At 42.2% G+C, this 57671-nt stretch carries 42 protein-coding genes (2 of these 42 cut by a window edge); 40 read left to right on the forward strand and 2 right to left on the reverse strand.

Features of this window, described 5'->3' with window-relative positions; translation table 11 throughout:
- From hemZ to ABFV83_RS20505, 7 genes are all read left to right on the forward strand, one after another.
- Positions 1–1239, forward strand: partial view of a coproporphyrinogen dehydrogenase HemZ gene (gene hemZ / locus ABFV83_RS20475; RefSeq protein ID WP_349946552.1) — the 3' portion only. Its footprint begins 216 nt before the window's first position; the window shows 1239 of its 1455 coding nt (coding positions 217–1455); its start codon lies beyond the left edge, outside the window; it ends in the stop codon at positions 1237–1239.
- 129 nt (positions 1240–1368) lie between these two features.
- Positions 1369–2625, forward strand: coding sequence for a histidine--tRNA ligase (hisS, locus tag ABFV83_RS20480; RefSeq protein ID WP_349946554.1), 1257 nt, complete (start codon positions 1369–1371; stop codon positions 2623–2625).
- Positions 2626–2713: 88 nt separating this feature from the next.
- A complete protein-coding gene (aspS, locus tag ABFV83_RS20485; protein WP_349946556.1) occupies positions 2714–4504 on the forward strand; it encodes an aspartate--tRNA ligase in 1791 nt (596 codons plus the stop codon).
- Positions 4505–4709: 205 nt separating this feature from the next.
- Entirely contained in the window at positions 4710–6539 is a 1830-nt protein-coding gene (locus tag ABFV83_RS20490; protein ID WP_349946558.1) for a bifunctional UDP-sugar hydrolase/5'-nucleotidase, read from the forward strand.
- Positions 6540–6659: 120 nt separating this feature from the next.
- Positions 6660–7187 (forward strand): GNAT family N-acetyltransferase, encoded by a 528-nt coding sequence (locus tag ABFV83_RS20495; protein WP_349946559.1) that lies wholly within the window; start codon positions 6660–6662, stop codon positions 7185–7187.
- Positions 7188–7285: 98 nt separating this feature from the next.
- Positions 7286–7849, forward strand: a complete 564-nt coding sequence (locus tag ABFV83_RS20500; protein ID WP_349946561.1) for a CDP-alcohol phosphatidyltransferase family protein — start codon at positions 7286–7288, stop codon at positions 7847–7849.
- A 7-nt stretch (positions 7850–7856) separates the two neighbouring features.
- Entirely contained in the window at positions 7857–8378 is a 522-nt protein-coding gene (locus tag ABFV83_RS20505; protein ID WP_349946563.1) for a hypothetical protein, read from the forward strand.
- A gap of 354 nt (positions 8379–8732) precedes the next feature.
- Here ABFV83_RS20505 and ABFV83_RS20510 read toward each other — a convergent pair whose 3' ends face one another.
- Positions 8733–9893 (reverse strand): iron-containing alcohol dehydrogenase, encoded by a 1161-nt coding sequence (locus ABFV83_RS20510; RefSeq protein ID WP_349946565.1) that lies wholly within the window; start codon positions 9891–9893, stop codon positions 8733–8735.
- Positions 9894–9919: 26 nt separating this feature from the next.
- Entirely contained in the window at positions 9920–10690 is a 771-nt protein-coding gene (locus ABFV83_RS20515) for a DeoR/GlpR family DNA-binding transcription regulator (protein WP_349946566.1), read from the reverse strand.
- A 407-nt stretch (positions 10691–11097) separates the two neighbouring features.
- On the opposite strand from ABFV83_RS20515, the gene ABFV83_RS20520 reads away from it, so the two are divergent.
- The 33 genes from ABFV83_RS20520 to ABFV83_RS20680 form a co-directional block, all read left to right on the forward strand.
- Complete coding sequence (locus tag ABFV83_RS20520) at positions 11098–12405, forward strand: Na+/H+ antiporter NhaC family protein (protein ID WP_349946567.1); 1308 nt, start codon at positions 11098–11100, stop codon at positions 12403–12405.
- Between the two features lie 18 nt (positions 12406–12423).
- The gene (gene mtnK, locus ABFV83_RS20525; RefSeq protein ID WP_349946569.1) at positions 12424–13659 is read left to right on the forward strand and encodes an S-methyl-5-thioribose kinase; all 1236 of its coding nucleotides are present in this window, start codon (positions 12424–12426) and stop codon (positions 13657–13659) included.
- A gap of 58 nt (positions 13660–13717) precedes the next feature.
- Positions 13718–14767 carry an S-methyl-5-thioribose-1-phosphate isomerase gene (locus ABFV83_RS20530; RefSeq protein ID WP_349946570.1) on the forward strand — a complete coding sequence of 350 codons (1050 nt, stop codon included), beginning with the start codon at positions 13718–13720 and terminating at the stop codon, positions 14765–14767.
- Positions 14768–15034: 267 nt separating this feature from the next.
- Positions 15035–15685: a class II aldolase/adducin family protein gene (locus ABFV83_RS20535; protein WP_349946572.1), complete on the forward strand. Its 651-nt coding sequence runs from the start codon at positions 15035–15037 to the stop codon at positions 15683–15685.
- A 126-nt stretch (positions 15686–15811) separates the two neighbouring features.
- The gene (locus ABFV83_RS20540) at positions 15812–16924 is read left to right on the forward strand and encodes a glycosyltransferase (protein ID WP_349946574.1); all 1113 of its coding nucleotides are present in this window, start codon (positions 15812–15814) and stop codon (positions 16922–16924) included.
- Positions 16921–18027, forward strand: a complete 1107-nt coding sequence (locus ABFV83_RS20545; RefSeq protein ID WP_349946576.1) for a glycosyltransferase — start codon at positions 16921–16923, stop codon at positions 18025–18027. Before ABFV83_RS20540 ends, ABFV83_RS20545 begins: the two co-directional genes overlap by 4 nt.
- 5217 nt (positions 18028–23244) lie before the next feature.
- A complete protein-coding gene (locus tag ABFV83_RS20550) occupies positions 23245–23541 on the forward strand; it encodes a hypothetical protein (RefSeq protein WP_349946578.1) in 297 nt (98 codons plus the stop codon).
- Between the two features lie 389 nt (positions 23542–23930).
- Complete coding sequence (locus ABFV83_RS20555) at positions 23931–25676, forward strand: methyl-accepting chemotaxis protein (protein ID WP_349946580.1); 1746 nt, start codon at positions 23931–23933, stop codon at positions 25674–25676.
- Positions 25677–25841: 165 nt separating this feature from the next.
- On the forward strand, positions 25842–26684 hold the full coding sequence (kduI, locus tag ABFV83_RS20560; RefSeq protein ID WP_349946581.1) for a 5-dehydro-4-deoxy-D-glucuronate isomerase: 843 nt from the start codon (positions 25842–25844) through the stop codon (positions 26682–26684).
- Positions 26685–26910: 226 nt separating this feature from the next.
- Positions 26911–27582: a response regulator transcription factor gene (locus ABFV83_RS20565; protein WP_158417934.1), complete on the forward strand. Its 672-nt coding sequence runs from the start codon at positions 26911–26913 to the stop codon at positions 27580–27582.
- A 27-nt stretch (positions 27583–27609) separates the two neighbouring features.
- Complete coding sequence (locus ABFV83_RS20570; protein WP_349946583.1) at positions 27610–29175, forward strand: HAMP domain-containing sensor histidine kinase; 1566 nt, start codon at positions 27610–27612, stop codon at positions 29173–29175.
- A 344-nt stretch (positions 29176–29519) separates the two neighbouring features.
- On the forward strand, positions 29520–29711 hold the full coding sequence (locus ABFV83_RS20575) for a YjfB family protein (RefSeq protein ID WP_349946584.1): 192 nt from the start codon (positions 29520–29522) through the stop codon (positions 29709–29711).
- Between the two features lie 592 nt (positions 29712–30303).
- The gene (locus tag ABFV83_RS20580; RefSeq protein WP_349946586.1) at positions 30304–31191 is read left to right on the forward strand and encodes a flagellin; all 888 of its coding nucleotides are present in this window, start codon (positions 30304–30306) and stop codon (positions 31189–31191) included.
- A gap of 111 nt (positions 31192–31302) precedes the next feature.
- On the forward strand, positions 31303–32637 hold the full coding sequence (locus ABFV83_RS20585) for a glycosyltransferase family 2 protein (RefSeq protein WP_349946588.1): 1335 nt from the start codon (positions 31303–31305) through the stop codon (positions 32635–32637).
- Positions 32638–32658: 21 nt separating this feature from the next.
- A complete protein-coding gene (locus ABFV83_RS20590; RefSeq protein WP_349946590.1) occupies positions 32659–33864 on the forward strand; it encodes a sugar phosphate isomerase/epimerase in 1206 nt (401 codons plus the stop codon).
- Between the two features lie 31 nt (positions 33865–33895).
- Complete coding sequence (locus tag ABFV83_RS20595; protein WP_349946591.1) at positions 33896–34837, forward strand: sugar phosphate isomerase/epimerase; 942 nt, start codon at positions 33896–33898, stop codon at positions 34835–34837.
- A 1-nt stretch (position 34838) separates the two neighbouring features.
- Positions 34839–36173 carry a Gfo/Idh/MocA family oxidoreductase gene (locus ABFV83_RS20600; protein WP_349946593.1) on the forward strand — a complete coding sequence of 445 codons (1335 nt, stop codon included), beginning with the start codon at positions 34839–34841 and terminating at the stop codon, positions 36171–36173.
- Positions 36170–36922 carry a glycerophosphodiester phosphodiesterase gene (locus tag ABFV83_RS20605; RefSeq protein ID WP_349946595.1) on the forward strand — a complete coding sequence of 251 codons (753 nt, stop codon included), beginning with the start codon at positions 36170–36172 and terminating at the stop codon, positions 36920–36922. Before ABFV83_RS20600 ends, ABFV83_RS20605 begins: the two co-directional genes overlap by 4 nt.
- A complete protein-coding gene (locus ABFV83_RS20610) occupies positions 36912–37727 on the forward strand; it encodes a class II fructose-bisphosphate aldolase (protein ID WP_349946596.1) in 816 nt (271 codons plus the stop codon). The genes ABFV83_RS20605 and ABFV83_RS20610 overlap by 11 nt, the downstream gene beginning before the upstream one ends.
- Positions 37728–37744: 17 nt before the next feature.
- Positions 37745–39277, forward strand: a complete 1533-nt coding sequence (locus ABFV83_RS20615) for an FGGY-family carbohydrate kinase (RefSeq protein WP_349946598.1) — start codon at positions 37745–37747, stop codon at positions 39275–39277.
- A 9-nt stretch (positions 39278–39286) separates the two neighbouring features.
- Complete coding sequence (locus ABFV83_RS20620; protein WP_349946600.1) at positions 39287–40429, forward strand: iron-containing alcohol dehydrogenase; 1143 nt, start codon at positions 39287–39289, stop codon at positions 40427–40429.
- A gap of 32 nt (positions 40430–40461) precedes the next feature.
- Positions 40462–41184, forward strand: coding sequence for a phosphocholine cytidylyltransferase family protein (locus tag ABFV83_RS20625; RefSeq protein WP_349946602.1), 723 nt, complete (start codon positions 40462–40464; stop codon positions 41182–41184).
- Positions 41185–41277: 93 nt separating this feature from the next.
- Positions 41278–42477, forward strand: coding sequence for a CDP-glycerol glycerophosphotransferase family protein (locus ABFV83_RS20630; RefSeq protein ID WP_349948959.1), 1200 nt, complete (start codon positions 41278–41280; stop codon positions 42475–42477).
- 72 nt (positions 42478–42549) lie between these two features.
- Complete coding sequence (locus tag ABFV83_RS20635; protein WP_349946604.1) at positions 42550–43881, forward strand: 6-hydroxymethylpterin diphosphokinase MptE-like protein; 1332 nt, start codon at positions 42550–42552, stop codon at positions 43879–43881.
- 177 nt (positions 43882–44058) lie between these two features.
- Positions 44059–44946: an N-acetylneuraminate synthase family protein gene (locus tag ABFV83_RS20640; RefSeq protein ID WP_349946606.1), complete on the forward strand. Its 888-nt coding sequence runs from the start codon at positions 44059–44061 to the stop codon at positions 44944–44946.
- A gap of 114 nt (positions 44947–45060) precedes the next feature.
- Entirely contained in the window at positions 45061–46233 is a 1173-nt protein-coding gene (locus tag ABFV83_RS20645; protein ID WP_349946607.1) for an N-acylneuraminate cytidylyltransferase, read from the forward strand.
- A gap of 1 nt (position 46234) precedes the next feature.
- A complete protein-coding gene (locus ABFV83_RS20650) occupies positions 46235–47638 on the forward strand; it encodes a glycosyltransferase family 4 protein (protein WP_349946609.1) in 1404 nt (467 codons plus the stop codon).
- A gap of 18 nt (positions 47639–47656) precedes the next feature.
- Positions 47657–48838 carry a glycosyltransferase family 2 protein gene (locus ABFV83_RS20655; protein WP_349946611.1) on the forward strand — a complete coding sequence of 394 codons (1182 nt, stop codon included), beginning with the start codon at positions 47657–47659 and terminating at the stop codon, positions 48836–48838.
- A 45-nt stretch (positions 48839–48883) separates the two neighbouring features.
- Positions 48884–50443, forward strand: a complete 1560-nt coding sequence (locus ABFV83_RS20660) for a glycoside hydrolase family 99-like domain-containing protein (RefSeq protein WP_349946613.1) — start codon at positions 48884–48886, stop codon at positions 50441–50443.
- A gap of 142 nt (positions 50444–50585) precedes the next feature.
- Positions 50586–51779, forward strand: a complete 1194-nt coding sequence (locus ABFV83_RS20665; RefSeq protein WP_349946615.1) for a glycosyltransferase family 2 protein — start codon at positions 50586–50588, stop codon at positions 51777–51779.
- Between the two features lie 71 nt (positions 51780–51850).
- A complete protein-coding gene (locus tag ABFV83_RS20670; RefSeq protein WP_349946617.1) occupies positions 51851–53221 on the forward strand; it encodes a glycosyltransferase in 1371 nt (456 codons plus the stop codon).
- A 25-nt stretch (positions 53222–53246) separates the two neighbouring features.
- A complete protein-coding gene (locus ABFV83_RS20675; protein WP_349946619.1) occupies positions 53247–55778 on the forward strand; it encodes a hypothetical protein in 2532 nt (843 codons plus the stop codon).
- 27 nt (positions 55779–55805) lie between these two features.
- A protein-coding gene (locus tag ABFV83_RS20680; protein WP_349946620.1) for an adenylyltransferase/cytidyltransferase family protein crosses the window boundary here: on the forward strand, positions 55806–57671 show its 5' portion. It continues 372 nt past the right edge of the window; the window shows 1866 of its 2238 coding nt (coding positions 1–1866); its start codon is at positions 55806–55808; the stop codon falls past the right edge of the window.

The raw sequence follows: 57671 nt of genomic DNA on the forward strand, positions 1-57671 counted from the left end.
ACCGACCGCTTTGAAACCAAGAACCGGATCAAGCGGATGCTTTATGGCATGGTCAAGGAGCTTACGGGAAAAGAACTTCCCTGGGGCACTTTAACGGGAATCCGGCCAACCAAAATAGCCATGACAAAGCTTTTGGAAGGATATACGGACGGGGACGTCCGCAGATACATGAAGGATACCTATTTGACCAGTGACGGAAAAATAGATTTAAGCCTGGAGATTGCCGGGCGGGAGATGGAACTCATTTCCGCCATTGATTACAGCCACGGTTACAGTCTGTATGTAGGCATTCCATTCTGCCCTACCACCTGTCTTTACTGTTCCTTTACTTCTTTTCCCATAGGACAGTGGGAAAAACGCATGGAACAGTATCTGGAAGCTTTATTTAAGGAAATGGATTATACGGCAAAGAAAATGGCAGGAAGGACCCTGGATACGGTCTATATCGGCGGAGGTACGCCGACCTCCCTTTCCGCCCTTCATCTGGATAAGCTGATAACCAGGCTGAAAGCGACCTTTGATTTTACCGGGGTCAAGGAATTTACCATAGAGGCCGGACGCCCGGACAGCATTACCATGGAAAAGCTTCAGGTTCTAAAAGACCATGGTGTGACCCGCATATCCATCAATCCCCAGACCATGAAGCAGGAAACCCTGGACATCATCGGACGCCGACATACCGTAGACATGGTAAAGGACCGGTATTCCATGGCAAGGTCTTTGGGCTTTGACAACATCAACATGGACTTGATCATCGGCCTGCCGGAAGAGGACATGGAAGATGTGACCCGTACCATGGAGGAAATAAAGGCTCTTGGGCCGGATGGCATTACCGTTCATTCCCTTGCCATCAAGCGTGCGGCCCGCCTTAACATGTTTAAGGAAAAATACGGGGATTTAAAGATCACCAATACCCAGGAAATGATAGATCTGACTGCTTCCTATGCAAGGAGCATGGGGCAGGAGCCATATTACCTTTACCGCCAGAAAAACATGGCCGGTAATTTTGAAAATGTTGGCTATTCCCTTCCAGGCAAAGCCTGTATCTATAATATTTTAATTATGGAAGAAAAGCAGACCATTATAGCTTGTGGGGCAGGAACCACCACAAAGGTGGTATTTCCATCAGAGAACCGCCTGGAACGGGTGGAAAATGTCAAGGATGTGGAACAGTATATCACCAGAATCGACGAAATGCTGGAAAGAAAAGAAAAAATGCTTGCAAAATTGGAAATGTAATTTACAATAGAGGCATGATTTCATAATTCCAGCCCATGCTTTTTGGGCATAAAGGGATACCGAAGGGTATTTCCTATATACCCGCAAGGAATTTCCCTATAAAATTAAGAAAATAACGGAGTGAACGAAATGGCATTAAAAAAGAAACCGGTTACCGGAATGAAGGATATTCTTCCCGCCGAGATGCAGGTACGGGAATATGTGATGAACCAGATACGTGAAACCTATGGCGGCTTCGGCTTTCATTCCATCGAGACTCCCTGTGTGGAGCACATCGAGAACCTGACCAGTAAGCAGGGCGGAGATAATGAAAAGCTGATTTTCAAGATCATGAAACGGGGAGAAAAGTTAAATCTGGAGACAGCACAGGCGGAAAATGATCTGGTCGACAGCGGTCTCCGGTATGACCTGACCGTTCCCTTATCCAGATATTATTCCAATAACGCTGCGTCCCTGACCGCTCCCTTTAAATCGCTCCAGATGGGAAGCGTATGGAGGGCAGACCGTCCCCAGAAAGGGCGTTTCAGACAGTTCGTCCAGTGCGACATCGACATACTGGGAGATTCCACCAGACTTGCAGAGATCGAGCTTATCCTGGCAACCACAACCTTGCTTGGAAAGGTTGGTTTTAAAGGATATACCGTAAGAATCAATGACCGGAATATCTTAAAGGGAATGGCTGCCTTCTGCGGCTTCCCGGAAGAAGCTTATGACCAGGTGTTCATCATTCTGGATAAGATGGACAAGATCGGTATGGATGGCGTGGCAAAGGAACTGGCAGAAGCCGGTTATGATGAGGAAAAAATCAAGAAATATCTATCCCTTTTTGAATCAGTGACGCCCGATGCTGCCGGAGTGCGCAGTCTGGGCACCGTCTTAAAGGATGCGATGGATCAGGAACAGGCAGAAAACCTGGCCGCTATTATTGACAGTGTGAGCCAGATTTCCACCAGCCAGTTTCACATCGTGTTTGATCCCACCCTGGTGAGAGGAATGTCTTACTACACCGGAACCATTTTTGAGATTCAGGTAGACGGTTTTCCAGGCTCCGTAGGGGGCGGCGGCCGCTACGATAAGATGATCGGAAAATTTACAGGCATGGATACGCCTGCCTGCGGTTTTTCCATTGGATTTGAGCGGATCATCACCATCCTGATGGATGAGGGCTTCACGGTTCCCGGAAAGGAAGAAAAGGTTGCCTTTTTGATCGAAAAGGGTGCAGGTGATGATGTGATGAACGGAGCGGTCAAAGAGGCCATGGAAGAACGGGCAAAGGGTGTGACCGTTCTGGTTTCCCAGATGAATAAAAATAAGAAGTTCCAGAAAGAAAGCCTTCAGAAGGAAGGTTATACGCTGTTTAAAGAGTTTTACAAGGAAGTTCGATAAGCAATACACTTTAAGTAAATATATCAGGAGGAACGCCCTAAGGGCATAGTTATATGCCCGGAAAGCTTGGGGCAGGAAAGAGGAAATTATGGCAGAGTCAATGTTAGGCTTAAAAAGATCCCATAGATGTACAGAGGTTACAACAGCCAATGTGGGCAGTGAAGTAACGGTTATGGGCTGGGTACAGAAAAGCAGAAACAAGGGAGGAATCATTTTTGTGGATTTAAGAGACCGTTCCGGAATTCTGCAGATCATTTTTGAGGAAAGCGATTGCGGAGCTGAGAGCTTTGCAAAGGCTGAAAAATTAAGAAGCGAGTTTGTCATTGCAGTGACCGGAGAAGTGAAAGCAAGGGCAGGCGGTGTTAATGAAAACCTGGCCACAGGTGCCATTGAAGTGCGGGCAAAGAGCTTAAGGATCCTTTCCGAATCCGAAACACCTCCTTTCCCAATCGAAGAGAACAGTAAGACAAAGGAAGAACTGAGATTAAAATACCGTTTCCTGGATCTTAGAAGACCGGATATCCAGAAGAACATCAGGGTGAGAAGCCAGGTTGCCACCTTAACAAGGGCATTTTTGGCAGAAGAAGGCTTTTTAGAGATCGAAACACCGACCCTTATTAAGAGCACACCGGAAGGCGCCCGGGACTATCTGGTTCCAAGCCGTGTCCACCCAGGCTCTTTCTATGCACTTCCCCAGTCTCCCCAGCTTTTTAAGCAGCTATTGATGTGTTCCGGTTATGACCGTTATTTTCAGCTGGCAAGATGCTACCGCGACGAGGACCTCCGTGCCGACAGACAGCCGGAATTTACCCAGATCGATATGGAGCTGTCCTTTGTAGATGTGGAGGATGTGTTGGAAGTCAATGAAAGGCTGTTAAAGAAATTATTTAAGGAAATCTGTGGATTTGATATCCAGCTTCCAATTACGAGAATAACCTGGAGAGAAGCCATGGACCGCTTTGGTTCCGACAAGCCGGATATGCGTTTTGGGATGGAACTTAAAAATGTTTCCGATGTAGTAAAGGATACGGAATTTGCAGTATTCAAGGGCGCTCTTGAAAACGGCGGTTCTGTCCGGGGTATCAATGCCGAAGGACAGGGAGCCATGCCTCGTAAGAAGATCGACGCCCTGGTGGAATATGCAAAGGGCTTTGGTGCAAAGGGTCTGGCTTATTTAGCTGTCAATGAAGACGGTACCTATAAATGCTCCTTTGCAAAATTCATGACAGAGGAAGAACTTCACACTCTGGCAGATGCAATGGGGGCAAAGCCGGGAGACTTGCTTTTATTTGCGGCTGACCGGGATAAAGTGGTATTTGACGTATTAGGCAATTTAAGACTGGAGCTGGCAAGACAGCTTGATCTTCTGAAAAAGGATGACTTTAAGTTTTTATGGGTAACGGAATTCCCGCTGCTTGAGTATTCCGAAGAACAGGGCCGTTTTACTGCAATGCACCACCCGTTTACCATGCCAATGGATGAAGACTGGGCGCTTATTGACAGCAATCCTGGCGCTGTCCGTGCAAAAGCATATGACATCGTGTTAAATGGTACGGAGCTTGGCGGAGGTTCTGTCCGTATCCATCAGAGTGATATCCAGTCCAAGATGTTTGAAGTGCTGGGCTTTACAAAGGAACAGGCTCAGGATCAGTTCGGCTTCCTTTTAGAGGCGTTTAAGTATGGAGTTCCTCCTCACGCAGGGCTTGCTTATGGTCTGGACCGTGTGGTCATGCTGATGGTAGGTGCAGACAGCATCCGGGATGTAATCGCATTCCCTAAGGTAAAAGATGCTTCCTGCCTGATGACAGAGGCACCTTCCGTTGTAGATTCCAAGCAGCTTGTGGAACTGGGGATAGAAATTAGTGAAGAAAAAGAATAATTGAGTCATGAGGGATGCCCCTCTGCCAAAAGTGTCAGCTTAAGGCGGAGAGGGCATCCCTTTTCTATGTTTACAATTTCCATACTGAGAAGAAACCTGTGAAAAGTAATAAATTATTTTAAAAAATCAAAAAGATTATATACTATTTTTACATTTATCTGATATAATAGAGGAAAATGTACTTTTCAAAAGGAGGGTTTTAAAAATGAAAGGAAGTAAGACAAGAAGGTTTCTGTCATTATGGCTGGCACTGCTCATGGTCCTCTCCCTGACAACCGGCATATCCTTTTCCTCTCTGGCTGCAGACCGGGATATTGTGGTTCTCTACACCAACGATGTCCACTGCGGCGTAGACGGCAACATAGGATATGCGGGACTGGCTCTTTATAAGAAAGAGATGCAGGCCCAGACACCTTATGTGACGCTGGTTGATGCAGGAGATGCCATTCAGGGCGCGCCTATTGGAACGCTGTCGGACGGAGGATATCTGATCGACATTATGAATAAGGTCGGTTATGACTTCGCAGTGCCGGGCAACCATGAGTATGATTATGGGATGCCCCGTTTTCTGGAACTGGCAGGTAAGTTAAGCTGCGGCTATTATTCCAGCAATTTTATGGATTTAAGGACTGGCTCCACGGTATTTGCTCCCTATAAGATGTTTACATATGGAGATACCAAGGTTGCGTTTGTGGGTGCTACCACACCGGAAAGCTTTACCAAATCCACACCAGCTTATTTCCAGGATGGAAACGGAAATTACATATACGGTTTTTGTGAAGATGAAAATGGACAAAAACTCTACAACCAGATTCAGTCGGCTGTAAACAGTGCAAAAGCGGAAGGGGCTAATTATGTAATCCTGGTAGGCCATCTGGGCGAAAACGGGACAACAGACCGCTGGACCTCTGACAATGTAATTAAGAATACCACAGGTATTGATGCATTAATCGACGGCCATTCCCATGAGGAATATGGAAAGTACATAAAGAATAAGGATGGCCAGGATGTGCTTCTTACCCAGACAGGTACAAAGTTAAAGAACATCGGAAAGCTGACACTTCACACAAATGGAACGATTTCCAGTGAACTGGTTACCCAGGTTCCGGCAGGAGCAGGTACCAGCGCTTATACAGTAAAGAATGGAGATTCTTTAAGCCGGATCGCAAAGAGGGAATTAGGCTCCTATAACCGCTGGAATGAAATCTATGAAGCAAACAGAGACAAGATCAAGGACCCCAATGTCCTGGCTGTTGGTATCCAACTGGTGATTCCTGGAAAGAGTGCTGTCACAGCTGACGGAAAAGCCATTGACTATGATACAGACAAGTTCATTAAGGCAATCCAGGCTCAGTACAATGAGACATTAAAGACTGTGATCGGCCATACGGATGTGGAACTTACGGTCAATGATCCGGCAACCGGAAACCGTGCGGTCAGAAGCGCAGAGACAAACCTTGGTGATTTATCTGCAGATGCATACCGCTATGTTCTTGGAGCAGAGATCGGCCTTTCCAATGGCGGCGGCATCAGAGCCAACATTAAGGCCGGCAACATTACCTACAATGATACCCTTACTGTATTCCCATTCGGTAATATGGGATGCGTTGCAGAGGTAACCGGCCAGCAGATCAAGGATGCCCTTGAAATGGCTTCCCGGAACTGCCCGAAGGAGAACGGCGGTTTCCTGCAGGTATCCGGTCTTACCTATACCATCGATACCTCCAAGACCTCCAATGTCCAGGTGGATGAAAAAGATAATTTTGTGAAGGTAAATGGAGCATACCGGGTATCCGATATCATGGTAGGCGGCGCTCCTCTTGACGTGAATAAGACTTATACCGTAGCCTCTCATAATTACATGTTAAAGTCTGGCGGTGATGGCATGACCATGTTTAAGGGAAGTAAGGTAATCCGGGATGATGTCATGACTGATGTAGATTTGCTTTCCACTTACATCCGCAGCAATTTAGGCGGCAATGTTGGTGCTGATTATGTGAATCTTACAGGTCAGGGCAGAATTACCATTAAATAAAATGAAAAGCAGCCTGCTCTGGTAAGAAGGAGCAGGCTGCTTTTCATTGCTTCTTTTCTCAGGAAATGTTACACTTAAAGAAAGAAACAATTATAGATAAAAGATTAGGAGATTGATATTATGTTATTAAAGAACCCGCAGACCCGTTTTGAGGAAACATACCGGATTTATAAGGAGTCATTTCCTGATATTGAGCGCCGGACAAAAGACGATCAGAAAAGGGTTTTCGGTAATCCCTGTTATAAAGTCCGGGTAATAGAGGAGGACGAAAAGATTGTGGCCTTTCTGGGATACTGGGATCTTCCAACCTGTGTTTTTATGGAGCATCTGGCCACAACGGAAGTATGCAGGGGAAAAGGATATGGAAAACAGTTGGTGGAAGAGGTTGTGGAAGAGTCAGAAAAGCCTGTGTTTCTGGAAATAGAGCCAATCACTGAGAAGAATCCCATGACCAGAAGCAGGGAAAGATTTTATGAAAGGCTGGGATTTCATTCCAATTCCTTTTACTATGAGCAAATGCCCTTAAAGCCTGGGGACAAGCCCATTCCCCTGTTGATTATGAGTTATGGAAAACTTATGGCGGAAGAGGAATTTAAGCCATATAAGAAAGAAATCTATGAACTGGTATATGGCGTGGAGGTTGAGTAAAGGTTAAAAATGCAGCCATGGACTGCCAGAGAAGCCGGTGTCATGCCGGCTTTATACGGCAGGGAGTGCTTTTATTTATTAAAGTGCTGGAGGTTCAAATGAAGAACATTCCCAACTTGATTACCATAACAAGAATGTTAGGAACTGTGGTTTTATTGGTTATTAAACCATTCTCAGGACAATTTTTCATTATATACCTTTTATGCGGGATCAGTGATGTTTTAGACGGAATAATTGCGCGGAAGATGAATGTGGTAAGCAAAAAGGGTCAGATTCTGGATAGCATTGCAGATGCATTCATGGTTGTGGTTTTGTTGTCCATATTTGCTCCCAGCTTTCAATTGCCTTTGTGGAGCATATGCTGGATAATTATGATTGCTGCTATACGCCTGGCATCCTTAGGGCTTGGTTTTATACGATACAGGCAGCTTGCCTTTTTACATACGTATGGGAATAAGGCAGCGGGGATCGTTTTATTTTGTTTCCCCTTTCTCTATATTTGGTTAGGATTATATGCAGCAACCATTTTGGTTTGTTTTATTGCAAGCATTTCGGCGGTAGAAGAATTGATCATCAATATTATTTCTAAAAAGTTATGGAGAGATATTAAATCCATATTTTCATTATGCTATAGCACAGATTCATTTGGAATTAAAAGGTGATTTGGATATGGAAGAAAATTTATTAGCAGAAATCATAAAAGAACAGACATGCCGTGCCTTATGGGAGGTAAAAAATGTGATCGATTGTGTTCCCGATGAGTTATGGAGCAAAGCTTATTGTGAAATGCCATGCTGGAAACACATTTATCATATGCTTCATTCCTTGGATCTATGGTTTATAAATCCAAGAGATAAAGGGTATGCAGAGCCTGATATACATGAAAAGGATTTAAACAGCTTAGAGGTAAGTCCAGGCAAGTATCTTTTAAGAGAAGAAATAAATCATTATTTTGTTGATATTGATATAAAAATAAAAGCCTATCTTTCAGCATTAACGGATAACCAGCTATTGGATACTCCCACGGATTGCGAATATAATAGATTTACTTTGATTTTAGCACAGTTCAGGCATTTACATAGCCATATGGGAATGATCATGGGTTTTATTATTGATGACACAGGCTTATGGCCAAGAGTATTGGGATTAGAGAGTCATTTTCCAACTGGAGAGTACAGTAAATATTTTTAACTTTAAATAAAAAGTCATTTGACCAGCAGGATTTATCAAACTTGAGAAGCTGATGAAACATCTATACAATTAATGAATAGAAAAATAGAGGGCGTCAGAAAATGGCTGGACATGGATTCTGTAACTGTTTTTTGCTATATGTTCATAAGTGTTTACCTTAAGGAGATATTGAATTAGTATAGGAAACACAGAGAATATAATATAAAAATACAGCACTGAATATTTATAACTTATATTCAGTGCTATATCTGAAAATTGACTTTATCGCAGTCTATAGCCGGCATTATGCCGGCTTTTTCTTTACTTATTTCTAAGTTACTCTAAATGGAAGTCATATAGGCTGGCTTTCATTTATTATTTCGCCAGATCTAAGATTTCCATCACCTGCTCTTTCCCCAGAGGGACATAATGGCCGATTGTACCGTTTGAAGTCGCCCGATCCGCCATTTCTTCAAAATGTTCACTGTTGATTCCCATCTCTGTCAGGGAGGTTCTTAAATTGAGAATCCTGAAAAATTCCTTTAAACGGCGGCGGAGTATCATGACCATCTCTGATATGGAATGGTCATGATAATCTGCGTGGAAGATACGGTTTGCAAGTTGTGCCGGTTTTTCCGGTTTTACTTTTTCCATATATTTTAACCATGCCAGAAGCACCACTGCCATTCCTTCCCCGTGTGTAATACCGTATTGAGCGCTTATTTCGTGTTCGATGCGGTGGGAACCCCAGTCAGCCACCCGCCCGGTATCCAGAAGATTGTTATGGGCAATGGAGGCGAGCCACTGAATCTCGGCCCGTGCATGATAGTCATCCGGACGGGCCATTAAGCGTTCTCCGTTTAATAAAAGAGCCTGTACCGCTCCTTCAATCAGAAAATCCGTGGTATCTACAAAGGGGACGTCGGTAAAATACCGTTCCAGCAGATGTGACAAAATATCTGCGATTCCGCAGCTTGTCTGATAAGGCGGAAGGGTTAAAGTAAAGGCAGGATTCATAATGGCAAAGCGTGGAATGATGGCGTCACTTTCAATTCCAAGCTTGTGAAGTCCGTTTGAAATAATGGAACAGTTGGAAGTTTCGCTTCCGCTTGAAGGAAGGGTGCTGATAACGCCCATAGGAAGAGCAGTACAAAGAGGGGCCTTTCCTTCGAAAAAATCCCAGACATCTCCGTCATATGGGATGCCCGCTGCCACGGCTTTTGCTGTATCAATAGAGCTGCCTCCTCCTACTGCAAGGATAAAGTCGATATTTTTCTCTTTTCCAAGGGCGGTAAGCTGGCGGACCAGTTCTATTTTTGGATTTGGAACAACCGAACCGTTTTCAAAAAACACGATGTTTTCTTTTTCGCAGGCATCTTTGACCGTGTCAAAGATACCCAGGGTCTTGATGAAATCGCCGCTGTAAACAAGCAGGAGCGAATGAACGTTTAAATCGTGAAGCAGAGCCTGGACTTCTTTTTCGGAATCTTTTCCAAAGATAATTTTTGCCGGGTTGTGATAATTAAAGTTTTGCATAATCAGTCTCCTTTTTGATAGGCAACTTACAAATACTCTAAATGAATTTTTTTGTTTATGCATTCGGCTTCCCATCTTGGCGGCAGAGGCTTGTCTGTAATAATTGTATCCACCACCGACAGGCCGGCGATCAAAACAGAGGCATTGCTGCTGAACTTGGTATGGTCGGCAATCAAAAAGCGTTTTCTGGAATGATCGATCATCCCTTTCCGCACCATGGCTGATGCCAGATTGTTGTCGGTCAGTCCGAAGGTCATGTCGATGGCAGGGCAGCTTATGAAAGACTTGTCCGCAATGTATTCGTTAATCTCATTGGTAGTTTTATAGCCGATGAAGGAATTCGTCTTTGCATGAAGTTCTCCTCCTAAGCAGATGATGCGCGGGGCAGCATTGGGCTGCTCATTAAAAATATAACATATTCTTAAGGAATTGGTGATAATAGTAATGGGAAGCCCTGCTTCCAGAATTGCCTGGGAAAGCTTTAAGCAGGTAGTGCTGGCATCCAGCATGATGACATCTCCTTTTGAAATAAAGCTGAGAGCATGCTCCGCCATTTGCCGCTTCTCCATCGGAAAGAAGGTTTCCCTTAATTTGGCGGGAACTCCTAAATCATTTTCTTCTGGAAGAAAAGCTCCTCCGTAAATACGTTGTGCTTTTCCTGCTGCTTCCAATTCTTTTAAATCCCGCCGTATGGTTTCCATGCTGCAGTCAAGAGCCTGACATAAATCAGAAATAAGAACGCTTTTATTTTTCTTTAATTCATTTTCAATATAAGCTTGTCGCTCAATTTTAAACATATTAATCTCCGGTCTTTTTTGATAGAGGGCTATGCCCTTGTAAAAAACGCAACATAAAGTTTGTTATCATTTTTTCATTATAGCATCTATACAAACAGAAGGCAAGTAAAATGTGGTTTTTTGAAATGTTGTGAGATGTTAAGCTGTATTATGAGAGGTGTAGAGGCTGTTTGATGACAAAATGTATAAAAAAATAGACTTATAATAAAAAAATATATGCAAATATTATTGACATATGTGGTTTTGTGATGTATCTTAAGAGGGACAAGCAACATCCCACACAAAAACGGTCTTTTTATCAGGTGTGGAAAATATACGCCTGGATTTGAGGAAATGTATGGGAAGGCTGGTCGGAAAAAGCGTACGCATAAAGTTGACAATCATTAATATGTTAGGAGGAAAAAGTTATGTCTGAAAAGAAAAAAGGAAGTTTTATAGGTCTGATGCCATTGATTGTATTTTTGTCGCTGTATCTGGCTACAGGTTTTGTCTCCGGCAGTTTTGATAATATGCCGCTCATGATTGGTATTTCCATCGCATGTTTTGTGGCATTTCTTCTGCAGAATCCAGGGGAAGAAAAGGTGAGCTTTACAGATAAGGTTACCATATTCTGTAAAGGCGGGGGAGATGATACCCTGATTTTGATGGTCATCATTTTCCTTCTTGCCGGCGCATTTTACAGCGTGGCAAATAATATGCATGCTGTGGATTCCATCGTAAACATCGGCCTTACCATATTGCCGACCAGAATGCTGCTTCCCGGATTGTTTTTGATAGGCTGTATCTTAAGCTTTTCCATGGGAACTTCCATGGGAACTGTTTCGGCTCTGATGCCAGTGGCGATTGACCTTGCTGCAAAAACAGGTGTCAACGTTGCGCTTATCGGCGGTGTAGTGGTTGGAAGCGCTATGTTCGGAGACAATTTATCTTTTATTTCTGATACTACAATTGCTGCCACCCGTACCCAGGAGGTCAGCATGAAGGACAAGTTCAGGGCTAATTTCCTTATGGTACTTCCTGCTGTCATTATTAACCTGATCTTATTGAGTTTAGTTCCCATGGGGAGGGAAATTGCAGCCCAGGTATATGATTTCAATGTTATTAATATTGTTCCTTATGCGGTTATCATTGTTTTATCTTTAAGCGGTATGAATGTTATTCCGGTTATGGGCCTGGGCATTTTAAGCGGCCTTGTTATTGGCATGATGCATGGTGATTTTACTCTCTTACAGTCTCTTGGCATTCTGCATGAAGGTATGACATGGATGGAAGATATGTCCTTGATTGCGGTATTGGTTGGAGGCATGGTGGCGCTGATGAAGTATTTCGGCGGTATTGATTATCTGCTGGAGAAGTTGACGAAAAAAACAAAAAGCGCCCGTGGCGGGGAGCTGAGCATTGCGGCATTGGTTTCACTGCTTGATATATCAACAACCAACAATACAATTTCAATTATTGCTGCCGGTCCGATTGCAAGGAATATTGCAGATGCCCAGGGAATCGACCGCCGCCGTGTGGCCAGTATTTTGGACCTGTTTTCTTCTGCTTTTAATGGTTTGCTTCCTTATGCAGGACAGCTGCTGGTAGCAGGTGGCCTGGCAGGAATCAGTCCTACCGCCATTATGCCATATGTATGGTATTGCCTGTTGATGCTTGTTTTTGGTGTACTGTTTATTGTAACCGGATTTCCCAAAAAATTTGGCAGCAGCAAATAATTTACGAGGAGAATAGGGATGAATACAAAATATACGGAACATTTTTTGATGAAGCTTGAAGACGTTAAGGAGTATGTGGCAGAGGTTATCTGTTTTTTTGGACCGGAAGCAGAGCTTACAGTTTCTGAGATTGGCGATGGCAATATTAATTATGTTTTTCGGGTATCTGAGAAAGCCACAGGCCGTTCCCTGGTTATTAAACAGGCGGATAAGGTGTTAAGGGCATCGGGACGCCCCCTGGATTTACACCGTAATAAAATAGAAGCGGAAATACTGAAAATACAAGGCAAACTGGCACCTGATTATGTGCCCAGGGTCTATCGGTATGATGAAATTATGTGTGCTTTGTCCATGGAAGATATTTCTTCTTATAAAAATCTTCGCAAAGAAATGCTTTTAGGGAAAACATTTCCCTGCCTGGCGGAAGATATTTCTTCATTTTTGGCGGATACACTGCTTCCTACAACGGACCTTGTTATGGACAGAGGGTTAAAAAAGGAATGGGTTAAATTGTTTACCAATGTGGAATTGTGTGATATTTCCGAGGATCTTGTTTTTACTCAGCCTTATTATGACTTAAAAGGACGCAACTGCAATATTGTTACACCTGGAAATGAGGCGTTTGTGGAATCCTACCTGTATTCTGATGAGGAACTAAAGGGAGAGGTGGGAAAATTACGGGATGACTTTATGAACCATGCTCAGGCATTGATTCATGGAGATCTTCATTCAGGCTCGATCTTTGTAAATAATGAAGGAACAAAAGTCATTGACCCGGAATTTGCGTTTTATGGTCCTATGGGTTATGACATTGGAAATGTGATTGGCAACCTTTTCTTCGCATGGACGAACAGGGCTTATCTTGACCCGGAAAATAGAGAATTTTTAAAGTGGATTGAAGAAACGGTCATCCAGTGCTACGATATGGTAAGGGATAAAATAGAAAAAAAGTATGATAAGGTTGTTTCGTTTGATATGTACAGAAATTCCGGCTTTAAAGATCATTATATTCGTAAGATAATGGCTGATACCCTGGGATATGCAGGCACGGAAATAATCCGCCGCGTTGTGGGGGATTCGAAGGTAGAGGAAGTAAGCGGCGTGGGAAATGTGGAAAAACGAATTGAAATAGAGAGGGCCTTGATTTTAACCGGTATTGTTTTGATTAAGCAGCGGGAAAAGATTTCGCAGGGAAAGGAAATTGCCGATCGGTTTCATGAAATTATTGAACATCAGGTAATTGGAAAGATGTAACCTTTGTGATGCTTTTGTTGGTAGTCTGGCCTGTACTGGTAGTAGAAAGGAGAAAGTAATGAAAAGAGGAGACGAAGGCTTGGCATTTATGCTGCGCTATGAAAATGTTGCATGGTATGAAGATGGAATGGTGCGCATTTTAGACCGGCGCATTTATCCGGTGAGAACGGAATATGTAGTGTGCAGAAAGCATGAAGAGGTGGCTCAGGCCATTGCAGATATGGTTACCCAGAGCGCAGGTCCTTATACTGCGGCTGCCATGGGAATGGCACTTGCTGCTTATGAAGTTATGAAGAGCGGCAGGGCAGATGTGGAAGAATATATGGAACACGCTGCTTATACGCTTTCCCATGCCCGTCCGACAACCGTGAAAGCTATGGTGAAAATCACCGATGGAGCGATGGAAGTCGTAAGGGAGAAAGTCCGGGAGGGAGAAACCGGGCAGAAGCTTGTGGATGCCATGCAGGAGTATGCGTTTCATTATATAAATAATAACTATCTGAAATACTGTAAGGTAGGTTCTTATCTGGCTGACCAGATTCCAAAGAATGGTACTGTTATGACCATCTGTTTTGCAGAAACAGTCATTGGAACAGCACTTCGGGAATGCCGTAACAGAGGGAATGAAATTAAAATGATATGTGCAGAGACACGTCCGTATTTTCAGGGAGCGCGTTTAACAGCCAGCGTTGCCTGTGATATGGGGTTTGATGTAACGGTTGTGTCTGATAATATGCCCGGATATGCTATGAAGGAAAAAAAGGTTGACGTATTTACTTCTGCTGCGGATGTTATTACCATGGATGGCTATGTAGTCAACAAGGTGGGCACATTTCAAATGGCACTTATGGCAAATTACTGGGGAATTCCTTATTATGCGACAGGAGAGCCTAATGAAGCTCATAAGACCATAGATACGGTCAGGATTGAAGAACGCGATCCGGAACAGGTTCTGGAAGCCATGGGGACCAGGGTCACTATGCCGGGTGTGAAGGGGTATTATCCGGCTTTTGATATTACTCCGCCCAAGCTTTGTGATGGCGTGGTAACGGACAAGGGGATTTTTGCTCCGTTGAATTTAAACGCATATTTTAACCAAATCAAGTAAGTCCCCCCACTGCAAGTGCGAAGAGCACAGTGTGACCCAGTGTTCCCGCCCCTTAGAAGCGGGAACACGAGGTTATTAAGTGGTGGGTAGGGACTTGCCTCAATCAGGTGGAGTATAAGCCCCACCTGACAAGCAGCGATAGCTGCTATTCAGTTATGCCTGGAGGAGCGGGGTACGCTGTGAGTAAGCAGGGTCGCGGATTGCGAATATCCGCTTGGCATAAAGTTTAGAAAGACCGGGGAGAGGGCTGATTTAAGGAGGATAAAAATGTTATTACAAGATGAAAGAGAATTAATTGTTGAATATGGAAAGAGAATGAGCCAGGAGAAACTTTCGCCGGGAACAAGTGGTAATTTAAGCATTTATAGTGAAGAGAAAAAATTGATGGCTATTACGCCTTCCGGAATAAATTATATGGATCTTTGCCCGGAAGACGTGGTGATTACGGATCTGGAAGCTAATATCGTTGATGGAAGCCGTAAGCCATCCAGTGAATGGGCACTTCACTCGGTTTTTTACAGAGATAAACCGGAAGCCCGCGCAGTGGTTCATTCCCATTCCATGTATTGCACAGTCCTGGCGGCTTTAAATCTGCCTGTCAAGGCAATTCATTACGTCATAGGCGATGCCGGCACAGCCGAAGTGCCGTGCGTGCCGTATCACACATTCGGAACGGTGAAGCTGGCTGAGGAATCTATAAAGTACTGTGGAAAAGGCAAAGCAGTACTTCTTGGAAATCATGGACAGATTGTATGCGGCAGCGATCTTAAGAGCGCTTATGGGCTCGCGTGCAATCTGGAGTTTCTGGCAGAAGTCCAATATAAAGCAATGTGTCTGGGAAATCCTGTTATCTTAAATGGGGAACAGATGGAAGAAGTGATGGAGAAATTCAAGACCTATGGTCAGACGAATCATTAAAACAATTACTTAGGGGGGGATGCAGTGATGCAGCCTCCCTTCTTCACAAGATAAGCTTCAGGATGCATATACTGAATTTAGTAGAATAAATATAACGATTAAAAACGTCTAAAGGAGTCGGTAGAAGTGAACCAATATAAAATTTGCGTATATGCAATCAGTAAAAACGAAGAACAGTTTGTAGATCGTTGGATGGATGCCGTATCCGAAGCTGATGCTGTCATTGTGACAGATACAGGCTCAACCGATCATACGGTTGAAAGACTTCGGGAAAGAGGAGCTATCGTTTATGAAGAGACCATATCGCCATGGCGGTTTGACACGGCCCGCAATGTGGCATTGAGCCATGTCCCTGAGGATGCGGATATCTGTGTTTCAAACGACTTAGATGAGGTATTTGAGCCGGGATGGAGGCAAAAGCTGGAAGACCTATGGAAGCCGGAATATACCCGTGCACGATACTTATTTACATTTGCCTGTAATCCTGACGGCACCCCCCAAAAACAGTACCCAATGGAAAAGATCCACATCCGGCATGGTTACCGCTGGGTACATCCGGTGCATGAGGTCTTGGAATACGGTGGTGCTGGCCCTGAACAAACCGCATGGATTCGTGGAATCGTTCTTAATCATTATCCGGATTTATCAAAGCCAAGAAGCCAGTATCTTCCCCTTTTGGAATTATCAGTTGAGGAGAACCCGCTTGATGACAGGTCTATGTTCTGGCTTGGAAGAGAATATGTATATTATAAAAATTATGATAAGGGGATTGAAACACTGAAAAGACATCTTTCCCTTCCAACGGCCAGATGGAACGAGGAGCGAAGTGCATCCATGCGCCTTATAGCCCAATGTTATGAGGAGAAGGGAAATATGAAAGAAGCCAGATCATGGCTCTTCCGTGCTTTGGCAGAATGCCCGGATGCCCGTGAACCATATCTGGCACTGGTAAAATCAGCCTATAAGGAAAAAAACTGGCCCCTGTCCTACGCCATGGCAGAAAAAGGATTATCGATCACGGGAAATTCAGGCAGCTATCTGGTAGAACAGGAATGTTGGGGATTTGCTTTGCATGATTACGGCGCCATCGGTGCTTATAACATGGGGATGTATGAGAAAGCCAGGGACTATGCCCGGAAAGCCTTGGGGCTGGACCCTTCCAATAAAAGGCTGCAAAATAACCTGCTTATGATTGAGGACAGGATCAAAAAACAGGAAAAGTCGGAGGGATCCTCATGAGACTAAAAATCTGTGTTTATGCCATTTGTAAAAACGAGGTTCAGTTTGTAGATAAGTGGATGGACTCTATGAGTGAGGCTGACCTGATTGTGGTCACTGATACCGGTTCTGATGATGGTACCGTTGAAAAATTGAAAGAACGGGGAGCGGTTGTATATGTGGACATAGTAAAGCCATGGAGGTTTGATGTGGCGCGGAATATTTCTCTGGATCATGTCCCGGAGGATGTAGACATCTGCGTCTGTACGGACTTAGATGAATTGTTTGAACCAGGCTGGCGCAAGAAGCTGGAGGATGCGTGGCTTAATCAAGGTCCGGGAAGTTCCAGGGAGACAGCAGGAATGGGAAGATACCTTTATAACTGGAGCCTTAAGGAAGACGGTACTCCTGACATTCAATTTTATTATTTTAAGGTCCATAGCCGGCAAGGGTTCCGCTGGAAATGTCCTATTCACGAATTTATCCAATATACGGGAAATTTGCCCGTTCAGACCTTATATATTGAAGGAATGATCCTCAGCCATTACCCGGATACTCAAAAATCCCGGGGTTCCTATCTTCCCCTCCTGGAGCTTGCTGTGAAAGAGGATCCGGAGGATGAGAGGATGCGGTACTATCTTGGAAGAGAATACATGTATAAGAGCCAGTGGCAAAAATGCATTGATACACTTAAGGAATATCTTGCTTTGCCGGCTGCCGTATGGAAAGACGAGCGATGCGCCGCAATGCGCTGGATTGCAAAATCCTGCTATAAAATAGGAGACCTAAAAGGGGCATATGCCTGGTATTATAAAGCGATTGCAGAAGTACCGGATATTCGTGATCCCTATGTGGAGTTCTCTAAAATGTGCTATGAATTAAAAGATTGGGCAATGACATATTTCTTGACAAAAGAGGCTTTGAAGATCAAGGAGAAATCAAGGACCTTTGTCAATATGGGGTATTCCTGGGATTATACTCTGGATGATTTTTGCTCCATAGCTGCTTTTTGGCTGGGTATGCCGAAGGAATCCCTGGAACACGCAAAGAGTGCTCTTAAATATGCTCCCGATAATGAGCGGCTAAAAAGCAATTTTAACATCGTTGCTGCCGCACAAAAATGAAATGTTCCTTAAAAGATGGAACGTATTATTGCTGACATTATAATATGTTCCTTTAGGGATTTTCAGAAGGGGTGTCATAAGATGGAGAATGCCAGTGATAGTTATGAAAACAACCCGGAGTTGGTAAAACAGGAATGTTCAGAAAAAGGTTGCAGATGTAACCGGGGATGTTGTTCCATGGGGCCTACAGGTCCTACCGGCCCTAAAGGGGCTACAGGGCGTCCTGGTTCGAAAGGTGAAACAGGTATGCAAGGACCCAGGGGGCCCAGAGGCTGCCAGGGTTCAACGGGTCCAACTGGGCCACGGGGGGCAATGGGACCAAGGGGCTGCTCTGGTTCTATGGGACCAACTGGGCCAACAGGTCCAACAGGTCCGAGGGGAGTGACAGGTCCAACCGGCCCGCAAGGAGCTACTGGTGCAACGGGTCCACAGGGAGCTACAGGTCCAACTGGCCCGCAGGGAGTGATGGGTCCAACTGGCCCACAAGGAGTTACGGGTCCGACCGGCCCGCAAGGAGTTACCGGCCCAACAGGTTCACAGGGGGACACTGGTCCAACCGGCTCGACGGGGCCAATCGGTCCACAGGGAGATACTGGCCCAATTGGCCCGCAAGGAGTTACAGGTCCAACCGGTCCGCAGGGAGTTACAGGCCCAACCGGTCCGCAGGGAGTTATGGGTCCAACGGGTCCGCAGGGAGATACGGGTCCGACAGGTCCGCAAGGAGACATAGGCCCAACGGGCTCGCAAGGAGATACAGGTCCAACGGGTCCGCAGGGAGATACGGGTCCGATTGGTCCGCAAGGAGATATAGGTCCAACGGGTTTACAGGGTGACACAGGCCCAACGGGCTCGCAAGGGGTTACAGGTCCAACGGGTCCGCAGGGAGTGATGGGTCCAACTGGCCCGCAGGGAGTGATGGGTCCAACTGGCCCACAAGGAGTTACGGGTCCGACCGGCCCGCAAGGAGTTACCGGCCCAACAGGTTCACAGGGGGACACTGGTCCAACCGGCTCGACGGGGCCAATCGGTCCACAGGGAGATACTGGCCCAATTGGCCCGCAAGGAGTTACAGGTCCAACCGGTCCGCAGGGAGATACGGGTCCGACAGGTCCGCAAGGAGACATAGGCCCAACGGGTTTACAGGGAGACACAGGCCCAACGGGCTTGCAAGGAGACACAGGTCCAACCGGCCCGCAGGGAGCTACAGGTCCAACCGGCCCGCAGGGAATTACAGGTCCGACAGGTCCACAAGGAGACACAGGTCCAACCGGCCCGCAGGGAGCTACAGGTCCAACCGGCCCGCAGGGAGCTACAGGTCCAACCGGCCCGCAGGGAATTACCGGTCCAACCGGCCCACAAGGAGACACAGGTCCAACTGGCCCACAGGGGGACACAGGTCCAACTGGCCCACAAGGAGACACAGGTTCAACGGGTCCGCAGGGGGATACGGGACCAACGGGTCCGCAAGGAGTTACGGGTCCAACAGGTCCGCAGGGGGGCACAGGTCCAACGGGTCCACAGGGAGATACGGGACCAACTGGCTCGCAAGGAGACATCGGTCCAATAGGTCCGACAGGTCCGCAGGGAGAAACAGGAGATACGGGTCCGACAGGTCCGCAAGGAGACATAGGCCCAACGGGCTCGCAAGGGGTTACAGGTCCAACGGGTCCGCAGGGAGATACAGGTGCGACTGGCCCGCAAGGAGAAACAGGCCCAACAGGTCCACAAGGAGACATCGGCCCAACAGGTCCGCAGGGGGACACAGGTCCAATCGGTCCGCAAGGGGTTACGGGTCCAACCGGCCCGCAGGGAATTACAGGTCCAACAGGTCCACAGGGGGGAACAGGTCCGGCAGGTCCGCAGGGAGATACAGGTCCAACTGGCCCGCAAGGAGAAACCGGCCCAACAGGTCCACAAGGAGACATCGGCCCAACAGGTCCACAGGGGGACACAGGTCCAACTGGCCCGCAAGGAGATATGGGTCCAACGGGTCCGCAGGGGGACACAGGTCCAACCGGTCCGCAAGGGGTTACGGGTCCAACAGGCCCGCAGGGAATTACAGGTCCAACCGGCCCACAAGGAGATACGGGACCAACTGGCCCGCAAGGAGATACAGGTCCAACCGGCCCACAAGGAGACATAGGTCCAATCGGTCCACAGGGGGGAACAGGTCCAACCGGCCCACAGGGGGAGACAGGTCCAACAGGCCCACAGGGGGAGACAGGTCCAACTGGCCCGCAAGGAGATACAGGTTCAACGGGTCCGCAGGGAGTTACGGGTCCAACAGGTCCACAGGGGGGCACAGGTCCAATGGGTCCACAGGGGGATACGGGACCAACTGGCCCGCAAGGAGACATCGGTCCAATAGGTCCGACAGGTCCACAAGGAGATACTGGTCCAACCGGCCCACAGGGGGAGACAGGTCCAACAGGCCCACAAGGGGAGACAGGTCCAACTGGCCCGCAAGGAGATACAGGTCCAACCGGCCCACAAGGGGACACAGGTCCAACCGGCCCTCAGGGAGACACAGGTGCGACTGGCCCGCAAGGAGATATGGGTCCAACGGGTCCGCAAGGGGTTACGGGTCCAACCGGCCCGCAGGGAATTACAGGTCCAACCGGTCCACAAGGAGATACGGGACCAACTGGCCCGCAAGGAGATACAGGTCCAACCGGCCCACAAGGGGACACAGGCCCAACCGGCTCGCAAGGAGATATGGGGCCAACGGGTCCGCAGGGGGACACAGGTCCAACGGGTCCGCAGGGAGATATGGGACCAACGGGTCCGCAAGGAGTTACGGGTCCAACAGGTCCACAGGGAATTACAGGTCCAACCGGCCCACAAGGAGACACAGGTCCAATCGGTCCACAGGGGGGAACAGGTCCAACTGGCCCGCAGGGGGATACGGGACCAACGGGTCCGCAAGGAGATATGGGTCCAACTGGCCCGCAAGGAGACATAGGTCCAATAGGTCCAACTGGCCCGCAAGGAGACATAGGTCCAATAGGTCCGACAGGTCCGCAGGGAGAAACAGGTCCAACAGGTCCGCAGGGAGAAACAGGTCCAACGGGTCCGCAAGGAGAAACGGGTCCAACGGGTCCAACAGGTCCGCAAGGAGTTGCAGGTCCAACCGGCCCGCAAGGAGATATAGGTCCAACGGGTCCGCAAGGAGATACAGGTCCAACGGGGCCAACTGGCCCACAAGGAGCTACCGGTCCAACAGGTCCGCAGGGAGATACCGGCCCAACCGGCCCACAGGGAGTTACAGGTCCAACCGGCCCACAAGGAGATATAGGTCCAACGGGTCCGCAAGGAGATACAGGTCCAACTGGCCCACAAGGAGCTACAGGCCCAACCGGCCCACAAGGAGCTACCGGTCCAACAGGTCTGCAGGGAGAAACAGGTCCAATGGGTCCGCAAGGAGATACAGGTCCAACGGGTCCGCAGGGAGTTACGGGCCCAACGGGTCCGCAAGGAGATACGGGTCCAACGGGTCCGCAGGGAGTTACGGGCCCAACGGGTCCGCAAGGAGATGCAGGTCCAACTGGCCCACAAGGGGACACAGGTCCAACGGGTCCGCAGGGAGTTACGGGTCCAACGGGTCCGCAAGGGGACACCGGCCCAACCGGCCCGCAGGGAAATACAGGTCCAACAGGCCCAACTGGTCCAACAGGCCCACAGGGAGAAACAGGTCCAACGGGTTCGCAGGGTGAAACCGGTCCGACTGGCCCGCAAGGAGAAACCGGCCCAACAGGTCCACAAGGAGACATCGGCCCAACAGGTCCACAGGGGGACACAGGTCCAACTGGCCCACAAGGAGACACAGGTTCAACGGGTCCGCAAGGAGAAACAGGTCCAACGGGTCCGCAAGGAGAAACGGGTCCAACGGGTCCGCAGGGAGAAACGGGTCCAACCGGCCCGCAAGGAGAAACGGGTCCAACGGGGCCACAGGGAGATATAGGTCCAACTGGCCCGCAAGGAGGCATCGGTCCAACGGGTCCAACAGGTCCGCAAGGAGGCATCGGTCCAACGGGTCCAACAGGTCCGCAAGGAGTTACAGGTCCAACCGGCGCACAAGGAGACACAGGTCCAACCGGCTCGCAAGGAGCCACAGGTCCAACAGGTCCACAGGGAGATACCGGCCCAACCGGCCCGCAAGGAGATATAGGTCCAACGGGTCCGCAAGGGGTTACGGGGCCAACAGGCCCACAGGGGGATACGGGACCAACTGGCCCACAAGGAGCTACCGGTCCAACAGGTCCGCAGGGAGATACGGGTCCAACTGGCCCACAAGGAGCTACAGGCCCAACTGGCCCACAGGGAGTTACGGGCCCAACGGGTCCGCAAGGAGCTACAGGTCCAACTGGCCCACAAGGGGACACAGGTCCAACGGGTCCGCAAGGAGCTACAGGTCCAACTGGCCCACAAGGGGACACAGGTCCAACGGGTCCGCAAGGAGATATGGGTCCAACTGGTCCGCAGGGGGACACCGGCCCAACCGGTCCGCAGGGAAATACAGGTCCAACTGGCCCACAAGGAGCTACAGGTCCAACGGGTCCGCAGGGAGATACCGGCCCAACCGGCCCACAGGGAGATATAGGTCCAACGGGTCCGCAAGGAGATACGGGTCCAACGGGTCCGCAGGGAGAAACGGGTCCAACGGGCCCGCAAGGAGATACAGGCCCAACTGGCCCACAAGGGGACACAGGTCCAACGGGTCCGCAGGGAGTTACGGGTCCAACTGGCCCACAAGGAGCTACAGGTCCAACGGGTCCGCAGGGAGATACCGGCCCAACCGGCCCACAGGGAGATATAGGTCCAACGGGTCCGCAAGGAGATACGGGTCCAACGGGTCCGCAGGGAGAAACGGGTCCAACGGGCCCGCAAGGAGATACAGGCCCAACTGGCCCACAAGGGGACACAGGTCCAACGGGTCCGCAGGGAGTTACGGGTCCAACGGGTCCGCAAGGGAACACCGGTCCAACCGGCCCGCAGGGAAATACAGGTCCAACTGGTCCAACAGGCCCAATTTTTGCCACAACAGGCTTTTCTGCATTCGTATCTTCCCTGTCAGTATCAACAGATACTCAAATAACAAACTGGACCACAACTGCTCCTTATTATGGAAATGCCAGTTTTAATGCTGCAACAGGAAACTTTACAGTACCTGCAACAGGAAGATATTCTATAAAGGCAACTATTAACTACTCCACAACAGTGGCAATAACAGGTTCCATTGGAAGCAATGTAAATCCGTCCTTTGCAGTATCAAGGACATCACCCACAGCTACTACAATTGTGAGCGGGCTATTTCCCCTTTTAAACACCAACCTGCTTGTCCTGACTTTAAGGGCTGTATTAGGCAATGGAACGGTTACCCTGGCTGGCGATGCAACATTAAATAGCGGTGATGTTGTGGGTCTGTTTTATGTATCAAGCGGTTTATCCTTAAATCTCAATCTGGGAGGAGCCAATACGGGAGGAATCGTATGGTCTATTCACAGGATTGCATAGTATAAGCGGACCGTAATCTCAAATTTAATTATTTTATAAAAATTATCCCGAAGTTTAGCCAAATACTTTATATAATTAAAGTGTTCGTGCAAACTTTGGGATAACTTGTTTTTTACGAATCCCATACACCTGCCTGTCAAAAGATTTGTATCCAATAATTATCCAATCTAAATTGTATTCTTACATGGTTATGGCATAAAAAACAGGTTATATTACTGATGCTGTACAAATATCTCAAAAATTTGTCCATTTTCCAAATTATTCCAACGAAAGGAAATAAAACCCTGAATAGTTCCCCGCGGTTCTGAACAAAGTTGCATTGCACAAATTTCACTGGCGAGGTATGATATTTCATAGAAAAACTTATGCAATCATAGAGGAGGCACAGCATGGTAAAACAGAAAAGATACAGATTGCAGGTAAGAGGTAAGCTCATTTTATTTGTAAGTGTTTTGGTTTTCAGCATAATTTTCCTGTTGACGGGTATCTTTTACGTAAGCTTGAATCGTGCGTATCAGAATTGGATTGATTCAAGCTATCAAAGTTTTGATACAAATATCAAAACAGTGGTGGAAAGTCTTGTCAGTGCGTTAGAAGCCAATTATAAACGCTATGAAAACGGTGAAATCACAGAGCAGGAAGCACGAAAAAGTGCGGAAAGCATTGTGCGGGATACCCGTTATGACAATGGAACAGGCTATTTCTGGGCGGATACATCTACCGGATTGTGCACCGTACATATGAATCCCGATTACGAAGGGAAAGAGCGGTATAATGAACAGGATTTGGCCGGAGATTACTATATTCGTAATTTAATCGGAAATGGTTCAAAGCCTGGCGGCGGATATACCAATTATTACTTTACTAAGCCAGGACAGGATGGCGTATTTGCAAAGAGGGCTTATACCTTAAAGTTTGAACCCTATGACTGGTATATCAGCACAGGGAATTATATTGATGATATTGACAGAGCCGTTGCAGCATACCAAAAGCAAAAAGTATTTGAAATATTGCTGCTTCTTGGCGTTTCAGTGGGCATCTGTGTGACCGGCCTTTTGGTGCTGGCCGTACGGTTGAATCGCATAACCGCGCCACTAAGCCCCATTGCAGGCCGTCTGAAGCTTTTGGCAGCGGGAGATGTACATACGCCTCCGGTACCTGTCAGCCGGACAAAGGATGAGATGGAAGTACTGTCCCGTGCAACCGATGAGCTGATTATCAAGATGGGCGATGTGGTTGATGATATCACTATACATTTGGAGCATTTGGCCCAGGGCGATATGACACTTCCGGTGGAAAAGGAGTATTCCGGCGATTTTGCGCCGATCCGTGATTCCCTTCTTCTGATTCATCAGCAGCTTAACAGGACGCTGCGGGCTATCCACCAGTCGGCAGACCTGGTGAGCGCAGGTTCTTCCCAGGTGGCTGATGCTGCGCAGGCCCTGGCAGCGGGAACTGCGGAGCAGGCCGGGACCATTGAACAGCTTTCTGCATCAATAACAGAGGTTTCCACACAGGTGGAGCAAAGCTCTGCACATATAGAAGAAGCAACCGGGTATGCAGAACAGACCGTAGAGCGGGTAGAAGATAGCAATAATAAAATGAAACAGATGTTAACAGCAATGAATGAGATTAAAATGACCTCAGATGAAATAGAGAAAATTACTAAGGATATGGATGGAATCTCTTTTCAGACAAATCTGCTGGCGCTGAATGCAGCAGTGGAGGCTGCCCGTGCAGGAGAGGCAGGGAAAGGGTTTGCCATTGTGGCTGATGAAGTCCGCAGCCTTGCCGCTCAGGCAGCTCAGGCTGCGAAACGGACGGCTGTATTGGTTAAAAACGCCTCCAATGCCGTAAAAGAGGGAATGAACACGGCCCAGGAAAATGCGGACATTCTCATGGATGTTTCAAGCCAGGCCAGGCATGTGCGTGAACTTATGGAGTCAGTGGAAATCACATCCCGTGAACAGACCATTGCCATTAATCAGGTGACTTACGGCATCACGCAGATATCTGCGGTAGTTCAGAGCAATGCAGCCACGGCCGAGCAAAGTTCTGCTTCCAGTGAAGAACTTTCCGCGCAGGCCAATTTACTGCGTGAAGAAGTAAATAAGTTTAAAATTACTGAGCAGTAAGAAATAAGTGATTCATCTAACATTTGTTTGTTTTTTATTTAAAAATTGAATTATATGTTCTTTTTAACAATATATCCAAGAAGATGTTGAATTAAAAATCTCATTATGATACGATGAAGCTGGTCAGTTATTTCTAAATTAATTATATAAGGAGGTTTTTTATAAATGGATATCCGCTATTCTGCAAACCAGAAGGATTTCAAACGTTACACAACAGAAGAAACCAGAAATGAATTTTTAATTGAAAATTTATATATTGCCAATGAGGTAGTTGCTGTATATTCTCACGTAGACCGCATGGTGACTTTAGGCTGCATGCCGACAACAGAAACAGTTTCCATTGATAAGGGAATTGATATCTGGAAAAATTTCGGTACAAGCTATTTCCTTGAGAGACGTGAGGTTGGTATCTTCAACATTGGCGGCACAGGGAAAATCGTTGCAGATGGGGAAGAATTCAAGATGGGATATAAGGACTGCTTATATATCACCAAGGGAACAAAGGAAGTTATTTTTTCCAGTGATGATGCATCAAGCCCTGCTAAATTCTATATGGTAAGTGCACCGGCTCATAAATCCTGCAAAACTACTTTTATCCCCATTGAAAAAGCAGCAAAGAAACCTCTGGGCGCGATGGAGACATCCAATAAGCGTGTGATCAACCAGTTTATCCATCCGGACGTGCTGGAGACCTGCCAGCTGTCTATGGGCATGACCGTTCTGGATCCAGGCAGTGTATGGAACACCATGCCATCCCATACCCATGAAAGACGTATGGAGATTTACATGTACTTCGAGATTCCGGAGAATAATGTAGTATTTCATATGATGGGCGAAGGCAATGAGACAAGACACATTGTTATGCAGAATGAGCAGGCAGTAATCAGTCCATCCTGGAGCATTCATTCCGGTGCAGGTACCAGTAACTATACCTTCATCTGGGCAATGGGCGGAGAGAACCAGGCATTCGATGATATGGATACAATTCCTACAACAGAATTAAGATAGTTTTTATATTTATGATAAGGCAGATGCGTTCTTTCCGGCGCATCTGCTTTTTGCTTTGTTGGAATCGGAATATCACTCCTGGGTCAGGGGAATAATCTGGTGATCAGCTATTTCTTTTTGAATCGTGTGAAATCTCTGTGAAAATGTAGAAATTCGCATTTCCATTTGATACAATATCACTGATGAATACTTTGTGATATAAAGATCTGATTTCAGGAGGTTATATATGGAACAGTTAAAGATATTAGTAGTGGATGATGAGGCCAGAATGAGAAAGCTGGTAAAGGATTTTTTAAGTGTAAAAGGTTTTTCTGTGGTCGAGGCTTCCAATGGAGAAGAAGCTGTGGATATCTTTTTTGAGCAAAAGGATATTGTACTGATTATTCTGGATGTAATGATGCCTAAAATGGATGGCTGGGAAACCTGCAAAACAATCCGTAAATATTCCCAGGTTCCCATCATCATGCTGACAGCAAGAAGCGAAGAACGTGACGAGCTCCAGGGCTTTGACCTGGGGGTGGATGAGTACATTTCAAAGCCCTTCAGTCCCAAGATTCTGGTGGCCCGTGTGGATGCCATATTAAGGCGCAGTAATGCAGTTGCCGCAGATGCAGTGGAAATCGGAGGAATCTGTATTGACAAAGCGGCCCATCAGGTTACCATTGACGGAAAAGACATTGATTTAAGCTACAAGGAATTTGAGCTTTTAGCTTATTTCCTGGAAAATCAGGGGATCGCCCTATCCAGGGAGAAAATACTGAACAATGTCTGGAATTACGATTACTTTGGCGATGCCCGGACCATAGATACCCATGTAAAGAAGTTGAGAAACAAGATGGGTGATAAAGGAGACTATATTAAGACCATATGGGGAATGGGATATAAATTCGAAGTATGAGGAAAGGATATTATCTGAGGTGAATAAATGAAGCATTCCATCAGGGCACGTTTTGCCATAATTTTTGTATGTCTGATGGCCTTTGTCCTTACTTCCACATGGTGCGTAAACAACTGGTTTCTGGAGAGCTTTTACACCAGCGATAAGGTGCGGACTCTGGAGAGAGCCTATACGCAGATCGACAAGGTAGTAACGCAGGCGAATGAGAGCGGGAAGGGGATCATTGAATATTACAAGGATACCTATGACCCCAATTTTAAAAATGAAGGCCCGGCGCAGAAAATGTTCCGCATCATGGGGGAAAAATACAATCTGATGACAGTGCTGATCGACAGCACTACAGACGAGGTTCTCATATCAACAAACGGAGATCAGCAGTTTTTAAAAAACAGGGTGGAGGCTTATATATTCGGAAAGAATGTGCCGGAAGCCAGCATTTTAGAAAAACACGACAATTACATTATTCAGAAAACTTATGACAGACGTTCCGATTCTTATTATCTGGAAAGCTGGGGATATTTTTCTGACAATAAGACCATTTTCCTCATATCCGTTCCTCTTGCCAGCATTACAGAAAGTGTGGATCTGGCGAACCGGTTTCTCGCCTATGTGGGAGTGGCAGCTCTGGTCATAGGAAGTATATTTATATATTTTACCACAAAAAGAATTACTTCGCCCATTCTTCAGCTTGCCAGCCTGTCGGAAAAGATGTCTGCATTGGATTTTGATGCCAAATACATCGGCGCAGAGGAAGATGAGATTGGAGTGCTGGGAAACAGCATGAACCAGTTATCCAACACCTTAAAGGATACCATCGGGCAGCTGCGGGCGGCCAATGAAGAACTACAGAAGGACATTGATGAAAAGATAAAAATTGATGAAATGCGAAAGGATTTTATTGCCAATGTTTCCCATGAATTAAAGACGCCCATTGCACTTATCCAGGGATATGCGGAGGGCCTTACGGAAGGGATGGCAGAGGATCCGGAAAGCAGGGATTATTACTGTGGGGTCATCATGGATGAGACAGGTAAAATGAATACCATGGTCCGCCAATTACTTAATCTTACTGCCCTTGAATTTGGCAATGACAGCATTCAGATGGAACGCTTCGATCTGACGGAACTGCTTCGCGGCATCATTAATTCCGCAGGTATTTTGATTCAACAGAAGGATGCTGAGGTGAAACTGGAAGATTGCGATCCCATTTATGTACTTGCCGATGAATTTAAAATAGAAGAAGTCATTACAAACTATTTAAATAATGCTCTGAACCATTTGGAAGGAGAACGTAAGATTGTGATAACGGCGGAGGAAAATGGAGAGGAAGCTCTTGTAACAGTATTTAACACCGGCCAGAATATCCCGGATGAGGACTTGCCGAAGATTTGGACCAAGTTTTTTAAGGTGGATAAGGCACATACAAGGGGATATGGGGGCAGCGGTATTGGTCTTTCTATTGTTAAGGCAATTATGGATTCCCATGGGAAGTCCTGTGGTGTACGGAATGTGAAGGGCGGCGTTGAGTTTTGGTTTACTTTGGGCTGCTGCAGTGAAAGATTAGAAACAGATACATTGCAGGCCACTCGATAATTGACTGGATTTCATATTCCGGATATGATATGATTATAGTAATATGGGGTAAGTATAACATTGATCAGCGAGGGCTTATAGGCCATAGCGCCGCATTAATGGATGAGAAATTGAAATCCACGAACGATAGTCTTGAAATGTTGGAAATCAAACAGGACTTTACAGCTTGCAAACTGGAAGATATTAATTTCCGGATAACCAGTCTGGAGTATATTGGAAAAAAGAATTTAATAAATTCAATGATGAAGTTAAAGCGTAATTGTTTTCTTAGAAGCCAAAAACGTTTTGCTGAAACAGTCATAAAACAGTTTTAAAATAAACCAGTTCTTAGGGAGAGTGAAAACATGGATATTAGCGCAATGAGTATGGAGATGAGCCTTACAAGAGTGCAGCAGAGCGCTGGAATCAGCGCTGTAAAGAAAGCTATGGATTCCCAGGAAGCTATGGCAGACGGATTGCTTAAGATGGCGGAGATGGCGATTCCCAGGCAGGTACCTGCAGATGGGATCGGGCAGATTGTGGATACGAAAGCCTGATGTGGAAGGGGGGTATGGTGAAACATATCCCCTTCTTTTGATCTACCTTTTAATTTCATTGTTGATAATTCAAGGATGTCATGCAAAATCCTTTAGATGATTGTCTTTTTTCATGATTAGATATCTCTAATTATGCATTTCTTATACTTCATATTATGTGGTAACGATTAAAGATTATCAATATCTCAACTATCATCTAAAACTATAGTTCTATAGGCAAAATTCAGATTTAATAATATGATACAGTCATAAATATTGGTAAAAGTTGATGCCTGGATAAGGTATGGACTTATAGGTTTGCCTTATGGAGGGGCTATTGCCAATTGCAGTTCCATGAAAATGGGGGACAGCGAAAAGATTTTAAAATTATTGAAAAAAACACTTATCTTTTATACTGGCCGGTACGATAATGTAAATGAAAGGAAATTATATTTTATATTTCCGGAAGGCACAAGTGTCAAAATTTGGAGTCGTTTCTGCGGCTGGTACCCCGCAAGATTCCCCAACATGATTTACTTATTTTCCTAAATCAGGAAAACATATTAAGCAGGGAAATGGAATTCCCTGTTACACATTCAAGGAGGAAATATTTATGAGAATTCAGCACAATATCGCAGCAATCAATGCTCACAGACAGTTAGGCGGAAACAATACCGCAGTATCTAAGAACCTTGAAAAATTATCTTCTGGTTACAGAGTTAACCGTGCAGGTGATGATGCAGCTGGTCTTGCTATCTCTGAGAAGATGAGAGCACAGATCGTCAGCCTTGATACTGCTCAGAAGAACGCTAACGATGGTATTTCTCTGATTCAGACAGCAGAAGGTGCTATGACAGAAGTTCACTCTATGTTAAACCGTATGGTGGAGCTGGCTCAGCAGTCTGCTAATGGTATCTATGATGACAAGACAGACCGTAAGAACCTGAACGAAGAGTTCATGGCTTTACAGGATGAAATCGACCGTATTTCAGATGCTACAGATTTCAACGGAACTAAGCTTTTAGATGGTAATCTGGATTCTCGTCTTCAGATTGGTGACACATCTGATACTTTCAATCAGTTGTCAGTAGCTGTCAGCAGCGTAAGCTCTGATACTTTAAAGATTGGTAAAGAGGCAGCTGTTTATGATGCTACTGGAAAGGTTACCAACGAGGCTGCCATTAAAGGTGATGCGGATAAGGTTAGTATTGCCACTCAGGATCTCGCTTCTTCAGCTGTATCCAGAGTTAAGGGTTCCATTAACACTGTTTCTTCTATGCGTGGTAAATTAGGTGCTCTTCAGAATCGTCTGGAACACACCGTTAACAACTTAGGTGCGACTGCTGAGAATGTAACTGCAGCAGAGAGCCGTATTCGTGACGTTGATATGGCAAAAGAGATGATGGCTTATACCAAGAATAACATTCTGGTTCAGGCATCTCAGGCTATGCTTGCTCAGGCCAATCAGCTTCCACAGGGCGTATTGCAGTTATTACAGTAATTATGCCGGATTTTGATTTTCACATCCCCCGGAAAGATAATTTTCGGGGGATTATTTTATCGTAGGGCAGTGTGAAGTTTCATGTTGCCCATCACACTAGGAGGAATTGATATGAAACCTTCCGTTCGGCTGTCCCAATGCATGATTGTGAAAGATGAGGAAAAGAACATACGGCAAGCCCTTGGTTGGGGAAAGGGGATTGTTTACGAGCAGATTGTGGTAGACACTGGTTCCTCGGATAAAACAGTGGAAATAGCTGAAGAGATGGGGGCGAAGGTGTTTCATTTTCCCTGGGCACATGACTTTTCTGCCGCTAAAAACTTTGCGATTGAAAAGGCCAGGGGAAACTGGATTGCTTTTCTGGATGCAGATGAATATTTTTCGGATGAGGATGTAAAGAAGATACTGCCGCTTCTCAAGCAACTGGAAAAAGAGTTTTATCCCACCCACCGGCCCCATTTGATACGGTCGCTTCTGGTGAATCTGGGGGATGGGGGGAAAACTATAGGCACTGGAGTACAGGACCGCATATTCCGCAATATTCCCGATCTCCGATATCATAACAGGGTGCACGAGTATCTGGATCTGACAGATGGTGGCCAGCTTTATTCCTATGATGCTACAGGTGAGCTTGCCGTTTTCCATACCGGTTATGCCCCTTCAGTTGTTGAGGAAAGGGGTAAGGAGGAACGTAATATATTTATGATACGAAAAGAACTGGAGGAAGAACCGGAAAACATTCAGATGTGGCATTATCTTGGAGATTCACTTCTCCTTGCACACCGATATGAGGAGGCGGAGGAAGCTTATCTTCGTGGAGTTGAGAATCCGGCTTTGTTTGAGGATGTAATTCATCAGGATCCTGGCTTTGCTTCTTTGCTTAAGGTGAAATTTGGAAGGAATGCTGACAGCGATGAAGGATTTTTTGCCATTTACCAAAAGGCGAAAAATTGCGGTTGTGCTTCTCCGGATGTGGATTATTGGGCGGGAGAGTGGCTCTATCGTAGTGGAAATGAAAGTGGGGCGATTCAATATTACGAGCAGGCACTTCATTTGATGGAAGAGTATGAAAGTAATGATCCCCTTGCCTTGTCCGGCCGACTCTTCATGGTATATCAAAAGATTTTCTCTTTTTATGCAAAGCTGAAACGCTCTGTTGAAATGATACGATATGGGGTTCTTCTTCTCAGACTTGAACCTTACCATGCGGAGGTTTTAAAAGAAATTCTGATTCTTCTGAAACAAGAGCCTGGAGAGGAAGAAACTGCCAATGCTACCTTTGACTTTCTGTCCAAGTTTTATGACCTTTCAACTTTTAAAAATAAGCTTTTTCTGGTCAAGGTATCGAGACAGGCGAATTTTTCTGCATTAGAAAAGAAGGTTGAGCTTTTGTTGTCAGAGGAGGAGCGGAAATTTGTTGCCGAAGCAGGTGAAATTTTTAGTTAAAATACAAATAAAGGAAAAGACATGTTGGAAATTGGTGTACAGTCCAGAGGGATCATCAGAGAAAATGCAATTGAAGTAGGATATAATAGAATCAAGCAGGCTGGAATCACTTGCGTGGATTACAATATTGTAAGTCCTGAAGATAGCACAGAGAAATTGGAAGTTACCTATTTTAAGAAACATCAGGAATGCGCGGAAAGGCATGGGATACGGTTTTGTCAAGTACATGCGCCTATATTTAAGTACGAACCAAACAAACCGGATAAACTGGAATATATTCTGGAGGAAATGAAGAAAAGTATTGCAATATGCAAGCTTCTCGAAAGCCCCTATTTGGTAATGCATCCGCTGGAACTGGCATTTGAGCTGGGAAGGGTGGAAGAGGAAAGAATAAATCTGGAATATTTTGGATCATTGGCAGAAGAAGCCAGTCGGCAAAAAGTAGTGATCTGCATTGAGAATATGCCTTACCGGAGAGTTGGAAGGGTATGGGAAGGTGCTTGTTCGGAGGCTCGGAAAACGTTAGAATATATTGATATCTTGAATAAGAGAGCTGGAGAAGAGTGCTTTGGCGCTTGTTTTGACGTAGGGCATGCCAATGTGCTTGGAAAAAATCTTAGAGAAGAAGTGAAGGCCCTTGGTTCTCATTTAAAAGTACTGCATATTCACGATAATGATGGAGTCACGGATTCTCACCAATTACCCTATAGCTTTTCCGATGCCAGGACCGGGCTTTGTACTACGGACTGGAGTGGCTTTTTATGGGGACTTAGAGAGATAAGTTTTGAGGGTGTGCTTAGCTTTGAAACTTACCGAAGTTTCACAAGTTTTCCGGGAGTACTGCAAGATTCGTTGCTTCAATTCCTTTACAGGATAGGAGTTGATTTTTCTTATATCATATGTTTTAATCAAATATTAGATCAGATGGGCTCTAAAAAAAAGATTTTGTTTGGGGCAGGTAAGATGTTTGATGTATACATGGGGGAATATGGAAAAAAATATCCTCCTGTTTTTGCTGTAGATAATAATGCTTGCCTTTGGGGAACAGAAAAGCTGGGGATTCCTATTTGTAATCCGGAGGCTATATTGGAGATTCCTGAAGATGAGAGGATTGTGATTTTATGCAATGCTTATTATGAAGAAATAGCAAAACAACTGAATGATATGGGGATCAATCACTATGAGCTGACAGAAGAAATACTGAGAATGAACGGCAAACCGATTTAAATGTGGAAAAAAGCAATCAAAGGGAGAATCTATGTTGAAGATAGGAATACAGTCCCGGCTTTTGTTAGGGGATAAAGCGGAAGAAAAAGATTTTCATAGGATAAGGGTCGCAGGTTTTGACTGTATCGATTTTAATCTTGACCGTTTTTTGCCTAATAATCTTATTTATCAGGGAAAAATAAATCATTTCTTCGATCAGTCCGAGGAAATGCTATCTGTACATTTTGATGAATACTACCGTATGGCAAAAAGAGAGGGATTGGAGTTTTCTCAGGCCCATGCTCCATATCCTCTATATGTGTATGGCAGAGAAGAAGACAAAGAATATTTACATATGGTAGCGGAGAAAAGTATTCTTGTCTGTGCTGCACTTCATGCGCCATATTTGGTCGTACATCCTTTTAAATTGTCTTATCCATTGGGAAGAATGGAAGAGTATAAGAAAAATATGGACTTTTTTCAAAGTCTGATTCCTTCATGTAAGAAATACGGTGTAAAAATTTGTCTGGAAAATTTATATGATGGTTTCGGGGGAAGAATCTGCGAAGGTGTATGCGCAGACCCTTATCAAGCGGCTGAATATGTGGATAAACTGAATCAAATAGCAGGGGAAGAGTGCTTTGCTTTTTGTTTTGATACAGGCCATGCCAATATTCTCGGTAAAAATATGAAGGAGACGATCCTTACCTTGGGGAACAGAATACAGGCGCTTCACATTCACGATAATGATGGAATCCGTGACCTGCATCAATTACCGTTTACTTTCACGAAAGAATTGGCTGGAGAAGTAAGCACTGATTGGAACGGTTTCTTATGCGGACTGAAAGAAATAGGATTCCATGGTGTGCTGAGCTTTGAGACCTTTGGGGCATTGAAGTGCTTTCCTGAAGAGTTGCAGGATAGTGTGCTTAGGATGATTGCAGATATTGGAAAATATTGGACAAGACAGTTAGAGGAGGGAACAGGACGATAAAATGAAAAAGGTAATTACATATGGTTCTTTTGACTTATTTCATGAGGGACACTACAAGCTGCTTAAGAGAGCGAAAGCTTTAGGCGATTATTTGATTGTGGGAGTTACCACAGAACAATATGATGAATCCCGGGGGAAATTAAACGTAGTGGATTCTATTATAGACCGAATTGAAAATGTAAAAAAAACCGGATTTGCAGATAAAATTATAGTAGAAGACCACGTGGGACAAAAAGTGGAGGATATTCATAAATATGGTGTGGATATCTTTGCCATTGGTTCAGATTGGACAGGTGAATTTGACTATCTGAAAGATTTCTGTGAAGTGGTATATTTGGAAAGAACAAAAGAAATATCCAGTACTTTAATGAGAAAGCAAAAATATCCCATTATAAAAATGGGAATCGTGGGAACCGGACGTATTGCGGCACGATTTATACCTGAAGCGAAGTTTGTCAGCGGCATTGAAGCGGTCAGCGTTTACAATCCTCACAGGGAAAGTGCGGAACGGTTTGCGAAGCGTTTCGAGGTTCAGGCACATTGGGAGAGCTTTGAAGAATTTTTAAATCCGTTGGATGCAGTATATATTGCTTCTTTGCATCAGACACATTATGAATATGCAAAAGCAGTTTTAAGCCAGGGAAAGCATGTATTGTGTGAAAAACCCATGGCCTTTTCTAAAGCACAGGCGCAGGAACTGTTTGCAACGGCAAAAGCCAATGACTGTTTGCTCCTGGAGGCTATTAAAACAGCGTATTGTCCCGGCTTTAGTCAACTTCTGGGAGTAGCGAGAAGCGGGATTATCGGGAACATTGTAGATGTGGAAGCCTGCTTTACCAGAATTGCAGATCCGGATTCCAGGGAAAGCAAGGATCCGAATTATGGAGGTGGTTTTCTGGAATTCGGGAACCATACGATGCTTCCTATCTTTAAACTGTTAGGAACGCAGTATAAAAGTGTGAGTTTTGACAGTATAAAGAATGAGTATGGCATTGATTTGTATACAAAAGCCTCCTTTTCTTTTGAGAGAGGGATGGCATTGTCTAAAACCGGTGTTGCCGTAAAATCAGAGGGACAGTTGATTATTGCAGGAACCAAAGGATATATTCTCGCAGAGTCACCTTGGTGGCTGACAAAATCCTTTGAAGTCCGTTTTGAAAATCCTTACAAGAAGGAACAGTATACTGCCAGATTTTTGGGAGACGGCCTTCGTTATGAATTAAGTGAATTCGTATCGTTGATTCACAATGGAGAGAGAAAATCTTATAAATTCACAGAAGAGGAATCCGTTACTATGGCAGGAGTTGTGGAGAAATTCATGGAGACGAGAAAATGAGGTATCAGACGAAAATATATGGTCATCGCGGAGCAAGCCAGTATGCACCGGAAAACACCATGGAAGCATTTCAGATGGCTTATGATATGGGAGCAGATGGGATTGAATTCGATGTACAGATGACAAGGGATGGATATCTGGTAGTCACCCATGATGAGGAGATAAGCAGGGTATCTGATGGCAAAGGATATGTTAAAGATTATTCCCTGGAAGAATTAAGGGGCTTTCAATTCAACAGGACACATCCTGAATTTGAGGGGGTTAAAATTCCTTTGCTCGAGGAAGTATTGGAACAATTTGTTCCCAAAAGGTCCAAGGGTGATAAAGAGTTTTTGTTTAATATAGAACTGAAAAATAACATATTTTCCTATGAGGGTATGGAAGAAAAAGTATTGAAGATAATAAAAGAAAAAAAGGTGCTTGGAAGAACATTATTTTCTTCTTTTTCACATGCGTCTATGCTGAAGCTTCGAGAGATGGAAAATTCGGCAAAGGTGGCATTTCTTTATTGCGACGGTATCATGGATATTGGAGATTATGCAGAGAAGTACAAAATAAATACAGTTCATCCTGCATGGTATCTTTTGAACAGGAAAGGTACATTTGAGGATCTTCGTGAAAGAGGAATCGAAATAAATATTTGGACGGTAAACAGCGGAAAAGAAATACGTCGTTTCTGCGATATGGGTGTGGATGGGATTATTACCAACAAACCTGATTTGGGAAGTGAGATAAGAGATGATAAGTGATTTACAGGCGGCCTGCCTGCTTGCTTTTAATGTATGGGATGTTAATTCTGCAAAAGCGGTAGTCGATGCAGCAGCTGATCGGAAAAAGAATATCATTCTGCAGACTTCGGCGGGAATATACAGCCAAATAGATGCCAAGGAGACGAGAGCATTTATTAAGAGCTATGCTAATAAAAAGAAAATTAGCGTATGGCTGCATTTGGATCATTGTAAAGATATGAAAATAATTGAGGATGCCATTGCAATGGAATGGGATTCAGTCATGATAGATGCTTCTGATTTAAGTATACAGGAAAACATTGATAAGACAAACCGGGTAATAGAAATGGCACATAAAGTGGGTGTGCTGGTAGAGGCAGAAGTCGGACAGATAAAAGGAATCGAGGATAATATAGATATACAGGAGCACTGCATCGCAAGCCGGGAGGAAATAAGAAAATTTCTGATGGAAGCAGATGTCGATATGCTTGCTGTGGCATTTGGCAATGCTCACGGCATTTATAAAGGAAAACCAAAACTGGATTATGATATGATAGATTATGTGGCACAATTATCTGGAATACCGTTTGTCGTACATGGAGGCAGTGGGATGGCGGACGGGGAAATAAAAAAACTATCCCAAAAGGAAAATGTAAAAAAGATAAATATATCAACGGAAGTTAAACTAGCATATCGGGAAGGAATTATGAAATCTCTGAAAGATGGGCTCTTGGAAGAAGAGGGATTTCAGGCAACTCTTGTGGAAAAAACAATTTATGAAGCTATTTACCAGATGGTGTTTCATAAATTGGGAATTATCATATAGAAAAAGGACAAAAAGCAATGAAGAATGTAATGGTTATCAATATGGGGTTGAAAAGTATAAGGTGCATCGTTTTTAATGAAAACGGGATGAAGCTATTTAATGAAGCAATCCCGATTAAGACGGCTATCAGCGCGGAAAAAGTGGAACAGGATCCGAGGGAGTGGTGGCAGAGTGCGGAGAAGCTTATAGAAAAAGCAGCCTGTGAATGTAAGGATATATGTATTGATTACATAACTGTTACGGCATCTGCTTCTTGCCTTGTATGCGTGGATAAAAAAGGGACGCCGCTCATGAGAGCCTTTATGGTTTCCGATAAAAGAGCAGAAGAAGAGAGCAAATATATTTCCGAACTGGATGAATTTAAAAAGGTATATGAGGAAACATTGCTGGATATGAGTGCCAGCCTTATGCTGCCGAGAATATTATGGGTAAAAAGACACATGCCTAAAGTTTTTGATGAGACGAATAAATTTTTATCGCCCAATGATTTTATGTTGTATATGCTTAGCGGATTATATGTCACGGATTATTTTAATGCTATAAAATATCACTATAATACAGAGAAAAGGCATTACCCGGAAAATCTTTTAGATGCGTTAGAAATTTCTGGGGAAAGACTTCCGAGGGTGATGGACCCGGGAGATACCATAGGAAAAATATGCCCAGATTTGGCGGGAAGACTGGGAATTAATAAGAATGCGGAAATTGTTGTTTCATCTTATGATGCGATTTGTTCCTTTGTAGGGAGCGGAGCGGCGGAAGATGGCGAAGCAAGCGATGTGTCGGGAACCGTAACAGTATTGCGTGCTTTATCAAGAAAGAGTAGCCTTCAAAGCAATTCCTTAATCTATAATCTTCCACTTTATAAAGAGGACGCTCATATTATAGGTGGCAGCAATAATTTAGGTGGAGGCCTGATTGAGTGGGTAAAACAATGTTATTATCAAAATGAAATTTATCCTTATGAGATTATGGAAAAAGAAGCAGGAGAATCGGTTCTTGGAGCGAGAGGTTTGATATTTCTTCCCTATCTGTTGGGAGAGCGGGCGCCGATTTGGGATGATAATGCGCGAGGTGTATTTTTTGGTATAGAAAGAATGCACACCAGGAAGGATATGACGAGGGCGGTATTTGAAAGCACTGGTTTTATTGATATGGATATGATAGCTGCAATCGAACAAACGGGAACAAAGATTAATTCAGTTCGTTTATCAGGCGGATTGGCAAGAATTAATCTTATCTCTCAGATAAAAGCGGATATTCTGGGGCGGGATGTACTTGTTTTATCCGAATTTGAGACCACATCTACGGGTGCGGCGATGATGGTTCTGCTTGGGAAAGGATATTTTACAGATTTAAGAGAGGCAGCAGAAAAGTTTGTATCCGTACGTATGATCATAAAGCCCAATATGATAAATCATCAAAAATACATGTATATGTATGAGCTTTATAAAGATACCTATGAGACTGTCAAAGATTTATATGTAAGAAGAAAGAAATTAATTAAAGAGATGGTCGATGACAGAGAAGTCAGAATTGAAAATTTATGAGGTTTTACTATGAAAGGATTTACTTTAGAGTTACCCACAAAGATATATTTTGGAAATAATAATGTGGAAGAAGCCTTAAAGAAAGAAAACAAATGGCTGACCGGAAATATCATGATAGTTACAACCGGAAGAAGCCTGATAAAATTCGGATATTTGAATGAACTAAAGAATGTTCTGGACAATCTTCCGAATGTAGAAGAAACCATAATATTTGATAATATAAGCGCTAATCCAAAGCTGGAGGAAATTGAAGAAGCAGTTAAAATTGGTATGGACAGACGAGTGAAAGTGATTATCGGTTTTGGAGGAGGAAGTGCCATAGATGCGGCAAAAGCTGCTGCGGTGGGAATAGGAACTTCTGAGAACCTGGAACGTTTTTTGCTGGAGGGAATAGAACCTTCCGGGAATACGCTGCCCATAATAGCCATACCGACTACTGCCGGCAGCGGAAGCGAATTGAGCAAGGGTGCAATTATATCCAGTCAGATTCATCATATGAAGGGCGGAATAAGAGGCGCTGCGGTATTGCCGAAAGCGGCAATTGTAAATCCTGTATATACATGGACCATACCCATTGGTATTACGATGGAAACAGGATTTGATGCTTTGGCCCATGCCATAGAAAGTTATACGGCGGTAAAGGCAAATAGCTGGTCACATATGATCTCGGAAAAGGCCATCAAAACGGCAGGGCAGAATCTTCCGTTATTAATGGTCAATTTGGATAACCATGAAGCGAGAGAGGCTATGAGCTATGCAAGCATGATAATAGGAATTAACTTAGCCAGCGTAGGAACATGTCTTCCTCACCGGATGCAGTATGCGGTGGGAGCTAAGACGGATACAAGCCATGCGGCAGGCGTATCTGCATTATATCCTGCATGGATACAAAGACAATATGATGTAAATGAAAAAAAAGTGAAGGATATTATGTACTGGCTGACCGGTAAGAAGATATCAAACGGTGAGGAGGCAAGGGAAGAAATGGCTGAGTTCATGAGGAGAATAGGCGTTCTTAAAACTCTTGCCGATTTAGGAATTAAAAAAGAGGATTTACCGGAACTGACAAAACAGGTAACGGGAAATATTGGCAATGATAAATTAAGTTCACAGAAGGATATTATATCGAGCATTTATGGCGATTCATTATAGAATGGGAGAGAGTAAATATGCAGGCAATCATTATGGCAGCAGGAAAAGGCAGCAGATTAGGCAGCCTAACAGAAAATATGCCTAAATCATTTTTGAAAATTAAAGGAATCAAGATGATTGAATATAATATTTCCATGCTTCACGCGTTTGGAATTAAAGATATCATTATTGTAACAGGCTATCAAAGTGAAATGTTTGAAGAATTGGCGGAGAAGATAGACGGAATCCGTTGTGTTTTCAATCCGTTTTATGAGATGGTAAACGTATTGGGTTCCTTTTATATGGCGAAAGATTTCCTCCATGATGATTTTGTCTATTTACATGCAGATACCTTATGTGCCCCTGAAATATTTGAGGCTATGCTTCGAGAAGAGGGCGATATGATCTTACCCGTAGATTATGGTCCATGTGATGAAGAGGCTATGAAGGTAAAGGTAAAAGACGGAAAAGTCATAGAAATAAATAAGACAATGGAATGTGAAACTTCGGAAGGTGAATTTATAGGAATAGCAAAAATTAGTAAAAACGTAATTAGGGAACTGAGCAAGGCATCCGATAAGCTGATGAAAGAGAAGGCATTTACGTCTTATTTTGAAGGGGCGCTCCAAAGAGTCATTGATGAACAGGACTTACATGTGAAGCCTATACCAACACAAGGACATTTTTGGAGTGAGGTAGACTTTGTCCAGGATTATGAAAGGGCAAGCGCTGGAATACCAGACTCGCTCATTCAGATGGTGACGAATGAGCTTTAGGCTGTTTTTTGCAGTGTAAAGGAAAATATGAACAGCAAGGTTCTGGTGAAGGGCATTAACAAAGAAGCTTGATTTAGGTGAGTGAGGTAAGTGATGAAGATATTAAGCAACGAAGAAAGATATATAAGAAAGCGGAAATGGGAAGGATATCGGACAAATCTTTTCTATCGCTTGCTTCAGGTGTTTCCTGTTAAGAAGAAAAAAATTGTATTTACAACCTTTGAAGGGGATGGGGGATACTGCTGTAATCCTCGTTATATAGCGGAAGAGCTGCTGAAAAGGAATAAAGAATTTGAAATTATCTGGCTGGTTAATAACATGGAAAAGCAATTTCCAAATGGAATTAAAAAGGTGAAAAATACGTTTCTCAATAGAGCCTATCATCTGACAACGGCTAAAGTCTGGGTAGATAATAGCAGAAAGGCAGTTGGTACGGCGAAGCGGAAAAGCCAGCTTTATATACAGACTTGGCATGCGGCCTTAGAATTCAAACCTGTAGGGAAATTCAGAGGTAAGCTCTTTCCTCGTATCGCTTATCTTGTGAGTAAATATGATTCAAAGCTTGCGGATTATGTGATATCTAACTCGGAGTGGTATACAAAAGTAATTCCTGAAATGCTGCTTTATGACGGTGATATTGTGAAAACAGGTTCACCGCGTTGTGATATCTTCATGAAAGGAAGAGAAGATGCCTATAAATATATGCGAGAGAGATATCATATACAGCAGGAGGTGAAGATAGCTTTGTTCGCCCCTACATTCCGGGGAGGGAGCCAGAAAGGAAACCGGCAGGTATTCGTAGAGGAACCAACTCTTGACTTTGCTCGAATGGCAAATGCACTGGAGCAGAAATTTGGTGGCACGTGGATTGTATTTTTGCGCCTGCATCCCCAACTGGCAGCACAGCTTAGTCAGTTTCCTTTGAAAAATAGTATCCAGAATATGATTGATGTGAGTCAGGCTGATGATATGAATGAGCTAGCTGCAGCTTCGGATGTGCTGATAACTGATTACTCCAGTTCAGCCTTTGATGTCATCAATATGCAAATGCCTGTTTTTATTTATGCAGATGATCTGGAGGAATATACAGAGGAACGTGGAAGGTTGATGTGGGATATGAACTCTTTGCCCTTTTCGGTAGCCAGGGATAATGATGAACTGGTGAAGAATATAGCAGAGTTTGATGCTGAGGAGTATAAAAGGAAGGTTGATGAGTTTTCACAGGAGCATGGGGTGATAGAGGATGGGCATGCTAGTGAAAGGGTTGTGGAGTTGATAGAAAATTTTAGATAATATATTTATTTCTAATATACATCACTGAGTACAGAGAAAGACTGTTGCATGAGATTTGCGAGGAGCTTAATAATGATAGCGAAAGAGAAAAAAATGGAAGTTATTTTATGGGGACTGGGGACTAATGGAAAAAACTTGATAGATGTTTTGGATAAGGGAACGGTTGTAGCTATCATTGATACAAAAGCAGAAGTACTAAATTTAAAGTTCTATCAGGAAATTCCAATCATTGATTTTAATACTTATTTAAGCCAATATAGGGAATATTTTATCATAGTGACACCAATGATCTGTGAATCAATAGTAAAATCTTTAGAGGATAATTTTATTGAGGATTACTTTTTGCAAAGTAAAAGTTGTATGGCATTATCCGCTTTTTTAGATGTGAAACATGATACGTTTATTAATTCTCATAAGCTCAATGCAAATAACCATTATTATATATATGGTATCGATTTTTTTGGTCTGTATTTGTATAAGTATTTAATACGAAATGATTTTAAAGTGGACTTTCTTTATGCTGATAAAAAACAAAAGTTAATGTTAGAAAGATTAAATAAGAAAAAGATAATTGACAAATTTTCGAGTATAACTAAAGTTGAGGAGAACGATTTTATTATTCAGATACAAAAAAGGAGTTTCGTATATAATAGATACTTAAATATATTAGATTATAAATCACTTAATGAAAAATTTTATTCAAAGTGGAAAACTAATTTAAGAAAATTTAAAGATTCTCAAAGTAGAAAGCGAATTTTTATTATTGCAACGGGTCCGAGTCTTAGAATAAGCGATTTGGATATGCTGCAAAAAAATAATGAATTAACAATGAGCATGAATCAAATATACCATGCATTTGAAAAAACAAACTGGCGACCGAATTACTATGTTATATCAGATGGGTTTGCAATGCGTGATTATGAAAATTTAAAAGAGAAGGGAAGATGGTTTAAAAACACGGAAAAATTTTTTAGTGATAATTATTTGAAATTTTGGAATAATCAGCTTGATGATAGTTACCATTGTTTTCGACAAATGCAAAGTTCACCAGAAATAGGATTTAGTTCAGACATCTCAGATGTCGTTTACAGTGGGTTAACAGTAGTGTACTCATGTTTACAATTAGCTACTTATATGGGATTTAAGGAAATCTTTTTATTGGGATGTGATTTTTCTTTTTCTCCGCAATTTGATTCGGATAAAGATCATTTTTATGGTTCGCATGAAAGTGTCTTAACAGGAGGATATACATTTAACTATGAGTTTGTTCAAAGGGCATATGAAAAGGCAAAAGAATATTCAGAATTGCATGGGATAAGTATTTACAATGCAACTCGTGGGGGAAAGCTTGAAGTGTTTAAGCGAGTAACGTTTGATGACTTGTTTTTAGACCGTAAGGAATAGGGACGTGAAGATATTAGAAGTAATTCTAGAAAAAGATAATTCACAGGGATATCAAATAAAAATATACAGTTATTAACTGGAAAGCCGATGATTTGTTATTTATTAATAATACATTAGACTCTGTGTGTATAACAGATATTATTGTTACTAAAAGGTTTCTATAATAAGGAGATTAAAATGTTACAGGAAATTAAGGGGTTTAAAAAGCCATATGTAATAGCTGAGGCAGGTTGTAACCATATGGGGCAGATGGAAATTGCCCACGAGCTAATTAACATGGCTGCTATTTTCTGCAAGGCAGATGCAATCAAATTTCAAAAGCGATGCTCCAAAGACTTATTGACAGAAGAACAGTATAATGCACCACATCCTCATCCAGAAAACGCTTTTGGTGATACTTATGGAGCGCATAGAGAGTTTTTGGAATTTACGGTAGATCAACATGCACAGTTAAAGGAATGGTGCGAACAGGTGGGGATTACATATTCAACATCAGTGTGGGACTTGACTAGTGCAAAAGAGATAACGGGATTAAAACCTGAATTTATAAAAATCCCTTCGGCATGCAATACTCATTATGAGATGCTTCAATGGCTATGCGACAATTATATAGGAGAAATACAGTTGTCTTTTGGAATGACAACTCATAAGGAAGAGGAAAGAATTATTCAGTTGTTTGAAAAAAATAATCGTGCCAAGGATTTGGTTCTATTTAACTGCACATCAGGATACCCGGTTCCATTTAAGGATGTATGTTTGCTTGAAATTTCCCGTATGAGAGAAAGATATGAGCAGCGCGTGAAAAAGATAGGGTTTTCAGGCCATCATTTGGGTATTGCTATTGACGTAGCTGCCTACACCCTTGGAGCCAGTGTATTTGAACGGCACTATACTTTGGAGCGGACATGGAAGGGGACTGATCATGCAGCGTCCCTTGAACCCGATGGTATTAGAAGACTTGTGAGAAATCTAAGAGCTACCTGTGATGCGCTGACATACAAGAATGAGGAAATTTTGCCTATCGAGCAGGTTCAGAGAGAGAAACTAAAGTATAGGAAAGACTGACTTTAGGAATAACCAGTATTTTTCAAAAGTATACACTAAATGCGGATGCAACTATTTTGGATATTATAAAAGGAATAGTAAGAATTTTAATAAATGAGGGATGGAGAATTATAAATGAATGCAGCATATATTCCTGTGAGAGGTGGCAGCAAATCTATTCCGTTGAAAAATGTAAAGATAATTGCGGGAAAGCCTCTGGTATATTGGACAGTGGTGGCTTCATGTGGATGTGAGTATATAGATAAGGTCTATGTAGCAACTGATAGTAATGCTATTGGGGCAGTGGTTGAGAGTTTTTCAGATGAAGGATTTATTGGTTGTGAAAAGATAGAAGTAATAGACCGGTCAAAGGAGACGGCTAGCGATACTGCTTCTACGGAGTTGGCTATGCTGGAGTTTGCAGATAACTATACATTTGATAATATCGTGTTGGTTCAAGCTACATCACCATTGCTGACAAGTGCAGATCTCAATCGAGGGTTTGATACATTTTATGAAAAAGATGTTGATAGTGTAATTTCAGTTGTTAGGCAAAAAAGATTTCATTGGTCTATAGATAATGATGGTTTTGCATACCCCACAAATTATGATGTATATAGTCGCCCACGTAGGCAGGATTTTGATGGTTATCTTATGGAGAATGGAGCTTTTTATATTACCTCTAAAGCTAATCTTCTTAAAAGTAGAAATCGTGTCTCTGGCCTTATCAAAGCCGTGGAAATGAATGTAGATTCTGCCTTCGAGATAGATGAAGAAAGTGATTGGGTTATTGTGGAATCACTTATGGAAAAGAGCGGCATAGTAGCAAAAGGCAAGCTACAACATCTCAAGATGTTTCTTACTGACTGCGATGGTTGTCTTACAGACGGAGGTATGTATTATTCTGAAAATGGCGATGAACTAAAAAAATTTAATACAAGAGATGGATATGGATTAAGTTTGCTTAAAAAGCATGGCATAATTCGAGGCATTGTTACAAGTGAAAATGTGTCATTAAATCAAAGACGTGCAGAGAAATTACAGCTGGAAGTTTATGAGGCTGGATGCTTAAACAAGCTTGAGATAATCCAAAAACTTTGTGATCAATATAATATATCCATGAATGAAGTGGCCTATGTAGGAGATGATCTTAATGATCTAGAAGTAATAAAGGCTGTAGGATTAGGATGTTGTCCAGCAGATGCTCATGATGAGATAAGAAAAGCAGCAAATTATATTTCTCCTATAAAGGGTGGGTATGGTGCCATTAGGGATATAATAGAATATATTTTGCGAACAGGCTGGTGATATGATGAAAATACTTGTCTTTGGTGCAGGAGTTTTTTTTGTAAACCGAAAAGATATATTATCAAAAGAAGAAATCATTGCATTTATTGATAATGATGTAAATAAATGGAATAAAAGAATTGATAATATTCCTATTGTCCCCCCAAGTCATATAAAAGAATTTTCTTATGACAAGATAATTGTTTTGAGCAGACAGGTAGAAGCGATAAAAATGCAATTGATCAAAGAATTTGCAATTGATGAAGCATTAATATTAGATTTTGATAGATATTGTGAATACCGTGTAAAAAATCAGGTGTTATGCGAGCTAAAAGTGTACTATCAAAAAAAACAAAATCTTTTTAGCAAGAATAAAAAAAGAGTTCTTATCATTGCCAATGTATTAAACTATGGCGGAGCTTCGCTAGCTGCTTTTTATGCTATCTTAGCCTTAAGGGAAAAGGGGATTGATGCTGTAATCGTTGCCAGGAAAGCGGATAAGCGTTTAATTTATGAAATGACAAATAAGGGTGTTCCTGTATTTATCCAAGAATTGATAGGTTATTGTGTATGGGAACAAATAAGCTGGATAGAGCAGTTTAATTATATTATAGTAAATACTCTTCAGCTTGGGAGAATAATAAAGGAATTGATTTATAGGAAACCTGTTCTGTGGTGGATCCATGAATCAAGAATTGAATATGAATATTTAGATAAGGGTATTATAGAAAGTTTAGATAGTATGAATATAGAAACATATGTTGTAAGTGATGTTGCGTTTCGTACATTTCGTCAATATTTTCATAAGATAAACGCAAATATCCTTCATTATGGTATACCTGATAATAGCTATGCCAGTATTCGGTTTGCCACAGGAGTCAAAACAGTATTCGCCGTGATTGGAGCTATTGCTTTTATTAAAGCACAAGACATTTTTTTGCAGGCAATTATGCAGCTTACGCAAGAAGAACGTAATAAATCAGAATTTTGGTTGATTGGTGCATGCCCGCCAGAAAACCAATATGGAACTTCTGTTTTGAAACAGGCGGGAACAATTCCCGAAGTTAAATGGTTAGGAGAATTGAATCGTGAGGAGATTGAAAAAGTATATAAAAGTATTGATGTTGTAGTTGTACCATCCCGCCAGGAAACTATGTCAATAGTTATGACAGAAGCTTTTATGTATGGAAAAGTCGGAATTGCATCTAATGCAATAGGGATGGCAAAATATATAGAAGACGAAGAAAATGGGCTTATATTTGAAAATGAAAATGCAAATGATTTGCTAAAAAAAATGTCTTGGGTGTTAAATAATAAAAGCAAATTAAATTCCATAAGTAAGAAAGCAAGGCTAATATATGAAAAACATTTTACTTTGGAAGTATTTGGAGACAGATTGAAAACAATCATAGATGATTTAAAGTAGGTGTTCATAGGAGGTTTCATGGTTAAGGTAAGTGTTATTATACCAGTATATAATTCAGGTAAGTATATTAGAGATTGTTTAGACAGTGTACTTGATCAAACCCTGAAAGATATAGAAATAATTTGTGTTAATGATGGATCTTCTGATGATTCCCTTGAAATATTAGAAGAGTATGCTGGTAAAGATAAACGATTAATAGTCATCAATAATGTAGAAAATGCAGGAGTGACAAAATCAAGAAATATTGGCTTGGAAACTTCTTTGGGTGAATATATCTTTTTTATTGATAGTGATGATTGGATAGGTATTGATTTAATTGAAAATTTGTACAGTCTAGCTTGTGAGTTCAAGGTAGATGCGGTTTTGGGTGCAATGACCCTTGTCTGGGAAGGAAGAAGTGAAGAGCGACCTAATCGGCTTAAAGAAGGATTGTATGTAGGAGAGGAAAAAGTAAGTTCTCTTCAAAATATTTATGATATAGATAATAAAGAACAAATGTTAAAATGGAGTATTTGGGGAAATTTGTTTAAGAAGAACAAATATTATAGGCATCAGATAAAAGTAGATGAAAGGATTAAGATAGGAGAGGATATAGCGGCCCTTATTCCTTTTATCATGGATTCGAAGAGTATTTATCTTACTAATATTACTTCCTATTATTACAGACAGCATGGAGCCTCAACAATACATAGTAATAGTTCCAAAGCTATGGATTATTATTACTTGTGGGAATATTTAAAACCGTATTTAGAAAGTAAACCCATAATAAAGCGCCAGATAAAGCACATTTGCTGTGCAGGAATAGAAATTGATTATGTTAATATTCTTAATTTGAAAAAACAAAATTTTTATATGTTTCCATATGAATTGATACCGCCCCATTCGAGAGTAGTTATTTTTGGAGCGGGTTTAGTTGGACAAGCTTATTATCGTCAATTAAAAATCAATAATTATTGCAAGGTGGAATTGATGGTGGATAATAATTATGAAAAAAATGCTGATGAGAAATATCCTGTCGTTTCTCCGAGTCTTATAATAAATACTACATATGATTATATTTTAATTGCAGTATTGAACGAAGAACTTTCAAAAGAAATTTATAATCAATTATTATGTGTTCATGAAGTGCCTAAAGATAATATAATCACATATATTCCGAAGATGATAACGGACTTTATAGATTTAAGGTGGCAATGTTGATTTTCCTAAGTTTAGTGAACAAAATATAATATAGGGGAATTTCTGATGAAGGATATAAAAACGATTGCAATGTACTTACCCCAGTTCCACAGGACACCTGAAAATGATCAGTGGTGGGGAGAAGGATTCACAGAATGGACAGCAGCAAAAGGTGCGGATAAGCTGTTTGAGGGGCATTACCAACCAAGAGAGCCTTTAAACGATAATTATTATGATTTGTTGCAGAAGAGAACTATGAAATGGCAAGCGGATTTGGCATTAAAATACGGTTTGGATGGTTTCTGTTTTTACCATTATTACTTTAAAGACGGACGGAAGATATTAGAAAAACCAGCAGAAAATTTACTGAATTGGAAAGATGTTAATATGCCTTTTTGTTTTTGTTGGGATAATACATCATGGGCGCGGTCATGGAGTAAATTAGGGGATAAATTTACATGGTTTGAAAATGAAAAGGAACTCTCCCCCGAAGGGGATGGCATTCTTTTAGAACAAAAATATGGGAGAGAGAAGGAATGGGGAGATCATTTCAAATATCTACTTTCATTTTTTCAAGATAACCGTTATATCAAAGTAGACAATAAGCCTGTTTTTTTAATATACAAGACGGATGAGATGGCCTGCTTTACAGAAATGATTGATTACTGGAATAAATTAGCTAAAATAGAAAACCTGGGAGGTATTTTTGTTTTAGGAATAAATAGCAGCAATGAAAAAATTGGAATGGATGCAGTCCTTTTTAGCGGACCAAGTGCTTATTGGAATCCGATAATAAGTAGTAATCATTTAGAGTGTGAATATAAAAATGGTGTTAAATGCTTTGACTATGAAGCCATATGGAAGAATGTAATGATTGCTGGTGGAAAAAAAAGCATAAAAACGTATTTTGGGGGATTTGTAGATTATGACGATACGCCTAGGCGGGGAGGGCAGGGAGTAACTTTTATCAATACATCTATTGAGATCTTTCAAGAATATCTTTACAAGTTGGCTCAAAAGAATCTATCACAAAAAAATGAATTCCTATTTATTAATGCTTTTAATGAATGGGGAGAAGGAATGTACCTTGAACCGGATAAGAAAAGGGGATATGCCTTTTTGGAAGCACTTAAATCTGTTAAGGAGAAATTAAAAGCAGATACTCAGGAGGATAAGGTAGAATTAACATTGGTTGAGAACAGCGATAAAGGATCCTCGGTAAATGTGGAAGATATAAACGCTGATTTGTGGAAACGATATAATAAGTTTAAAGAGTATTATTATTTGTTACATCGTTGGATGCAATTAAAGGAAGAAAATGTTAATCTTAGCAGGTATTTAATGAAGCATGGTTATAATCGAATTGCCATTTATGGATTGGGTGTTATGGGCAAGCATTTGATGGAAGAATTGAAACAGACGGAAATCAGGGTATTATATGCTATTGATCAAAATACGCAAATGGTATATCCGGGTGTTGAGATAAAAAGTGTGGATGCTTGTCTGCCTCAGGTTGATGCAATCGTTGTAACAGCGACGTTTGATTATGATGTGATTTGGGCTAAGTTAAAAGAGATGGTAGATTACCCTGTAGTTTCGCTGGCGGAAATATTGAATGAAATATAATAGCATTGATTTGAATGACATGAGAGGCTGCTTGTGCGAACATTTCGAATTCGAGGTATACCCAATCTGTATATGAATACCATTAGTCTATAATAATGATACCATCGAAGAGTGACCTGGCTGACGAAAGGAAGGCAGACAAGTGACAAATACTAATATACCGAGGAATAAATTGTTAACTGTTGTTGTACCTGTTTATAATACAGCACAGTATTTGAGAAAATGTATAGAAAGTATTATCAATCAACAATATAAAAAATTGGATGTTATTTTGATTAATGACGGCTCTACAGATGGATCTGGGGAAATATGCGATAGCTTTTTGCATATGGATAGCAGGATACGTGTTTTTCATAGAAAAAATCAGGGATTAGTAGTTGCAAGGAAACTGGGGGTGGAGTTGGCCCAAGGAGATTTTATTACCTTTGTTGACAGTGATGATTGGATAGAATCTGACATGTATTCTCAGATGATGGCTGCCTATATGGAATTTGAGCCTGATATGGTGACATCTGGACTTACTATAGATAATGATAATAAAGTTAACTATGAAATGGATAGAATGCCAGAAGGTCTTTACGAATATGAAGATATAAAAAAGAAATTGATTCCACGTATGATGCATGATGATCTATTGGGAAAAAGGGCAATTACATCTTCTGTGTGTAATAAAATATTTAAAGTGGATTTACTTAAGGAGATAATTTTAGATTTAGAGGAAAGTATTACTTATGGAGAAGATGCTGCAATTACATATCTATACATTGTTAGAGCATCAAAGGTAGTAGTGCTAAATAATAGCTGGTATCACTATATTATCCATTCTAATTCTATGGTTAGGCATTATGAAATAAATTCATTTGAACGAGTTTATCAATTTTATAGTTATATGAAGAAAAAGTTTTTAGAACTTGGTTCTTGGAATCAAATGGAAATGCAGGTAAAGAAATATACGAAAGTTTTTCTCTTTCAGGCAACGCAAGATATATTTGATATTTTGGTGGAAGAACCCATATACCTTTTTCCATTTGAACTTATTGAAAAAAGAAGCCGTGTAGTGATATACGGTGCAGGAAAAGTCGGGACTTCTTATTGCGAGAGTCTTTTAAAAAGTGGATATGCAAGATTGCAGGGTTGGGTCGATAAGAATTATAAAACATTGACAACAAAGAAGCATATTATTGAGTCGCCTGATATTTTACAAGACAGAGAAGCAGACTATGTAGTAATAGCTATAGAAAATAAGGGAGTAGCTTCGGAAATTCAGGGATTTTTAGAAAGGTTAGGCGTTGAAAAAAATAAAATTGTATGGCGACCGCCGGTTCGACTGAATTAATAATCGTTGAAAATCATTCGAATTAGAATTTTCTGATTATTAGTTTTTAGGAAGTATAATGGAGGAGTAAGATGATTAAAGTTACTATTGTTTTGCCGTTACATAATTCAAAAACATACGTGGATGAATGTATTAAAAGTATAGTGAATCAGACATTGCAGGATATTGAGATAATATGCATCGATAGTGGCACGGATGAAACTTCAAATATAATACAGTCATACGCTGGGAGTGACAATCGAGTCAAATATATTTATGACAGTAATACAAGTTATGGATATAAAATCAATAAAGGAATAACCTTATCTCAAGGAAAATATATTGCAATCATTGAGTCTGATGATTATGTAAGAGACGACACGATGCAAATATTATATGAGTTAGCAGAGAAAAATCAAGTGGATTTTGTAAAAGCAGATTATAAAAAATTTATTGATATTAATGGAAAACGGGTAGAAGCAGGTGTAGAGAATATTCCAAATCAAACATTATATAATCGTGTGATAAATTTGAAGGAAGAACCGGAGATTAGAAATTATATTGGATATAGTATATGGGCGGGTCTGTATCGAAAGGAATTTTTGATTTCTAATGAGTTATTTATGAATGAAACTCCGGGAGCTTCATATCAAGATACAGGATTTGCAATATTAATAACTCTTATGACGCAAAAATTATATTTTACAGATCATCAACTTTATAGGTATAGAATTGATAATAATGATTCTTCGGTAAAATCTCAAATGAAATACAAATGCATTATAGAGGAATTTTGCTGGATAAAGGAACAAATGCAGTTTAGAAGTTTGAATAAAGTAGAAGATATTGCTTTTTATAAAAATAAAAAGCTTGTTTCATATTTTTGGAACTATCAAAGGCTGTTGCCTGAATATCAATTAAAGTTTTTAAATGAAATTCAAGAAGAAATGGAAAATGATTTTTTTTCGGAATCACCTTACATGGAAACGGTATCAACTCAGCAATTGGAAGAAATAAAAATATTGCATGGTGATGTTGCGGCAATCAATGAGTTTGAACGAAGCAGATTAACAGCACAACAAAACTTCGAGCAAGTAGTTGCAATTCTTAAAAATGAAAAAGAAATTGTTATCTTTGGGGCAGGACGATATGGAGAAGTTGTGGTAAAGTTGAGCAATATATTGAGTAAGAATAATGTTGTGGCAATTTGTGATAGTGATAAACAAAAGCATAACAAAGAAATTGCGGGATTAAAGATAGGAGATCCGCAAGAAACAGTAATAAAACATAAGAATGCCTTTTATATAATTGCAAATAAAAAGCATAGTGAAGAAATTTCATTTCAGTTAAGAAAACATGGAATTTTACAGGAAAAAATATATGCAATAAAAGAGATTCCTGGTAAATCTGCTCTATTAGAGGCTGTTTTAATGTTACCAGAAATTGTGGGAAAAGGCGTGTAAGAATACAAAAGGGGGACATAAGAATATGCGTACATTTATCAAGGAACAGCTCATAAATCTACTAGATTCTATGGGGCAATTACAAAGTTCATTACCCATGATGACGGATAAAGAACAAATAATCCAAATGCTTGCAGATTGCCAAGATGCAGCCATTGCAGTAGGAGAAGCGCTGGAAAAGGATTCATCAGATCATGAACTAATTGTCTCTCTTCTTGAAGAATACTGTGAAGAAGCCTTTTGTCTGTCGGAATCGCAAGAAGAAACAATTTGCAAAGATAAGATATTAGTATTAGATGGACACACAAATAGAGTAAAGTCCTTACTAGCGGAGACTTCTACCACTTATCATGTAGTCTTTATGCCCTACAAAGCTTCTATGTGGGATAGCTTGGAGAGCATCTGGCGTGCCTGCAGAGAGGATGAGCGGTGTGAATGTTATGTGATGCCCATACCTTATTACGAATTCAATTCAAAAACTAATAGATGGATATATCACTATGACGGGGAGCAGTTCCCGGAGGAAATTCCTGTTGTCCATTACCATGATTATTCATTGGAGCAGGATCGTCCCGATGTGGCTTATATTCATAATCCTTATGATGATTGCAATCTGATCACGAGAGTGGATTCTAGATTTTATTCTGAGGAACTAAAACAGCATATCAGAAAGTTAGTGTATGTGCCCTACTATGTCACTGGTGGATTGATTGCCGAAGAACATTTGGAATTGCCTGTTCATCGCTATATGGACTACATGGTAGTGCAGTCAGAATATGCCAAGAGCTTTTGCAAGGGTATGTACTATTATGATAAAATCCTGCCTTTGGGTTCGCCTAAGTTGGATCGGGTAATCAGGCTTTGCCAGGAAGGAAGTGATATACCTGAACAGTGGAAGCCGTTCCTGAATGGGAAAAAGATCTTGATGTTGAATACCAGCATTGGGTGCTTTTTACAGGAGGGAATTCTTTATCTGCAAAAAATTAGGAGTCTTTGCAAAGCAATAAAAAGTCAGAACAAAGTGGCACTAATATGGAGACCCCATCCTCTACTGGAAGCAACTATCAAATCCATGAGACCTCACTTGTTGGCTGAGTACAATAGCTTAAAAGAATATTTTATAGACAATAAGATAGGCATATTGGATGAAACTCCAGATATCTCGAGAGCAGTAGCCATATCCGATGGCTACATAGGTGAAGAGAGTACTTCAGTAGTTAATCTATTTGGAGCAGCAGGAAAACCAATTTTTATCCTTAATAATCACATCACAAATACTTTTGCAGAAGAGGAGAAAAGAAAAGTCCATATTGTAGATATGGGAAAACAAGGGGATAAGCTATGGTTAACAACCAACCGCTATAATGCCCTAATTTATACGGATGCCAGTATGCAGCAGATGCACTACATAGATCGTGTGAAGGAACAGCCCAAATGGTACGGTGCCTATCCTTTTTTTGCAGCGGCAGGAAATAGACTTTTTCTTTCTCCTAGTGTTGCCGGGCGTCCGGCAGTATTTGATACAGATTCCCAAAAGATCGAGCTGATTGGGGAAGAAAATATGGAAGAATGCGCGAGGCGCGGCCAAATTGTAACTTATAGCAATAAGGTATTTTATCTTCCTGTGGTAGATGATTATATCGCAGAGCTTAATACAGATACAAGGGAATGGAAATATCATACAGAATGCATACAAGAACTAAATAAAGAAAACATCGTTGGGCGGGAAGTGACGTTTCGATGTTCAGTATGCGGCAAGGACATATGGATTAGTGCTACCTATACTAATTGCATCCTTCGGTTTGACATGGAGGATGGAACATATACGCTCTGTCCTGTAGGAAATAAGGAAAATGGTTATTCTGGAATCATAGCAGAGGAGCGATGTCTATGGCTTACCGAAGTAAACAACGGCAATATCATCAGATGGGACAGGCGTTCTGGAAAGGTCAAAACTTTCCATATGCCGGAAGGTTTCCGCTCTTGGCCAGGTACCGTACAGGGCAGAAGTTTGCCTCACTTATCCTTAATAGATATGGGAAAATGGGTAGTGACTGTTCCTGGGTTTTCTAACTGCATGGTAAAATTAGACAAAACAACAGGAGAAACAACTCTTTTGATTGAAGACTTCTGGAAGAATGCGGAAGAAAAGGCGAACGGTTATAATCCGAATTTTTTCTTGTCCAGTGAGTTTGGCGCAAAAATGGACCAGGATGTTATAATAGTACAGAGAAATTGTGACGATGCCGCTGCCATAATTCATGTAGAAGATGAAACATATGAAATGTTCTATCCTACCCTTACCGAAAAAGATTTCGCAAAACTGACAGAGGGCGAAGATGGCTTTGAAAAGATGGAAAAAAAGTACGGATTTTTCCGAAGAGAAAGCAAAATATTCTCATTTGAAGGCTTTTTAGAGGATCTGGTTCATGATAGATTGAAAGATGTCCGGGTAAGGCAGCTAGAAGAATTATCCACACTGGCCGCTAATTTGGATGGAAGCTGCGGTGTAAAGGTGCATGAATATATGATGGATGTCTTGGAAAATAAAGAGTAATAAAAGGTTTTTTGTGTGGAGGCAGCTATGAATGTGGACAAGATAATTTGGGATATACCCAAAGGACTGCTTAACTGGTATGATTTTTTTGCGGAAGGAAAGGTTCTTTGCATTGAGGACAAGGAAAGCAGTATCAAAGAACTTTTACAGGAAAAGTGCAAGGAGGTTATCTGTGCAGATGGAATGGCCTCTTTATGTGAAGGATTTTTAAACCAGCATAGAAGCAGCTTTGACTATATTGTAGCAATCGGCATGGCAGAGCGCCTTGCCGATCCAGTGCAGGCTCTTTCCGCATGGAGAGGTCTGCTAAAAAACAGCGGAAGGCTGCTTCTTGGTATGGATAATCGTTTGGGTCTTCGTTATTTTTGTGGTGATAGAGACCCCTTTACCAACAGAAATTTTGATGGAATTGAGAATTACCGCAGGGTCCTTAAAGAGGATAGGAAGAATTTACAGGGGCGCAATTATTCCAAAGAGGAAATATGCAGTATATTGAATTTATCCGGGTGGACAGATCGGAAGTTTTATTCAGTTTTGCCGAACCTGGAATTGCCGCAGCTGGTTTATTCTGAGGATTATCTTCCGGCAGAAGAGTTAGACATCCGGCTTTTTCCTATGTACCACTACCCGGATTCCGTATTTCTCGAAGAAGAATTTCTATATAAAGACATCATTAAAAACGGAATGTTCCATACGATGGCCAATTCTTTTCTAATAGAATGCTCCAAAGACAATACATTTGAAAATGTAAAGCATGTGACTGTTTCCATGGATAGAGGCAGAGAAAATGCCATGGCAACGATTATCAGAGATAATAATATTGTAGAGAAACGTGCATTGTATGAAGAAGGAAAACGTAAGCTGCAAGAACTCAAGAAAAATGAGGAAGATTTGAGAACCCATGGATTAAATGTCTTGGGAGGGAAATATCATAATAATTCTTACTGTATGCCTTACATGGACAGTGAAATATCAGTTACTTACCTTCGCAGGCTGGCGAAAGAAAACCTGAATCAATTTAAAGAAGAAGTAAATCGATTTCGAGATTTCATTTTACAGTCTTCTGAGCATGTAGAGACAAATGAAACCCAGAAAGGACTGGGGATTCTGCTAAAAAGAGGATATGTGGATCTGGTTCCTCTTAATTGCTTTTATGATAACGGAAAATATATTTTTTATGATCAGGAATTCTATGAAGAAAATTATCCAGCCAACGCCATTATATTTAGGGCAATTGAAATAATTTATGCGGGTAATCCGGAGATGGAGGCAATACTTCCGAGAAATTACTTTTATGAGAAGTATGGCTTGAAAGATAATCTGGAGTTGTGGTATCGTATGGCTGTAGAATTTACAACAAAGCTAAGAAACCAAAGAGAATTAAGAAGTTTTAATGAAAAATTCCAGCGTAATATGGAGACCATTCACACAAACAGGCAAAGAATCAATTATTCTGCCTCTGAGTACCAGAAGATTTTTGTAGATATATTCCGAGATGCAGAGAAAAAGAAGATTATCCTTTTTGGTTCAGGAAATTTTACAAAGCGTTTTCTTGCACAATTTCAAAAACAATATGAAATTTATGCTATCGTAGATAATAACCAGTCCAAATGGGGAAGCAGGCTGGAAGGGATTGAGATTCTGTCTCCTAAAATCATTGAAGAAATACCGAAAGAGGAACGCAGGATTATTATATGCATAAAGAACTATGTTGCCATTGTGCACCAGTTACAGCAAATGGGAGTGGTAGATTATTGTATCTATGATACGAACGCAGAATATCCCAGAAAACAGGAAATGATACCATTATCTGTCAAAGTCAAAGATTCGCCGCCCAAAAAGTACCATACCGGGTATATTGCAGGAGTATTCGACTTATTTCATATAGGGCAT

It is taken from the genome of Lacrimispora sp. BS-2 (assembly GCF_040207125.1).
Taxonomy (GTDB): Bacteria; Bacillota; Clostridia; order Lachnospirales; family Lachnospiraceae; genus Lacrimispora.

Bases quoted from the DNA above. Each gene is read 5' to 3' on its own strand.
- hisS (WP_349946554.1), top strand. From the start codon at position 1,369: ATGGCATTAAAAAAGAAACCGGTTACCGGAATGAAGGATATTCTTCCC.
- aspS (WP_349946556.1), top strand. From the start codon at position 2,714: ATGGCAGAGTCAATGTTAGGCTTAAAAAGATCCCATAGATGTACAGAG.
- ABFV83_RS20490 (WP_349946558.1), top strand. From the start codon at position 4,710: ATGAAAGGAAGTAAGACAAGAAGGTTTCTGTCATTATGGCTGGCACTG.
- ABFV83_RS20495 (WP_349946559.1), top strand. From the start codon at position 6,660: ATGTTATTAAAGAACCCGCAGACCCGTTTTGAGGAAACATACCGGATT.
- ABFV83_RS20500 (WP_349946561.1), top strand. From the start codon at position 7,286: ATGAAGAACATTCCCAACTTGATTACCATAACAAGAATGTTAGGAACT.
- ABFV83_RS20505 (WP_349946563.1), top strand. From the start codon at position 7,857: ATGGAAGAAAATTTATTAGCAGAAATCATAAAAGAACAGACATGCCGT.
- ABFV83_RS20510 (WP_349946565.1), bottom strand. From the start codon at position 9,893: ATGCAAAACTTTAATTATCACAACCCGGCAAAAATTATCTTTGGAAAA.
- ABFV83_RS20515 (WP_349946566.1), bottom strand. From the start codon at position 10,690: ATGTTTAAAATTGAGCGACAAGCTTATATTGAAAATGAATTAAAGAAA.
- ABFV83_RS20520 (WP_349946567.1), top strand. From the start codon at position 11,098: ATGTCTGAAAAGAAAAAAGGAAGTTTTATAGGTCTGATGCCATTGATT.
- mtnK (WP_349946569.1), top strand. From the start codon at position 12,424: ATGAATACAAAATATACGGAACATTTTTTGATGAAGCTTGAAGACGTT.
- ABFV83_RS20530 (WP_349946570.1), top strand. From the start codon at position 13,718: ATGAAAAGAGGAGACGAAGGCTTGGCATTTATGCTGCGCTATGAAAAT.
- ABFV83_RS20535 (WP_349946572.1), top strand. From the start codon at position 15,035: ATGTTATTACAAGATGAAAGAGAATTAATTGTTGAATATGGAAAGAGA.
- ABFV83_RS20545 (WP_349946576.1), top strand. From the start codon at position 16,921: ATGAGACTAAAAATCTGTGTTTATGCCATTTGTAAAAACGAGGTTCAG.
- ABFV83_RS20555 (WP_349946580.1), top strand. From the start codon at position 23,931: ATGGTAAAACAGAAAAGATACAGATTGCAGGTAAGAGGTAAGCTCATT.
- kduI (WP_349946581.1), top strand. From the start codon at position 25,842: ATGGATATCCGCTATTCTGCAAACCAGAAGGATTTCAAACGTTACACA.
- ABFV83_RS20565 (WP_158417934.1), top strand. From the start codon at position 26,911: ATGGAACAGTTAAAGATATTAGTAGTGGATGATGAGGCCAGAATGAGA.
- ABFV83_RS20570 (WP_349946583.1), top strand. From the start codon at position 27,610: ATGAAGCATTCCATCAGGGCACGTTTTGCCATAATTTTTGTATGTCTG.
- ABFV83_RS20575 (WP_349946584.1), top strand. From the start codon at position 29,520: ATGGATATTAGCGCAATGAGTATGGAGATGAGCCTTACAAGAGTGCAG.
- ABFV83_RS20580 (WP_349946586.1), top strand. From the start codon at position 30,304: ATGAGAATTCAGCACAATATCGCAGCAATCAATGCTCACAGACAGTTA.
- ABFV83_RS20585 (WP_349946588.1), top strand. From the start codon at position 31,303: ATGAAACCTTCCGTTCGGCTGTCCCAATGCATGATTGTGAAAGATGAG.
- ABFV83_RS20590 (WP_349946590.1), top strand. From the start codon at position 32,659: ATGTTGGAAATTGGTGTACAGTCCAGAGGGATCATCAGAGAAAATGCA.
- ABFV83_RS20595 (WP_349946591.1), top strand. From the start codon at position 33,896: ATGTTGAAGATAGGAATACAGTCCCGGCTTTTGTTAGGGGATAAAGCG.
- ABFV83_RS20600 (WP_349946593.1), top strand. From the start codon at position 34,839: ATGAAAAAGGTAATTACATATGGTTCTTTTGACTTATTTCATGAGGGA.
- ABFV83_RS20605 (WP_349946595.1), top strand. From the start codon at position 36,170: ATGAGGTATCAGACGAAAATATATGGTCATCGCGGAGCAAGCCAGTAT.
- ABFV83_RS20610 (WP_349946596.1), top strand. From the start codon at position 36,912: ATGATAAGTGATTTACAGGCGGCCTGCCTGCTTGCTTTTAATGTATGG.
- ABFV83_RS20615 (WP_349946598.1), top strand. From the start codon at position 37,745: ATGAAGAATGTAATGGTTATCAATATGGGGTTGAAAAGTATAAGGTGC.
- ABFV83_RS20620 (WP_349946600.1), top strand. From the start codon at position 39,287: ATGAAAGGATTTACTTTAGAGTTACCCACAAAGATATATTTTGGAAAT.
- ABFV83_RS20625 (WP_349946602.1), top strand. From the start codon at position 40,462: ATGGCAGCAGGAAAAGGCAGCAGATTAGGCAGCCTAACAGAAAATATG.
- ABFV83_RS20630 (WP_349948959.1), top strand. From the start codon at position 41,278: ATGAAGATATTAAGCAACGAAGAAAGATATATAAGAAAGCGGAAATGG.
- ABFV83_RS20635 (WP_349946604.1), top strand. From the start codon at position 42,550: ATGATAGCGAAAGAGAAAAAAATGGAAGTTATTTTATGGGGACTGGGG.
- ABFV83_RS20640 (WP_349946606.1), top strand. From the start codon at position 44,059: ATGTTACAGGAAATTAAGGGGTTTAAAAAGCCATATGTAATAGCTGAG.
- ABFV83_RS20645 (WP_349946607.1), top strand. From the start codon at position 45,061: ATGAATGCAGCATATATTCCTGTGAGAGGTGGCAGCAAATCTATTCCG.
- ABFV83_RS20650 (WP_349946609.1), top strand. From the start codon at position 46,235: ATGATGAAAATACTTGTCTTTGGTGCAGGAGTTTTTTTTGTAAACCGA.
- ABFV83_RS20655 (WP_349946611.1), top strand. From the start codon at position 47,657: ATGGTTAAGGTAAGTGTTATTATACCAGTATATAATTCAGGTAAGTAT.
- ABFV83_RS20660 (WP_349946613.1), top strand. From the start codon at position 48,884: ATGAAGGATATAAAAACGATTGCAATGTACTTACCCCAGTTCCACAGG.
- ABFV83_RS20670 (WP_349946617.1), top strand. From the start codon at position 51,851: ATGATTAAAGTTACTATTGTTTTGCCGTTACATAATTCAAAAACATAC.
- ABFV83_RS20675 (WP_349946619.1), top strand. From the start codon at position 53,247: ATGCGTACATTTATCAAGGAACAGCTCATAAATCTACTAGATTCTATG.